The 57,671-nt window shown below is 41.2% G+C and carries 17 protein-coding genes and 4 pseudogenes; 9 read left to right on the top strand and 12 right to left on the bottom strand.

The features are described 5' to 3' along the window. Window positions 1–688 precede the first annotated feature (688 nt). The 3 genes and pseudogenes from V7K15_RS20790 to V7K15_RS20780 all read right to left on the bottom strand — a co-directional run bounded on the left by V7K15_RS20790 (window position 689) and on the right by V7K15_RS20780 (window position 5,299). Entirely contained in the window at window positions 689–1,018 is a 330-nt protein-coding gene (locus tag V7K15_RS20790; protein ID WP_334908298.1) for a 4Fe-4S binding protein, read from the bottom strand. Further along, window positions 1,015–2,645 (bottom strand): annotated as a pseudogene (locus V7K15_RS20785) (FAD-dependent oxidoreductase). The gene V7K15_RS20790 and the pseudogene V7K15_RS20785 overlap by 4 nt, the downstream one beginning before the upstream one ends. An 839-nt stretch (window positions 2,646–3,484) precedes the next feature. Beyond that, window positions 3,485–5,299 (bottom strand): iron uptake porin, encoded by a 1,815-nt coding sequence (locus V7K15_RS20780; protein WP_334908296.1) that lies wholly within the window; start codon window positions 5,297–5,299, stop codon window positions 3,485–3,487. Window positions 5,300–6,181: 882 nt separating this feature from the next. Here V7K15_RS20780 and V7K15_RS20775 point away from each other — a divergent pair. Then, window positions 6,182–6,710: pseudogene (locus tag V7K15_RS20775) on the top strand (LLM class flavin-dependent oxidoreductase); the annotation flags it as partial. A gap of 182 nt (window positions 6,711–6,892) precedes the next feature. Here the strand turns inward: V7K15_RS20775 and V7K15_RS20770 are convergent. The 3 genes from V7K15_RS20770 to V7K15_RS20760 form a co-directional block, all read right to left on the bottom strand. Beyond that, entirely contained in the window at window positions 6,893–7,879 is a 987-nt protein-coding gene (locus V7K15_RS20770; RefSeq protein ID WP_334908294.1) for a glycosyltransferase family 2 protein, read from the bottom strand. Between the two features lie 78 nt (window positions 7,880–7,957). Beyond that, on the bottom strand, window positions 7,958–8,662 hold the full coding sequence (locus V7K15_RS20765) for a TVP38/TMEM64 family protein (RefSeq protein ID WP_334908293.1): 705 nt from the start codon (window positions 8,660–8,662) through the stop codon (window positions 7,958–7,960). 298 nt (window positions 8,663–8,960) lie between these two features. Continuing rightward, window positions 8,961–10,529: a hypothetical protein gene (locus V7K15_RS20760; RefSeq protein ID WP_334908292.1), complete on the bottom strand. Its 1,569-nt coding sequence runs from the start codon at window positions 10,527–10,529 to the stop codon at window positions 8,961–8,963. A gap of 478 nt (window positions 10,530–11,007) precedes the next feature. Here V7K15_RS20760 and ssuD point away from each other — a divergent pair, with 478 nt between their 5' ends. Further along, entirely contained in the window at window positions 11,008–12,153 is a 1,146-nt protein-coding gene (gene ssuD / locus V7K15_RS20755) for an FMNH2-dependent alkanesulfonate monooxygenase (RefSeq protein WP_334908291.1), read from the top strand. Window positions 12,154–12,586: 433 nt separating this feature from the next. After that, window positions 12,587–13,000: pseudogene (locus tag V7K15_RS20750) on the top strand (NAD(P)-dependent oxidoreductase); the annotation flags it as partial. Between the two features lie 363 nt (window positions 13,001–13,363). Here the strand turns inward: V7K15_RS20750 and V7K15_RS20745 are convergent. The 6 genes from V7K15_RS20745 to V7K15_RS20720 all read right to left on the bottom strand — a co-directional run bounded on the left by V7K15_RS20745 (window position 13,364) and on the right by V7K15_RS20720 (window position 50,442). Next, complete coding sequence (locus tag V7K15_RS20745) at window positions 13,364–15,373, bottom strand: ABC transporter ATP-binding protein/permease (RefSeq protein WP_334908290.1); 2,010 nt, start codon at window positions 15,371–15,373, stop codon at window positions 13,364–13,366. Window positions 15,374–15,448: 75 nt separating this feature from the next. Further along, entirely contained in the window at window positions 15,449–26,002 is a 10,554-nt protein-coding gene (locus tag V7K15_RS20740; protein ID WP_334908287.1) for an amino acid adenylation domain-containing protein, read from the bottom strand. Window positions 26,003–26,106: 104 nt separating this feature from the next. Then, entirely contained in the window at window positions 26,107–30,390 is a 4,284-nt protein-coding gene (locus tag V7K15_RS20735) for a beta-ketoacyl synthase N-terminal-like domain-containing protein (protein WP_442949703.1), read from the bottom strand. Between the two features lie 8 nt (window positions 30,391–30,398). Further along, a complete protein-coding gene (locus V7K15_RS20730) occupies window positions 30,399–38,027 on the bottom strand; it encodes an amino acid adenylation domain-containing protein (RefSeq protein ID WP_334908283.1) in 7,629 nt (2,542 codons plus the stop codon). 2 nt (window positions 38,028–38,029) lie between these two features. After that, window positions 38,030–46,135 (bottom strand): amino acid adenylation domain-containing protein, encoded by an 8,106-nt coding sequence (locus V7K15_RS20725; RefSeq protein ID WP_334908281.1) that lies wholly within the window; start codon window positions 46,133–46,135, stop codon window positions 38,030–38,032. After that, window positions 46,132–50,442: an SDR family NAD(P)-dependent oxidoreductase gene (locus V7K15_RS20720; protein WP_334908279.1), complete on the bottom strand. Its 4,311-nt coding sequence runs from the start codon at window positions 50,440–50,442 to the stop codon at window positions 46,132–46,134. The genes V7K15_RS20725 and V7K15_RS20720 overlap by 4 nt, the downstream gene beginning before the upstream one ends. Window positions 50,443–51,408: 966 nt before the next feature. Here V7K15_RS20720 and V7K15_RS20715 point away from each other — a divergent pair. The 6 genes and pseudogenes from V7K15_RS20715 to V7K15_RS20690 all read left to right on the top strand — a co-directional run. Further along, window positions 51,409–51,564, top strand: coding sequence for a microviridin/marinostatin family tricyclic proteinase inhibitor (locus V7K15_RS20715; RefSeq protein WP_334908276.1), 156 nt, complete (start codon window positions 51,409–51,411; stop codon window positions 51,562–51,564). A gap of 505 nt (window positions 51,565–52,069) precedes the next feature. Then, window positions 52,070–53,062, top strand: coding sequence for an MvdC family ATP-grasp ribosomal peptide maturase (locus V7K15_RS20710; protein ID WP_334908274.1), 993 nt, complete (start codon window positions 52,070–52,072; stop codon window positions 53,060–53,062). A gap of 34 nt (window positions 53,063–53,096) precedes the next feature. After that, a complete protein-coding gene (locus tag V7K15_RS20705; protein WP_334908272.1) occupies window positions 53,097–54,074 on the top strand; it encodes an MvdD family ATP-grasp ribosomal peptide maturase in 978 nt (325 codons plus the stop codon). Between the two features lie 201 nt (window positions 54,075–54,275). After that, the gene (locus tag V7K15_RS20700; protein WP_334908271.1) at window positions 54,276–56,369 is read left to right on the top strand and encodes a patatin-like phospholipase family protein; all 2,094 of its coding nucleotides are present in this window, start codon (window positions 54,276–54,278) and stop codon (window positions 56,367–56,369) included. Between the two features lie 132 nt (window positions 56,370–56,501). Beyond that, window positions 56,502–56,906: a hypothetical protein gene (locus V7K15_RS20695; protein WP_334908270.1), complete on the top strand. Its 405-nt coding sequence runs from the start codon at window positions 56,502–56,504 to the stop codon at window positions 56,904–56,906. Window positions 56,907–57,067: 161 nt separating this feature from the next. Next, a pseudogene (locus V7K15_RS20690) lies at window positions 57,068–57,671 on the top strand (ABC transporter ATP-binding protein/permease); the annotation flags it as partial.

The raw sequence follows: 57,671 nt of genomic DNA, 5'->3' as shown, positions 1-57,671 counted from the left end.
CCCTTTGGGAGAAGGGAAGACGCTGCGCGAACAAGTCGGGAAACGCGCCGTAGCGCACTGGCTTCCCCTAAAAAGGGGGAAATAGAGCCATTCTTAGCCCCCCCTTTTTAAGGGGGGTTGGGGGGATCAAGTCTTATCCAAACCGTATTGGAAAACTCACAACCCGGCATTACAAATAACGCTATTCTACTGATTATTGTTGACTTTTGTTTTAGAGTACTGCTAAACATTTTACACCTGTAGGTTAAATGTAAATATTCAAAAAACGATATATAAATCTTGTCTCATTACATGAGTAAAATTTGGTTTTAGTATTTTTAGTTAACAGAATTAACTGTTAATTACAGGTTATATTGTATCGGGTTTTGTATTTAAATAAAGTATTGATAAACACTTGTTTTTAGACTGAATAATATTTTTTATTTAGATAGCGGTTTCTAATCACATAAGGTACATCATCGCCCCCTCCTCGCTTGCTCTTAGGGGTTGGGGTTCTTGTACCTCACTTAACCGAGAACCGCTATATATTTATTAACCAATTGCCTGGGTTTAAGTTGCTTGACCTTCTCTCAAACCTAACCCCCAACCCCTTCCCTACTAGCGTTCGGGAGCAAGAATCAAAGTCTCGCGGACTGTGGGGGAGAGGAATGGAAGTGGGGTTTTAAGGATATAGTTGCACATCACATTACTATTTCATCTGCTTGAGAATTTGGAATGTTTGATCTGTTTTTGCTGTTGATGTACGTTTATGTCCCCAACCAACCTTTTCACGGTAACTACCCAGTAGCCCGACTTCTGCCAATTCTGCCTCGTTAACTGAAGTCTGCATATCGCTTTCTGGTGCAACATAAAGAGCATCAACTGGACAATACAATTCGCACATATAACAGGTTTGACAGTCACTCTGTCTGGTAATAGTCGGTGGTGCATCAGGTACTCTGTCAAACACGTTAGTCGGGCAAATGTTCACGCAAATATTACATTTTATGCACCGCGACTCGCTGACTAACTCAATCACACTAACGCTCCTATTTTAGATAAAGACTTTTCTGTACTCTGTAAAGGCTGACTCTTCACCCAGACTTGATCTAATCCGCCACTAATCAGGTGATGTTGCTGGTTAGGATCAAGTTCTGGATAATCTAAGTGTCTGTGCATACCACGAGTTTCTTTACGTTCAATCGCACTGCTATACATCCATCGCGCTGTCGCTACCATTGCCGCAGCTTCTCGCGCCCGGATTAGCTCTTTATCTGATGTTACCTGGCTACTGCGGAGTTCTTGCCAAAGATGATTTAACCTACCCAAAGACTCGGTTAAGCCTTGTTCTGTACAGAAATAGTTCTTTTCGTAGGGGAATACTTCAGCTTGGACTGCCTGAATCACTTCATCAGTTGCCAAGGTTTGAGAGCGATCGCTCCCACTCTGTAATACTACCTCTCCAACACCATTAAGGCGGCATTGAGTTTTGTGTTCTCCCAAACTGCGAGTATATTCAGCAGCCGATTTCCCTGACCAATAGCCAGAAGATATTGCCCAAGCCGCATTGTGGCTACCACCACCAGTAAATCCGCCACAAATCAGTTCGCGTGTAGCTGCATCTCCAGCCGCATAGAGTCCCCGCACAGAACTGGCACAACTCTCATCTACAATCCGAATCCCTCCTGTACCGCGCACAGTTCCCTCTAGGCGCAGAGTCACAGGGAAACGTTGGGTAAATGGATCAATACCTGCACGGTCAAAGGGTAAAAAGAAGTTGGGCTGTGCTAAACGCATAGATGGCCGCATCGATTCCGCCGCTTTATCTATGATGGCGTAAACTGGCTGTTGCAGTAATGTTTGGGCAATTATTGAACGTCTATGAGAACTTGCCCCCGGAATCACAGTACCATCTTCATGGGTGAAGGTTGCCCAATTATAAAACAAGGTTTTGGTAACTGAAGAAAAAGCGGGAGAGATGCCGTAAGCATTGGAAAATTCCATACCCGACCCGACATCTCGGCACCTGCTTCCGCCGCCATTAAATAACCATCCCCTGTCAGGACGTTGCATCCTAACGCTTTACTGAGAAATGCACAGCCACCTGTTGCGATAATTGTGGACTGCGATCGCACTAGCCATTTCTCACCAGTCTGACGGTTCACGCCTGATGCACCACCAACAGCACCATCGTCATCAACCAGTAATTCTAAGGCAGGGCTGTTGTCTAAAATTTTGACTCCGGCCCGTTGAATTTGTCGCCGCATCAGCCGCATATACTCCGGCCCTTGCAGCGATCGCCGATAGGGTTTACCTTCATCATCGGTAGGAAAGGGATAACCCCACTCTGCTAACTGATTAACGTTTACATAAGTCTGATTCAGTACCCGATCCATCCAATTGCGATCGGATAAAAACCCACCCAACGATTCTCGACTCGCCTTTGCTGTTTCTCGTGCTTCTGGATCGGGTGGCACATACCACACACCATTACCAGATGCCGCAGCACAACCAGTTGTGCCACAATATCCTTTGTCTACGAGAATCACTCTCGCTCCATTTGATGCAGCACTCCATGCCGCCCAAGTTCCAGCAGGCCCACCTCCAATCACAAGCACATCTGCTTCTAAGTCGAGTTCAAAATCGGTTCTTAACGTCTTCAGCATCTACAATTTCCCCCCATCGATAAAGTCTTAAGCATCAAGTCTTCACCCCATCAATGCTGCAAAATAATATTTGTAAACCTGTTTGTCTATCTACTTGACAGCTTACTAGTTGCCTTAAATTGTGACTCCTTAAGACAGGTTGCCACTAGATTGGCATCCATGAACTACTTTAACTTGATCGATAAACCGTAGTTTTAACATAACAAAGCTTCTCACAGTTTTCGACAAAAAGCAAGCATTTTAACAAACAAATTCAAATATAAAGTTATGTAAATAAATTTGGTTATCAAAAAATTGGGTCTAAAACCCCGTCCACAACGACCACGCTCAGTGCATCGCTTATACGACGGCTTTTGGTATAATTAATAGTAGAATGCTGCTTTCTCTTGCGGGAGGCTCAAAGCCAAAGCCTGTGGAGCGAACGTAAGACCTATTACCCTTCGGGAGGTGGAGGCAGTTGCTATGAAGCAGGAACCCAAATAGTAATGTTTGGGAATCACCGTGGCTTTAGTCCGGTGAGGATGTCAACTCTCGCAATGGATTTGCTTTTTAACGTGAGTTCGATAGGATTCTGAAGAACCCCGCTTTCATTCGTCTTTCCGCTTGCCTAACGGCAGGCTGATGCCAACGGGGAGAGGCTTAAAAACCCGATTATTTCGTACCAAGTTGTAGATTTTTTGCCCCTTCCCTTGTAAGGAAGGGGTTGGGGTTAGGTTCTGTCAAACTGACGTTTTTTTACACCAAGTGTTCGCGGAGCGTAGCTTGCTTCTCCGTAGGAGTACGTCACACTCGCAATGACATTGTGTAATTAGTTCTGTCCAACTAGTTACCGTAATTTATTAAAATCTAAAGAGAGTACGAACCCAAGCAAATAAACTATCAGGATTGCTGGAATCAGAGTCCGGTGCAGTAATCCAGATCAAACCCGGCGTAATCTCAATATTATCTCCGATTTTATATTGATAGAATGCCTCAATGTGCAGGGAAGTATCTTTGTCCGCTTGTCCGGCACCTGCTCCCAAATCTACACTCTTGCTGAGACTGATCATTTTCGGCTCCATACCAACTAAAACCCCCCCTAGAGCACCTTCCTTAAAAAGATCCGGGAATGCCAGTCCTACCGCCCAATCCATCGCTTCGCCATCTCCGCGTCCCAAATAGCGGTGTGCTGCATAACTTACCCACCCATTGATTGCCAACTTGGGATTAACTTGATAGAACGCCTGTAGACCATAAAGGTTGCCCAGAGTTCCCGCTCCGGCCACGGTGCTGTTTACTAGGTTACTCCCAACTGCTGGACCGAAATTTGTTCCACTAAAACCTATGGTATTTGCTGGGCTATAGGTATTAACGTAAGTTGCCGCCAACCGAAAATTCCTATTAGAAGAGTAGTATATTAACTGTGCTAAAGCTAAATACCTGCCTTTAAAGAAGCCATTATTAGCTGTCGGATTGTTGCCGTTTGGTGCACTGTACGCTAATCCTAATTGAACCTGTTTGCCTAATCCCTGGAGTATGGCAATTCCGGCACCGCTATCTCCATAGTTATAGACCAAAGACCGCCGTGAAAATCGTGAAATCCCATTAGCACCAGTCGCAGAAGACGATTCAAAATATGGGTTAATGGGACCAGAAAGACCTATTTCACTAGCTCCATCAGACAGGGCATAAATGTTGACTTGGGTATTTGGATAAGGTAGAAACCGATAGCGGACACCACCGAGAATAATCTGATTGCGTGCAAAAGTAATACTGGCGTTATCAGCAGTTCTCCCCTCATAAGTTCCCAATAATCCAGCTCTTGTTTGTCCCAATGATTCAATACTTCCACCTGAGAGTGTTATACCTAATGAATCTTTACCGTTAAAACTGGTGTTTAACCGTAAAGAAGTTAAACCTTGAAGTGTGGGATTGTGAGCTGCGGGTGTCTTGGTGAGGACGTTATTGCCCGCCAGAACTGAGCCAACAACAATCTGAGCTCGACCGATAAGTTGGGTTGTGGTGGAAAACTGAGTTGATTCTAACTTCGCACTTCGCACTTCTAAGGTATCTAAGCGTCCCCGAAGTTGAGCAAGTTCTGGAGAAAATTGTTCTTGTAGTTTTTTGATCGCATCCAAGTCTTCCCGTTTAACTAAATCTGTCGTTGAAGTTGCTATTAGTTCATTGAGGCGATTTAAAGCTGCATTCAACCCAGCCGCAAATTCATAGCGCGTTAGGGGACGATTCCCTTTAAATGTGCCATCTGTATATCCTGTAATTACACCGTAGCGCTCAACTAGAGACTGTAATGCTTGAAATGCCCAATCTGTCGGCTTAATATCTGACAGTTGTGAGACTGATGTCACTTGCCCCGCAGCATTATTTGTAGCTTTTTTACTAGTTGGCGGTGCAACTTCCAACAATTGCGATACAGGTGTCACTTGCCCTGTGACATTAGTTGTAGCTTTTTTACTACTTAACGGTGCAATTGAAGTTTGTACTGTTTGATTGATAACTCCTTCTGGAGCTTTATTCACTTCTATTTGGACAGTAGAAGCATCAGATTTAGGCAGTTCAGCTTTATTTTTTGCCGGAGAAAAAACCAGGATAATTAGAATATCTAGCAACGAAAATAGGAACATTAGGCATCTATAATTCCAGCGAAAATTAGACATGACTCTTCAACTCCTCAACCTTAATGATGAATAAACTAGCTCTAATTTGGACAGATAAACCAGTGCGAATACTTGATGCAATCTCGCTGCTCAACCATTAGAAAACAACCTGAGCAAAGGTTTCACTAGGGAGAAAAGTAGCAATCTCCTATAGATATCGAAACCAGTATTAAGCAGTTGAATGTAGAATCCAAAAGCCGCAGTAAAACCGCCTTTGAAATCCTGTTTTTTTGCTTACACTGCACAAAGTTAATCAATGATTACTGACATTGACTAAAGCTTGATTTGGATTCGATTTATTATCTGCCAATTAAAATTAGCTGAAAACCCTAATTTGCAATCAGCTAGATTTTGACAGCATCAATTGTCAGTTAAATACGATAAGTCGATAGAATTACCGTATTTTGTGTAGAATTATCTTTGCATAGAGCTTGGTACAATGCAAGACCCAGTATTTTTTGATGAGGTGAAAATATGAAAATATGTCAAAATTATTGGGTAAGTCATACCAATTCTCTATGAAGATGCGCTAAAGCATATTTAAGTACAAGAAAGAAAACGAACCGCATACTCCTACGTCCAAGCAAGCTACGCGCAGCGTCTCCTTAGCGCGGCCTCTCGTAGAGAAGAGTTGGACGCATACCACTTCCCTACGGGACGCTACGCGTAGCTTGTCCTCCGCAGGAGTACGTGGAAGGAAGCTACGCGTAGCGTCTGCTTGGCGCAGCCTCTGGTAGAGAAGAGTTGGACAGAAAGAAGTTAAAAGGGTTTGGCGCAGCCTTATAAAGAAATGGTATCAATTCACCAACTGCGATCGCGTAGTGTGCCGTAGGCGATCGCCGCAGATAATCAGTCGGTAAAAACGTAATCAGTACGTGGACGATTCACTCAGGAATTACTTCCCCAGGTGCGGCTGCACGGATGGCAGCAACATTTGACCGAATTTCTAAAGGAAGATTGTTGATTAATGTCGTGACAGGTGGCGATTTGGTGCAACGGGCTGGGGATGGTTTGCATCTTAGTCATGACGATCGCTATGATTTAACCGATGAATTTCTCAGTGTTTGGCAGGGTATTGTCAGTAGGGAAACAGTGGATTTTAAAGGAAACTACCTCGATATCAAAGGCGGTAAACTCTTATTTCCACCAGTTCAAAAACCCTATCCACCCTTATGGTTTGGTGGTTCATCGCCTGCTGCCAAGCGAGTTGCTGCCAAACACATAGATGTTTACCTGACTTGGGGCGAACCACCACAGCAAGTAGCCCAAAAGATTGCTGAAGTTCGGCAATTGGCAGCCCAACAGAACAGTACGTTTTAGGATTCGCTTACATATAATTGTGTAAGAAACCGAGTCTGCTGCTTGTGATGCTGCCAATGAGCTAATTAAATATGTGGATGAGGGTGCGATGCGATCGCTCATTAATAATGCGATCGCTACCTCGTACTGTTCCAATTTTGAGGCAAATACTCAATTAAAATTTTAAAATCAGCGTGGTGCACTGCGTCGGTTTTATCTGTATGCAAGAGAAACTGCGACTTTTAGCTGTTAATTCAATATGAAATAATACTTCTATAACACCCTCTTAGTTGATTACGGATTATAAGAAAGAGATTTTTGATTCATAGATTCAGGCATGAAGCCGTAACAATCTCTAACCAAATAAAGTGGGCGTCCTTTTACTTCGTCATAAATGCGTCCAATATATTCACCTATTATCCCAAGGCTAAGTAGTTGTACTCCCCCTAAAAAGAGTATTGCCACCATTAAAGAAGCATAGCCAGGAATATCAATTCCGAAAAGCAAAGTCCGAATTACTAAAAAACTAGCGTACAAAAATGAAATTAAAGATATAACAAGACCAAGGTAGCCCCAAACCTTTAAGGGTATTAAACTAAATCCAGCAATCCCATCAATAGCAAAGTTCCAAAGTTTCCAATAATTCCATTTAGTAGTTCCCTGATAACGTTGAGGGCGATCGTATATTATTGAAGTTTGCTGAAAACCAACCCAAGCAAACAAACCTTTCATAAAACGATTCCGTTCTGGCATTTGTTTGAGAGCATTCACTACGCGTCGATCTAGCAAACGAAAATCCCCAGTGTTCGGAGGGATTGGCACATTACTCAACTTACCAATCGTTTGGTAGAAAGCAGCAGCAGTAAAGCGCTTAATCCAGTTTTCTCCTTGACGTGAGCGACGAGTTGCACAAACCACATCATAACCTTCACGCCATTTAACAATTAGCTCCTCAATTAATTCCGGTGGATCTTGGAGATCGGCATCAATTGGGACTACTGCTGCACCTGTTGTATAGTCAATACCAGCCGTTAGAGCAATTTCTTTGCCAAAGTTACGGGACAAGTTAACCACCTTAATTGCAGAATTACGGTAATGATGTTCAACCAAACATTTAAGAGTATTATCTTTACTACCATCATTCACACAAACAATCTCATATTTCATCTTTAAACGAACTAATACTGACACTAATCGTTCCAATAGGTAGTCTATATTGGGTTCCTCATTGTACATAGGAACTACTACAGAAATTTCTACATTGTCATTGTTTATAAGCATCTAGAAAACCTCATACTTCGCTTGACACTCAAAGAAACAGACATAAAATCAACTCTTATGTTATGGCAAGAATATGGTTTAATTATCTTGAGGATCTTTGTCATTTTCTGATGATTTAACAACCTCAACGCCCTTTGAGGGAAATGTGCGACGACGACGATACCATGTTGCTACTGCTACTAGCATTCCAGTTAGTGACAAAGCTCCAATCACTGGCAAGAAATCTCCTGTACTAAAAGCCTTTAAACCGTAACTGCCTAGCAATACAAAAGGTAGGACGCCAGGAACCGTGCCCAGGCTTGTACCCAGAACATAATCTTTAAAACTGACCGAAGTTAGGCCTGCAGTGAAGTTCACTAAACCATAGGGCATAACTGCTACCAAACGAATAGCAAACATATAAAATAATCCTGCCCGACGCACCTCAGCATCCATCGCTTGCCATTTTCCGCCTAGTCTTTTGGCTACCGCTTCACGTCCAATAGTCCGGGTAAAAGTAAAAGAAACAATTGCAGCAATAATTGCCGCTAAACTAGTCCAAAGAGTCCCTAATACTGGACCAAAAATTGCACCACCAGTTAAATTAAGTGCTGTTGAGGGCAGAATAAGTACAGTTGCTATAACATACACAAGAATATAAATAATCGGTGCCCATATCCCAGCAGACTTCAGCCAAACTTGAATTTGTGCTGGATCAATGCCGCCAAGAAGATATACTGCTATGGCAGTCCCAATAGTGCAAATTAGTGTGAGTAGTAAAATACTACCTTTCAAGTTACCCACTAGAATTTTACTCCTATTCTTTTATACACAGTTATTCTTTTATACACAGTTCATATTCTCTCACATTTCTTCTTTAATTAATTATTGAAAACTTTGATTCTGGAATCTAGAGAAAATAATTACTAAGAGATAGCTACAGTCATGGGATGTGCATATTGGCTGGTTGTCCTCGAAGCTGGAATCAATATTAAGTAATATATTTGCTAAAAAAGCTATAGCTGTTCCCCAATACCTCCTAACTAAAAAGAACACAAGATGGCCGCCAAAACTCCTCTTTTCTAAGGTAACGAATTTGTAATTACAACTTTAAAATATTAAACCTATTAGATAAGCTTGATGGTTCAATATCAATCTTCTTAGCATCTTTTTCTAATATATTTAATACAAGATAACCTTGATTATATTCGTCTTTTTCTCGCAAAAATCTCTTAATTTCGTTTATTTTTGCTTTCCAACCTTGGAAATAACATATAAACTTATTTTTTTTATTTTCTACCACTATTACAGATATGTATATAGGTTCAGATTTAAAAGCAGATTTTTCTTGAGCTTTAATATCGTCGTCTGTAAGAATATTTGTTTTTTTATACTCAACCTTTATATCTTTTGACATAAGTTGCATTTGAACCACTGCCGGAATCGTATCGCCAACTACAAAAATTGGCTGATCTTTCGGCTCTAATTGTTGTAATTCGTTACCTAGCTGTCTCACTGCGTAAGAGTATTTTTTTGAAAGTGGCACAGAATAAGAGTATTTATAGCTTATGAAAACAGAAAATATTAAAATTACTGCGAGTGTTACTCCTGTGTTTCTATTATTTTTTACAAAGGATTTTATTGTTGGAAAAACATCTGATAAGAAGATTGCAATACTAATTGCTACAACAGGGGATATATAAATAAAATGACGGGCTGGAAAAGGATTTGGTAGCCAAAATATGTAATTTAATAAGACTGTTGGTAAGACAAAAAATAGATCCGAATAACGATGTCTTTTATACAGCAAATATATGCAGGATATCAAAAATATTAAACAAACTAAAGGATTCAAGCCCCAAATAAACAGTAGGTTACCACGCAACAAATTATCAACATATCTAGCAGGATTATTCCATAATAAAAGTTGAGCAAATATTCCATTACTGTTTTCATCAATGTATGGAAGTTGAGATTGCATCACTTTAAAAACAATTAATGGAAAAAAACTATATAAAATTGAAGTAGAAACAATCTTTTTAAAAGGAAAATTATCGAGAAGAAGACAGGCTGGAATTAGAGGGAACATTAGTATTGCATCGAGCCTGAACATTAAACATAAAGCAAAAACAGCGATAATTAGTATGTCCAATAATATTAACCTCTTCCATCCTAACCTCATTGATGTTAGGAACGAACGATAACCAATCAAGGCTAATCCTATGAACATGAATAATATAGCTTCAGTCATGGGATGTCCATATTGACTGGTTGCCCTCCAAGCTGGGATAAACATTAGTAATATATTTGCTAATAAGGCTACAGATGTTCCCCAATACCTCTTAACTAAAAAGAAGAAAGGTAGAACCATTAAAATAGCACTCAAGGCATTTATATAGTTCATAAAAGGAATTATCAAAGCCAAATTTGTTTTAAAAATTGGCGTAAAAAAATCTAACAATGCAAAGTATGCAAAAGAGATATCACGACCGTAAAGCATAGCGCTTCCTAATGGTTTATTAGATGTGATCGAGTCAATAAGACCCATTGCCATTCGGAAGGTATCTCTCTCTCCTAATGTATCTTTGTATACAATAGTCAAGTAAAGGCTACTAGCTAATCCTAGTAATATAAGTATAGGTAATGCAATTTTAGTATTTTCTTGTTTCATAGCTGTTCAATAGAAAGCTTCAGAGTAACTTTACCATACCGAGTCAAATTTCAAAATATTTTAAGTAAAATTGAGTTATGTCAAGTAACCAGCCCTTTTAAGATGTCTGATTTACATCTTTTTTCTGAGCTAAAATCTTATAAATATGGACTCTACTGCTAGGTCACGGACTTATCGGGAACCATAACCTTTATTCAAGCACCACCTTGTGGAGCGGACTTTGATCATGAAGGTCGTTCTAAAATATAAGCTTCTAGAGAAAACTTGTATTCTCGACGATAGCCATACTTGCTCTAAAAGTGTCATGATTGCCAGCATTGTCCACAAAAAAATCAATTGTGTGGATAGTTATTCTTTATGAATCGTTAACCTCGACTGGCTTTGTTAAATAATTACCTGTAAAATACTGACTATTAACTACGGCAATTCGGTCGAGTTACCGTTTAATATTATCCTTATACTTTATACCTTGACAGATATGCAAATTTTCTGGTTTATTCCGACTGGATCTCATGACGGACGCTATTTAGGCACAGATATTGGCTCTCGTGTGATCACATTTGATTATTTACAGCAAATTACCCAAGCTGTAGATAATTTGGGCTACACGGGCGCATTGTTACCCACAGGGAGTTCTTGTGAAGATGCTTGGATTACCGCCGCGGCTTTTATCTCTGTCACCAAGCAGATGAAATTTCTCGTGGCAATTCGCCCAGGAATTACTTCCCCAAGTGCGGCTGCCCGGATGGCAGCAACATTTGACCGAATTTCTAAAGGAAGATTGTTGATTAATGTCGTGACAGGTGGCGATTTGGTGCAACTGGCTGGGGATGGTTTGCATCTTAGTCATGACGATCGCTATGATTTAACCGATGAATTTCTCAGTGTTTGGCGGGGTATTGTCAGTGGGGAAACAGTCGATTTTAAAGGAAACTACCTCGATATCAAAGGCGGTAAACTCTTATTTCCACCAGTTCAAAAACCCTATCCACCCTTATGGTTTGGTGGTTCATCGCCTGCTGCCAAGCGAGTTGCTGCCAAACACATAGATGTTTACCTGACTTGGGGCGAACCACCACAGCAAGTAGCCCAAAAGATTGCTGAAGTTCGGCAATTGGCGGCCCAACAAGGTAGAACAGTACGTTTTGGGATTCGCTTACATGTAATTGTGCGAGAAACCGAATCTGCTGCTTGGGATGCTGCCAATGAGCTAATTAAATATGTGGATGAGGGTGCGATCGCAAAAGCTCAGAAAAACTTTGCTAGTTCTGATTCTGAAGGACAACGGCGCATGAGTCAACTACATAGTGGTAGTCGAAAAACCTTAGAGATTAGCCCCAACCTGTGGACAGGAATTGGATTAGTGCGGGAAGGTGCTGCTACGGCTTTAGTTGGAGATCCCGACACCGTTGCCGCTAGGATGCTGGAATATCGCAATTTGGGCATAGAAACTTTCATTTTCTCTGGATATCCGCATTTAGAAGAAGCGTATCGCACTGCTGAATTATTATTTCCACGCCTACCTTTGCAGAGCGAACCTGCACCTTTAACGCCACCAGTTTTGAGTCATGTTGGCGAAATCGTCACCAATGAAAAATTTGCTAAACAACTAACGAGTACTTGATGATTCTACCAATTTTAGATTTGGGATTTGGGATTAAGCAAAAACACCAAATTCGATGCTTCTAGATTCATCCTTGTGAACAATCTAAAATCTAAAATTCGAGGCTAATGAGTGGCCATACGTCTAAATTTTGATCAGATAAATGGCGTAGTTTACCGCCGTAGGCATCGCTCGTGCCTGGGGTTGATTATGTCATTTTAGATTTCGGATTGTGAAACATCGATTGGATAAGCGTTTCAGGTTTGCATCTGTCTCAATGATTTTTCAAATTGGTATAACTCCAGACTAGCCCTTTCAAGGTGGATAAAAATTTTGGACAAGAAATTCCTCTTTAACCTCTTAACTCTGTGTTCTCTGCGCCTCTGTGGTTCAAATAATTACTTTTTAACCACAGAGACGCAGAGAGCGCAGAGAGAAAAAAGAGATTTTAACTGCTAGTGATGCAGAAGTTTATGTCAATGGATTTTACCTGAAAACTTCTACCCTTGACAAAGTATTGACGCCAGCACCCGCGCTGCGTTGGCAACAGTCGCCAAGTGCTGGCGTAAATCATATCCTCACGCCAACTTTTTTGCAAAAGGACATTATCCTCACTAATGGCGCAGGAGTTCACGCAATTCCGATTTCAGAATTTGTACTGGCATTCATGCTCTATCACGCTAAGAATCTACAGAAATTGCAAACTTTGCAGGATGAACACACTTGGGTAAGAGGAGTGTTTCTCCAAGAGTTGGCAGACGCGACTTTATTAATTCTTGGCACAGGAAATATCGGTCAAGCGATCGCATCTCGTGCCAAAGTCTTTGGAGTTACAGTTTGGGGTAGTCGCCGCCATCCTGAACCCCTAGCGACATCAAAAATATTGCTGATAACCCAGACAAAGAGAGTGCAATACGGTGGCGCGGCGATTGGAGTTGATGTATTACAGTGGCAGCTTTGGGCATCTTATCGACAGATCAATGCTAGTGGAATTAAAGCTCCAGATTGTCCCTACACATTGAAAAAACATTTGTTTGACAAAGTTATTCACTCGTTATAATACTTTTTTATTTCATATTTAAGCTGTGAAAACCTTGGCGTTAATAATAATCAAAAAGAAAAGGAGGTGCTCTCTTTTTTCCCACATAATTCTCATTTAATTAAAATTTTTTGAATATTTTAACTCTTTGACAAAAGGTGCTTGAGCTTAACCGTTTACGAATGGTAACCACTAAACTCTCACCCATTTCAACACCTTGGGATCTTTATCATAGCTATAAGTAACGCCGTCCCTAGTAATGATAGACTCCCCTTTGCTTGCCTTACTTCTAATAGTAGTAATGGAATAGTACGTTAATGTATTCATTTCCTTATGAGTGAGCTTTTCGTTTATACTGATTGATGATTCATTTTGGGATTTATCTTGAGATGAATCATCTATTTTTATTTGAGCATTTGCAGTAGGTTTAGTAATACTCTCTTTTTGAGTCCGATAATCCTGCACAGTCAAAAGTTGCCAACTTGAATCTTGCGAAAGTTCCAAAACCCATTGATGATATTCAAATAGGCTTTCTCGATGTCCAACACTAATAAACGTTGTTTTTGTCTCTTGTAACTGTTGATATAAACTTCCCTCATTTTTTAAATCCAAAGCACTTGTTGCTTCATCTAATATGGTGAACCTTGGATGAGTAACTAACAGGCGTGCGAAAGCAAGGCGTTGTTGTTCTCCCAAGGACAATATATTCTCCCAAGGAACTTCAGTATCAAAGCCTTCAACTCGACTTAACAAGTTTTGCAGGTTTACTTGTTGCAAAACTTCTTTGAGTTCTGCGTCGGTCATTTGACGATTAGTTTTAGGATAAAGTAACTGTTCGCGCAAAGTTCCCAAAATGATATAAGGACGCTGGGGTAGGAATAAGACTTCTTTTAGAGGAGGACGCACTAGACGACCTGTTCCTGCGTTCCACAAACCAGCGATCGCTCTCAACAGAGAACTCTTACCTCGACCACTTGGGCCTACAATTAATAAACCTTCTCCAGGCTGAACAGCGAGTGACAAGTCTTCGACGATTACCTGCTCATAGTTTGGCGTTTGTAAGGTGACATGCTCAAAAGCGAAATGATTCTCTTCTATTGTTTTAATGGTAGTGAAATTTTCTAGCTCTTTAGTCACAGCTTCTAACGCATCTGAGAACTCAGATAAACGCTGAACATAACTGGAAAATCTTCCAGAAATGCCAAATTCAGCTATTAATTCTTCCACAGCACCAGCAAAAAAATAGCAAGCTGTAGTAGCTTGTCCAATTTCTCCAAAATCAATATCACCTCTAATAAATAAAGGTGCGAGTACTAAAAGTGTGAAAAATTCGATAGCAGCACGGTATCCTCTGTTAAAAATTGCCTGATTTCTCTCCCAATTCACTTTATGTTTAGCATTTTTTATAAGATTAATAAATCGCCTTCCAATTATATTGAGTTCCTGTTCTTCTCCTTGAAAAAAAGCTATCGACTCAGCGTGATTGCGAACATGAGTCAAAGAATAACTATAATCAGCTTTAGATTCGAGTTCTGCCTGATTAATTTTAGTCAACTCTTGATTTAAATAAACAGCAATCAAGTTGCCTATAATTGTATACACAAGCAGAGCAATAGCTACTTGTTGAGAAATTGACCAGACAATTATTAAAAAAGTCGTCATTTCTAGTAGTTTTTCTAGAAAAATAGCTGAAAAACTTAAGGCACTACTGGTGATCGGTTCAATTTCTTGAGATAAACGTTGATCTGGATTATCAATATTTGCTTGAAAATTCATTTTATAATAAGCCCGCTTATGTAAATATTTATTTAAAATGTGATTATTAAGCCATTGATACCAATCAAGAGCGATTTGCTTCCTAATAAATTTAGAAAATCCTACTAAAAGCGTTATCAATACAAGTCCAACAGCATAAATTGATATAGTATAAGTGAATTTAGAATAATCTTTTTCTTGAATAATGACATCGATTAAATAGCGATGAATAAAACTATTAAAAGTATTTGCACTTACAAGGAGGATTATTAGCAATATTAGGAGAAAAAGCATTCCCCAAGCACGAATAACGTCTGAGAATGCTCTTTCCCCTGGCTTTGTTGGATACCAGTAAGGGCCTGCGATCGCCTTTACATCTTTCCAGAATTGAATAAAATCTGAAAAAGCATTAGTTGAGGGTTTAGCTTGAACAACTTGGGTTGGCATATTGAAGTTTGACTCCCAGTTCAGGGTGTTGATTGACAACGTAGAGACGCAGATTTAGCGTCTCTACATAGTTTTTTAGTGGATGTCTATTGATTGATTACTCTGTGCTTGTTCAATAAAATGTTGGAATTTTTGAACTAGGGTCTGGACATGAGGTATTTTCACCATACTTAGATGATTACCAGGAACTACAACAGTTTCTATATGTTCTACAAGTTCACTCCAGCCAAATTCAAAGTCTGCATCAGTCTCACTAGCTTTAAATAGAACAATTGAGCCTGAGTAATGTTGAGCTTTGTAATTTTGTATGGCTTGAGCGTTGATTTGGGAAATTTTCAGAATCAGGGGAGCTTGATCGAAATCAAAACCTTCTAGAACTATATTTTTCTGTTTGGCTTGTTCCAAGACATAATTTATCTGTTCCTCTGGTTCAAATTGCCGCAGTTCCTCTAAACAAAGGTCTAAATGTTCTTTAAAGAACTCTACTAATAGAAAAGCATAGTCTATTGGTTCTTTGATCATGAGAACAGGTGGAGAAGTATCTAGTAGAGCCAACAGAGCTATCTGTTCACCTTGCTGGGAAAGTTGTTGAGCCATTTCAAAAGCTACCAGACCACCAAAAGACCAGCCAGAGAGAAAATAAGGGCCATGAGGTTGAACAGTTTGTAACTCTTGGATATAGTGAGTTGCCATTTGTTCAATACTAGTATGAGGCTGATTCTTTGGATTTAAACCAAAAGATTGTAGTCCATAGAATGGTCGTTTTGAACTCAAATAATAAGCAAGATTATGATAGCAAAGAACATTTCCCCCACCAGGATGAATACAGAACAGAGGTGGTTGATTGCCATTATTTTTAATAGGGACTAGGGCAGACCAAGGTAAAGGATCTGTTGAAGAATCCAGAAAATGTGCTAGTTGTTCAATAGTGGGATATTGGAACAAAATAGCTAAAGGTAAATTTATCTGGAAGTGTTTTTGAATCTGGGACATGAGACGGACAGCTAAAAGGGAATGACCCCCAAGTTCAAAGAAGTTATCTTGTATGCTGACAGGATGAATGCCCAGAATGTCTTCCCAAATTTGTACCAGTTGAAATTCATAGAGATTTCTAGGTTCGTTAAAGCCCTTTCGCGCTTCTTTTGGAATAAGTTTCTGAGGCGGTTTAACTTGCGGAATTTGATCTGCCGAAATTCTTTCAATCAGTGTTCCCAGGTGCTGTTCTGGAAAGTCAATAATACTGTTCAACAAAGCCTGAAAATGCTCCAGAATCAAAGTTATAGCCGAATTGCCACAACGCGATCGCTGATAGATGATGCGAAAATCTAGCTCTGAACTTGGGCTAACCAAAATAGTGAGGGCATATTTCGTTTGTGCGCCTATAGAACGAGTCTGAGATTGATTCTTCTCATGGTTTGCAGATTGTTTTACCGATGAATCGATTGGATAGTTCTGAAAAACTAGAAGACTCTCGTAAAGGGGTAATGAGCCGGGTACTTCACTCCATTCGTGAATTTGTCCTTGAGAACAGTATTCATAATCTCGTTGCGTAAAGCCTTGATCTTGGATATCTCTAAGCCAAGACCAAAGTGATGCTTGGGGAGAAACCAAAAGCCGCATCGGTAGGGTATTAATAAATAGACCTAAAGTGGATTCAGACCCTACCAATTCCGGGGGACGACCAGAGAAAGTCGCGCCGAATACCACATCTTCGAGACCACTATACCGACTCAACAGCAAAGCCCAAACGCCTTGAACTAGAATATTTAAGCTCAAGCGATGTTGCCGTACCAAAGACTGTAAAGCTTCTTTTGCCGAAGCTGGCAAGCTGGCTTGTTGTTCACCATACCGTTCTTCCTGGTCAGAAAAATTAACAGGTTCAGCTTCTCTTCCTAATGGGGTTGGGCTTTTGAAACCCTGAAGTTTGTTCCGCCAGAATGCCTCAGCCTGTGATAAATCCTGCTGTTTAAGCCAGACGATATAATTTCTGTAGGGATGACTGGGTTCCAGTAATAAATCTTCACCTTTGCTGAATGCCTCGTAGGATGCGAAAACCTCTTTGAAGATCAGAGGCACGCACCAACCATCTGTAAGAATGTGATGAGAAGTCCAGATGAATTGATAGGTATTTGTGTCTACTTGAAAAAGTGCAAAACGCATTAATGGTGGTTTAGTCATGTTGAAACCAAGCAGTCGGTCTGCACCCAGATAGGTTGCTAATTTTTCTTGCTGCTGGGATAGAGAAAGTCCACGCCAATCTTGCTGCTCTAGTGAAATTTCCACTTCCTTGAGTACAACTTGCAATGGCTCATCTTGATCTTCCCATATGAAAGCTGTTCTGAGAACTGAGTGGCGATCGCTAAGACGCTGCCAAGCTCTTTCAAAGGCTAATGAGTCAAATTCTGCAAATTGCAAGTTTAAAATACACTGCTCAAGATGTATCCCTGACTCAGAAGCAGCTAGAGTCTCGAAAAGCATTCCCTGCTGTGAAGGAGAAAGTGGATAAATTGATTCAATGTTTTTAGTTGGCAATTGACTTAATAACTCATCCAGTTGTAATTGATTCAACTGTGCTTCAGGAAAATCACTCGGTGTATATCCTCTATTCTCTGCTAACTGACAATGTTCTATGATTGACGCGATCGCTTGAATATAGCTGTGTGCTAATTTCTCTACTCTGGCATGGGTGTGAACGTGACTATTGTAAGTCCAATCAATTTGTAATTCACCTGCTACTACCACAGCATTAATATCCAATAGATGGTCACGAGTTTGCTTTAAGCTGTGGATAGCTCCAGCAGATTCAGGCGCAAATTTCCAACCAGTTTCTGATTCTACTTGGTCAAATTGTCCCAGATAGTTAAAGCTAATTTCGGAAGCAGGAATTGCTTGTATTTGTTCTTTAACAGTCTTATCTTTGCACAAGTAACGCAATATACCGTAGCCAATTCCACGATTAGGAATTGCTCGTAATTGTTCTTTGATTGATTTAATAATTTCTTCTGGCTGGTTGATTGAAGGCAGTTGCAATAATACGGGAAATAAACTAGTGAACCAACCTACCGTCCGTGATAAGTCTACATCTGAAAATAGTTCTTCTCTGCCATGTCCCTCTAAGTCAATTAGTACTGTTGAATTTTCCGTCCACTCTGCTATGGAAACTACTAATGCACTTAGTAATATATCGTTAATTTGTGTATTGTAAGCTTCGTTGACTGATAGCAAAAGAGTTTGGGTTTCTTGTTGACTTAATTTTACTGACACACGAGCAGTACTACTTACTGTATTTTCTGTTTGAATTTCAGCATAATCTGATGGTAGGGGTGTTATCTTAGACCAAGGTTGAGTCAGCCAATAGTCTAACTCAAGTTTGATAATTTCTGATTTGGCATAATTATTTAACTTCTCTGCCCAATCAATAAATGCTGTAGTTTTTGCACTGAGTTCAATTGGTTTTTGAGTAACTAATTGTTGATAAATTCTTTCTAGGTCTGGTAATAAAATTCGCCAACTTACACCATCTACTGCTAAGTGATGAAGAATAATTAGTAACCTCGCATCACTATCATCACCCAAATTAAACATTATTACTTGTATTATTTGCCCTGTTGACAAGTTTAAACTTGCTTGATATCTTGTGGCGATTTTTTCTAGGGCTTGTGGTTGTTCTTTTTTAGATGTTGATGATAAGTCAACTACCACAAATGGTACGCTATCATCTAACCCTTGATTTATTTGTTTGTATTTATCTGCAACGGATGTGAATCTTAAACGCAAAGCATCGTGATGCTCTAGTAATTTTTTCACGGCTATTGCAATTAATTCACTTTGTAGATGATTTGGAACTTGCAATAAAACTGATTGGTTATAGTGGTGTGACTCTTGCTTATTTTGCTCAAAGAATCTGCGTTGAATTGGTGTGAGGGGTGCTACTCCAGTCACTATACCTTGTTTACACTCAACACTCACTGTTGTATTGGCAACCTTAGCAAGTTCGGCGATAGTTTGGTTTTGGAATATTTGCTTGGGAGTGATTTGTATTCCTGAGTTTTTGGCACGAGAAACTATTTGAATACTGAGGATGGAGTCGCCACCAATTTCAAAGAAGTTGTCGTGGATGCTGACTTTTTCCTTAAGTAACAGTTGTTGCCAGATATTGGTTAAAGTTTGTTCTATAGCTGTACGTGGTGCTACGTATTCATCTTCCCGGTTAATTTCCCCATCAGGTGTTGGTAGTGCTTTGCGGTCTACTTTGCCGTTAGGTGTTAATGGTAGGTTCTCTAAAGTGACAAAGCTACTTGGAACCATATATTCTGGTAGCTGTTGCTTGAGGAATTGCCGCAGTTGGTTGCTGGTGAGGGATTCATCACTCTTGACTACATAAGCAACTAAGCGTTTACTTCGACTTACCTCGGCTCCGCTCGGCACAAGTCGCTCAGTACAAGTGTTACCAGGAATATCTTCTCTGACAATGACTACAGCTTGTTGAATTTGGGGATGGGTGTTGAGGACTGCTTCGATTTCTCCGAGTTCGATGCGGAAACCGCGAATCTTCACTTGGTTATCGATGCGACCAATGTATTCGATATTACCATCCGGTAAATAGCGTACTAAATCCCCAGTTTTGTAGAGGCGACCAGAACCAAAGGGGTTAGTGATAAATCTTTCCTGTGTCAACTCAGGACGATTGAGGTAGCCTTTTGCCAAGCACACACCACCAATGTACAATTCTCCTGGTACACCAATGGGAACAGGCTGTAAATACTTGTCTAGAATATATACAGTCCTGTTAGGTAGGGGACGACCAATAGGTATTTTTCTTAGATTACTGTCTTCACTCAACTGGGGAAGAATTTCAAACAGGGTTGCGGTGATAGTCGTCTCTGTGGGTCCATAAGCGTTGACCAGACGAACACAAGACATTGAGCTTTTTTGCCAAACGGTAACATATTCGGGTAACATTACGTCTCCACCAACAATCACAAGTCTCAGTTGGTTATTGGTATCTAACACTTGTGTTTTGACCCATTCTTGAGCCAATTGTTGCCAATAGACTGTTGGCAGATTAACAACAGTAAGCCCGAAATCCGATATTATTTTTTGGAAGTTTGTCGGAGTCCATACATCTGAGCCTCGGAGTACCAAGGTAGCACCAACTATTAGTGTGGGAAATATCTGTTCTAATGAGGTATCGAAGTTGATTGAGGCAAACTGGAGTACCCGATCGCTCTTTCCAAGTGCGTAAGCTTGTTGAATAATACAACAGTGGTTGGCGATCGCGCCATGTGCGATCGTTACCCCTTTGGGTCTGCCTGTAGAACCAGAAGTGTAAATCACATAAGCCAAGTTAGTTGCTTGCACATCGGGGATTGCATTATCCTGACTTGACTGAGAAATCAATTGCCAGTCAGTATCTAAACATACCTGGCACTGAGCGAAGCCGAAGTGAACCTGCGCTTGATGCCCAGGTAACTTTTCCAGAAGTTGCTGTTGTGTCAGCAGCACCCCAACTTGAGCATCTTCTAACATAAAGCTCAAGCGTTCTTGAGGATATTCTGGATCGAGTGGCAGATAAGCACCACCCGCCTTGAGAATACCCAGTAATCCCACTATCATTTCTAGCGATCGCTCTACACACAATCCCACTAGCACATCTGATTTTACACCCAAAGACTGCAAGTAATGTGCTAATTGGTTAGCGCGACAATTTAATTGGTGGTAAGTCAGTTGTTGATCTTCAAACACAACTGCTACAGCATCCGGGGTGCGTTGAACTTGCTCCTCAAATAACTGATGGATACACTTATCAATGGGATAGTCTACTTGAGTATTGTTCCACTCAACAAGTAACTGTCGTTGCTCAACTTCTGTCAACAGTGGTAATTGTGAGATTTGCTGCTGCGGATTAGTAACAATACCTTCAAGCAATGTCACAAAATGCCCAGTCATCCGCTCGATAGTGCTGGCATCAAATAAATCAGTATTGTACTCCCACACGCCCACCAACCCATCAGCAGTGTTCTGCATTGATAAATTTAAGTCAAACTTGGCTGTTTTACTTTCTATTAGAAAAGAACTGATACTTAACCCATTTAACTCTAGTTGAGACATAGGCGCATTCTGAAGTGCAAACATCACTTGGAATAGTGGTGTATGACCTAGATCCCGTTCTGGCTGCAATGCTTCTACCAGCCTTTCAAAAGGTAAGTCCTGATAAACATACGCGGACAACGCCACTTCTCGAACACGAGCCAGTAATTCACTAAAGCTTGGATTACCTGCTAAATCGCTACGCATAACTAAGGTATTGACAAAAAAGCCAATTAATGATTCAACTTCCAGGCGATCGCGGTTGGCAATTGGCGACCCTACCAGAATATCTTCTTGTCCTGTGTAGCGAAAAAGCAGGGTATCATAAGCTGCCAACAGCGTCATAAAGAGGGTACAACCTTGCTCCTGGCTCAGTTTTACCAATTTATCAGTTAACTCAACTGAGAGTGCAAACTCTTGATGTGAGCCAACAAAAGTCTGCACAGCAGGTCTTGGTTGGTCGGTCGGTAGGGACAATAAAGCAGGTGCATCTTTTAGTTGTTCTTGCCAGTAAGAGAGTTGAGTTTGCAGTACATCTCCTTGCAACCACTCTCTTTGCCAAATGGCGAAATCTGCGTACTGAATCGGCAGTGGGGTCAACGATGGGGATTGACCTTGAGAATGAGCATTGTACAGCGTTGTGAGTTCTTGGAGAAAAACACCCATCGACCAACCATCAGAGACAATGTGGTGCATACACACTAACAAGATGTGTTCTGTCTCATTCAGAACTAGTAATTTTGCCCTGATTAATGCAACACTCGCCAAGTCAAAAGTTTGAATGCCTTCTTGTTGCGCTAATTGTTGTAAAGCGCTTTCTTGTTCGCTTGTGGTTAAATGGGTTAAATCAACAACTGATATTATTGTCTGCTCCCTGTTAAGAGTTCCCTGTTCCCTAATAACTTGAGTTGGTTTTCCATCAACTGTAATGAAGTTTGTCCGTAACGCTTCGTGGCGATAAATAATTTCTTGTAAGGTTTGGTCTAAGGCTGTTTGATTGAGAGTTCCTACTAAACGCAAAGCCAAAGGAATGTTGTAGGAGGGGCTGTTCGGTTCAAACTGGTCTAAAAACCACAAACGCTGTTGAGCATAAGACAGTGGTATATCTGTATTCTTGGCTCTTGGTAGAATGGGCGGTGCAGACAATTCTAAGTCATGTTGCTGTAACTGCTCAAGCGATCGCGCCAATTGGGCTACTGTTGCGTTGGTAAACAACTCACGCAATGGTAGTTCCACTTTGAAAATGTTGCGGATACGTGAAACCAGTTGCGTTGCTAGTAGCGAATGTCCCCCAAGTTCAAAGAAGTTATCATGAATACCTATTTGCTCTACTTTCAGCACTTGCGCCCAAATTTGTGCTAGCAGTTCTTCAATTGGGTTACATGGGGCAACATATTTGTCTGTAATTTCGTTGTTTAAATCTGGTGCTGGCAAAGCGCGGCGGTCTACTTTGCCGCTAGGAGTCACTGGCAGGGAATCCAAAATGACAAAAGCATTTGGCACCATGTAATCTGGCAACTTTGCTTTCAGGGCTTGCCGCAGTTCACTAACTGTGGATGTAGAGTCTTCATGTGCTACCACGTAAGCAACTAGGCGTTTATCACCAGGGGTATCTTCGCGGGGAATGACAGAACAGGCTTGTACATCGCTATGCTGGCTTAATGCTGCTTCAATTTCCCCCAACTCGATGCGAAAACCGCGTATTTTTACTTGGTTGTCAATGCGTCCCAAGTATTCAATATTGCCACCTGATAAATAGCGTGCCAAATCCCCAGTTTTATATAATTTTGAATTATTGAATGGATTCGGAATAAATTTTTCCTGTGTTAACTCTGGACGGTTGAGGTAGCCTCTAGCTAAAGCGACACCACCGATGTACAACTCTCCTGGCACACCGATGGGTACAGCCTGTAAATATTTATCTAAAATATAAATTTGTGTATTGGCAATTGGCTTTCCAATTGGAGGAAGTAGCGGCCAAGTGTCTATTGAATTAGTTAGTGTAAAAGTAGTGACTACATGGCTTTCCGATGGCCCATAATGATTGTGCAGAATACAATTACCTAGTTTGCCCAACCATTGAGAAATCGCCGGAGTAATCTGCAACTGTTCCCCAGCAGTGATAATTTCTCGTAGATGACTAACAACTAATTTACCACCAACAGCTACTTCAGCTAATTGCTGTAAAGCAACAAAGGGAAGAAACAATCTTTCAACAGCGTTTTCTTCGAGAAAACCTAATAAAGCCAAGGCATCACGGCGCAATTCCTCTGTAATTAACAGCAATGTGCCTCCCGAAAACCAAGTAGAAAACATTTCTTGGAAGGAGACATCAAAGCTGATAGGAGCAAATTGCAGGGTTTTTAGTCCAGTACAAATTGTCTGATTTTGAAGTTGCCACAAGATCAGATTGCAAAGACCAAGTTGATTAAGGGCTACACCTTTAGGTTGGCCTGTAGAACCACTCGTGTAAATTATATAAGCTAAGTTAATAGTCTGTACGCCAGAGATAAGATTGTCCTGACTCGACTGGGAAATCAGTTGCCAGTCAGTATCCAAAAAGACTTGCTTTGCTTGATTTGGGGGCAATCTGTCTAGGATAGAATGTTGGGTTAGCAACACTGAAACTTGAGCATCTTCTAACATGAAAGCCAAACGCTCTTGAGGATAGTTTGAGTCGAGTGGTACATAAGCACCACCCGCTTTCAAAATACCTAACAGCCCTACAACCATTTCTAAGGAACGCTCAATACACAACCCAACTAGCACATCTGCTTTTACTCCCAAAGACTTTAGGTAATGTGCCAACTGGTTAGCACGACAGTTTAATTCATCGTAGGTTAGTCGTTGATTGCCAAACTCCACCGCCACTGCATCGGGTGTACGCTCCACTTGCGCCTCAAACAACTGATGGATAGATTTATCAATAGGATGCTTAGTTTGAGTATCGTTCCACTCAACAAGTAATTTTCGCTGTTCGGCTTCTGTCAGCAGGGGCAATTGGTAAATTTGCTGCTGTGGGTTGGCAATAACACCTTCTAGCAAGGTCACAAAATGGCCTGCCATTCGCTCAATGGTAGGCGCATCAAACAAGTCTGTGTTGTATTGCCACGCAGCTACTAGTCCATTAGCAGTGTTTTTTATGAATAGAGTTAAATCAAACTTGGCAATTGTTCTTTCTGTCGCAAATGAACTGACAGTTAACCCACTCATTTCTACTTCAGACGCGATCGCATTTTCGAGGATAAACATCACCTGAAACAGGGGTGTATGGCTGAGGTCGCGTTGTGGCTGCAATGCTTTGACTAACTCCTCAAAGGGGAGGTCTGGATGAGCGTAAGCTTCCAGTGTTACCTGCCGCACTCTATGAAGTAATTCCTGAAAGCTGGGATTGCCTGATAAATCGGTACGTAATACTAAAGTATTGATAAAAAAGCCAATTAACCCTTCAAGTTCGGTGCGATCGCGTTTAGCAAGGGGCGTACCTACTACAATATCATCCGAGCCTGTATACCGATAAAGTAAAGTAACATAAGCTGTTAACAGCGTCATGTATAGGGTGGCTCCCTCTTGCCTACTGAAATTGGCAAGCTTTTGACTCAGTTGCTTTGAAATTTCTAAATATTGAGTTGCACCCTGGAAAGTTTGAATCGCTGGTCTTGGTCTGTCTGTGGGTAATTCTAATAAGGTGGGAGCGTTTTTAAGTAGTTGCTTCCAGTAGTCAAGTTGGGTTTGCAGTACATCTGATTGCAACCATTGCCGTTGCCAAATAGCATAGTCGGCGTACTGAATTGGTAACTCAGGTAGCTCTGGGGACAAATTATTGCAGATATCTGAGTAAATAGCTGCTAATTCCCGCATAATTATACCCATTGACCAACCATCAAAGACAATGTGGTGTATTGTGAGTATAAAAACGTGTTCTCTTTCTCTAAGTTTAATCACAAAAGCTCGGATTAACGGAGAATTAGCAAGATCAAAGGGTTGAGTAGCTTCTTTTGCGGCTAATTTTTGGCAAGCGATCGCTCTTTCACTTTCAGGTAATTCTGTTAAGTCTACTACTGGTACACTTAAAGTTAAGCTGTCAGCAATTACTTGGACTGGCTGCTCGTTGATGGTGCAGAAGTTGGTACGTAAGATTTCGTGGCGAGAGATAATTTTATTGAAGCTTTGCTCTAGCGCCACGATGTTCAAATGACCGTGAAGTTTTAGAGATACTTGTTCGTTATAGAAAGGGTTGTCTGGTTCTAATTGGTTTACTAACCAAAGTTGTTCTTGAGCAAAAGACAGAGGTAAGTTCTGAGGACGCTCAGTTTTAATCAGGACTAAATCTGTATCGATATCTACATTTTTGTCTTTCAGTAACAAAATAAGTTCTGCTTTATTTTTAGCTAATAAGTCACGAGTTTCTGGTGTCAATACTCCTTCTGGAGCATCAACGCACAAGCGAACCTCTTCCAGAGGCGCTCCGCTAACGCCTTCAACCCACAACTCCACATCCTGATTAGAGAGTTCTACTATAAATTGCTTGAGATTCATAGAATCATGTCCTTTATATTGTCAACGATTTCAGCAGAATGTGCGTGCTAATCACAACTTATTTTCTCAGGTTAGATATTTATATTAAACCTATTTCAGGTTGCTCATATTTCTATTTTTTCTCTACCAATCATACCCCTCTTAGTATTTTGTTTTAGTTGTTGGTTTCCTAGCTTTGGTGCTATTTCAGCTATTGTGGGAGACTCAAGTAAACTTGCTACAGTTAATTTAATAGAAAAAGTATTTTTTAGCCGGGATATAATTTGAACAGCTATTAAAGAATCTCCTCCTAAATCAAAAAAACTGTCATAAATTCCTATCTGTTTAATTCCCAATAATTCTTGCCAAATATCGGCAATTTTTTGCTCAATCTCATCACGAGGAGCCACATAAGAATTAGGTAAATTGGGTCTTGAATGGAGTGCAGATAATTTTTCTAACTGAATAATATCCGGCTTTCTTTGTAATGAAGTATCTAACTTGGTGTCAGTCTCTTTTTGCCCAGATTTTCTGCTAAATGCGGCTGATGCAGAAGCAACAGCCATAATAATTTGATGCTCAATCGCTTCAGTTTCAGGAAAAGCTGCAACTTGAACAAAATCTTGAGCGCGTAGTGCTTCAAACCACTGGTCTAGGATAATAAAAGGCTGACCAGGGCTGCGTCTTTTATCGTTTAGAGGTTTTAACAGCAGACCCCAACTAATATCAAAGTCAATTTTCGGCTGAGTTATTTCCCACAGTAAGAGGAAACCACCAGGAGCTAATAAAGAGCGTACATGGTTGAGGGTTTGATCTATGTTTCGAGTTGCGTGCAATACATTAGCAGCTACTATTACATCAAAGCTATACTTTTCAAACCCTTGCTCAGTTGGCGACTTATCTATGTCTAGTAATCGATATTCAACAAATGAATATTCCTTAAACTTTTCTTGAGCTTGAGTCAAGAAGCCACTACCAATATCAGTAAAAGTATAGTCGGTTTGTTTGGGCGGCAACACAGGTAATAATGCTTGCGTAGATAAACCAGTACCCCCACCGATTTCCAGAAGTCTCAGGTGAACAGATGATGGCAATAACCTGACCACCTGTTCCAAGCTTGAGTGCAAGATAGAGTTGTAGTAAGTATTTAAGGAAGATTCTGGATGTGAACCGTTATTTTTCCCTTCTAAATTTGAACCGTTATTTTGTTTTTGGTAAACGAGTTCATTGAAAATCTCCAATGGTTCTTGTTCACCAACAGCAATAGCAGCTAAATTTTCACCACAGCGTTGCACTAAATCTAAATTGACTAAAGATGAAGCAGCAAACCTTAATCTAACTTCTGCTAAATGTTCATGAATATAATTTTGTGAACATGGTGTTAGCCCAGTAAATAATCCCTCATGTTCTTGTACTTGTCCTTGCTCAACTAATATTTGTAACCATCTAGACAACAATTGCTGATAACGAGGAGAAATATGGCATTGTGCCAACAAACTCTCCAAAGAATATTTTTCTTGGGGATTGCTAAAAGCTCCTAATTGCTGAAATGTAGAGTTAATGTAGGCTGTACATAAACGTTCCAACCATTGTCTGTTCTGTTGATAGGTTAACTCGTTGAGTTCTGCATTTCTCACACTTGCTTGCTTTTGACCTGCTTGTGTAAGCGATGTCCACAATTGCGATGTTTGAGGTAAAGTTTGCAATTGTCCCCAAGCTTGTTTTTGTGGGGGGTCAATCCAATAACGTTGACGTTCAAAGGGATAACTTGGTAAGGGAAGACGATAATACTCATCCTGACTATAAAATCCAAACCAATCTACTTTGACCCCAGCCAACCAAAGTTGACCGAATGTTTTAAATAGAACACGAATATCGGATTGTTTTTCTTGAGGATGACGTACCGAAGTTAAGACTGTTTGTGTAGTTGCTTTATCTGGATGTCTCTTGACTAATGTAGCTAGTGTGTGTCCTGACCCTACTTCTAGTAAGACTTGCTCAGGTGTTGCCAATAATTTCTCTACACCAGAGGCAAACAGTACTGTAGAACGCAGATGTTGAGCGTAATAGTCAGGATTTCTGGCTTGGCTGACTGTAATCCAAGTACCAGTAAGGTTGGAGATATAAGGAAGTTTTGGAGGATTTAAAGTAACTTTTTTGACTCGCTCTGCAAATGCCTTTAAGATTGGTTCCATCATCTGCGAATGGAAGGCATGGGATGTATGCAGACGGCGACATTCAATCCCTTGAGCAGCTAACTGATTTTGTAGTGTATCTATTGCTGCTATGGAACCGGAAACTACACACCGCGAGGGTTGATTAATCGCAGCAACAGAAAGTTCTTCACCTAACAGGGATTTTATCTTGTCTGCGGGCAGGGGAATCGAAAGCATTGCCCCAGTGGGCAGTTGCTGCATCATCTGTCCGCGTGTTGCTACTAGAGATAAGGCATCTTCTAGAGAAAAGACTTCTGCTAGAGTTGCTGCTACATACTCGCCAATACTGTGACCGATCGCAGCTTGTGGCTCGACTCCCCATGACTGCCATAATTTAGCTAGGGCGTATTCAATGACAAAAATAGCAGGTTGAGCAACGGCTGTTTGTTGAAGTTGCTGAGATGCTTGCTCGATATTTGATTCACTGGGATAAAGAATATGACGTAAATCCAGCCCTAGTAAAGGTTTAAGAATTTCTGAGCAATAATCAACTTGTTCTCTAAATACTGTCTGGGTTTCGTAAATTTCCCGCGCCATGTTGACGTACTGAGAACCTTGTCCGGGAAACATAAAGACAACAGGGCGTTCTGTAATCTCTGTATAGTTAGTAGGAACTTGTTGGGCTGCTAAACTGCTAAGACCTTTGACAGCATCTTCTAAGTCTTGACAAATTAACATCCGTCGGTAACTAAAACCCCGACGACCACTATTGAGGGTATAAGCTACATCCCCCAAGTTCAGTTCTGGATTCTTTTTTAAATACGTGATTAAATTAGCTGTTGCCTTTTCAAGAGCATTTGCAGTTTTAGCCGATAGACATAACAGAAAATATTCACTTTTGACTTTTGACTTTTGACTTTTGACTTGTAGAGGTGCTTCTTCTAAAATGACATGAGCATTAGTACCTCCTATACCAAAGGAACTAACCCCAGCACGACGAGGAGTGTTATTTGTTTTCCATTCAGTCAATTTTGTATTGACATAAAAAGGACTGTTGGCAAAATCAATTTTGGGATTAGGTGTCTGGTAGTGCAAACTAGGAGGCAGCATTTTATTTTGCAGTGCTAATACTGTTTTAATCAAACCTGCGACACCTGCTGCTGTATCCAAATGTCCTAAGTTGGTTTTTAGCGAACCAATAGCGCAGAAGCCTTTTTTATCCGTAGTTTGACTAAAAGCTTGAGTTAAAGCGGCAACTTCAATTGGATCTCCCAAGGGTGTAGCTGTGCCATGAGCTTCAATGTAGGAAATTGTTTCGGCATCTACACCAGCTACAGCTTGAGCTTCGCCAATCACTGCTGCTTGACCACTAACACTAGGAGCAGTGTAGCCCACCTTCATTGCACCATCATTATTAATGGCCGAGCCTTTAATGATTGCATGGATGTAGTCCCGATCTGCGATCGCATCTTTTAATCTTTTCAATACCACAATACCAGCACCGCTACCAGGAATTGTTCCTTGTGCTTTAGCATCAAAAGTACGGCAGTGTCCATCAGGAGAAAGAATCATTCCCTCTTGATACAAATAACCTATTTTTTGGGGAATGCCCAGAGTAACTCCACCAGCTAAAGCTATGTCACATTCACCATTTAAGAGACTTTGACAAGCTACATGAACAGCAACCAAAGAAGTAGAACAGGCTGTTTGCACATTTACTGCGGGTCCAGTCAAATCGAGTTTATATGCAACTCGTGTAGGTAAAAAATCTTTATCATTGGAAGATACTAATTGAATAGGGTCAATTGTTGCTAATAATTGATGGTTAGGGTAAAGATTATTGAGCAAATACCCACTCATCCCTACACCACCATAAACTCCGATTAAACCATTGTAGGTTTGCGAGTCATAACCAGCTTTTTCTACAGCTTCCCAAGCCAATTCTAAAAATAGACGTTGTTGTGGATCTATTAACTCAGCTTCTTTTGCACTATAAGCAAAGAAATTTGTATCAAACAATTCAATGTCTGATAGCACAGAACTAGCTTTTACATAATTAGGATTACTCAGCAAATCTAGGGAAACGCCAGAATTTATCAATTCTTCATCTGTCAAACAAGATATAGATTCCACCCCATCTCGTAGATTCTGCCAAAATGAGTCAATATCTTTTGCGCCTGGAAATCTACCTGCAACAGCAATTATTGCTATTTCTGAATTGTTAAACTCATTATTGTTATGCACCAAACTCATTGTCATTTTTACCTTTTCTTCTGAGAGCGATATTGTTGTCTGGATTCCAATTGTTGATTTCTTAAACCTTTAATTCTACTATGATATTGAGGATGATGGTTATTTTGCTTGACTGTATTTTCTTTACGAGTCTTAGTAATTAAATATTCGCTTAAGCTATGTATAGTTGGATAATTAAACATATCAACTATTGATAATTCTAAACCAAATTCTTCTTGCAGTTGCTGATTAATTTTTACTAGTAATAACGAATGACCTCCCAGTTCAAAGAAATTATTATAAATCCCTACCTTTTCTACTGCTAATGCTTTTTGCCAAATGCTAGCAATGATTTTTTCTGCTTCTGTATTTGGTATTACATAATCTGACAGTTCCTGTTGTAAATCTGGGTTAGGCAGAGCGCGACGATCTACTTTACCGTTAGGTGTCAGAGGTAAGGACTCTAATATCACAAAAGCACTTGGCACCATATACCCAGGCAGTTTATCGCCGAGGAACTGACGCAGGTCGTCTGTTGTAAGTTGCACATCTTTTTGTGACACTAAGTATGCGACTAAACACTTGTTACCCGGAGTGACTTCACGGGGGATGACGCAACATATCTGCACATCATCATGTTGACCCAGTACTGTTTCTATTTCTGCCAATTCAATGCGGAAGCCCCGAATTTTTACCTGATTATCAATGCGCCCCAGGTATTCAATGTTGCCATCTGTTAAATAACGTGCCAAATCCCCGGTTTTGTAGAGGCGACCAGAAGCAAAGGGATTGCTGATAAATCTTTCCTGAGTTAGTTCTGGACGGTTGAGATAGCCTTGTGCCAACCCAACACCACCAATGTGCAACTCTCCTGGCACACCCACAGGCACTGGTTGTAAATTTGCGTCTAAGATGTAAACTTGTGTATTAGCGATCGCTTTTCCAATGCTCGGTGATATCTGTTCTTGCTCCTTGGCAACTACCAGCCCGGAAGTTGTGACAACAGTATTCTCAGTTGGGCCATAATTATTCACTACTTGGAAGGGGATTAAATCTGATGGATACTGCTGAAGCTTATCTCCTCCAGTCAGTACGGTTCGCAACGCCAAACTTTCAATCGGCCATTCCAAAGATAATAATTCCTGTAGCAATGGTGTTGGCAGAAAACTGATAGTAATCTTGTTTGAAATCAACCAGTCTCGTAGCTTCAATAGCGAACTAAGTAGCTGAGATTTAACTAAGTAAATACTTGCTCCCGCAGTTAAGTAAGGCCATAATTCCCATACCGCAGCGTCAAATGCTGTTCCTGCTAGCTGAGTGGCTCTATCTGATGAAGTAACTTTAAAAGTACGTTGATGCCAGAACACCAAATTTAGCAATCCTTTATGGGGAATCATCACACCTTTTGGTGTTCCCGTAGAACCAGAAGTATAAATTACATAAGCTAAATTAGTTGCTTGTACCTCAAGGATGAGATTGTCTTGATTGAACTGAGAAATCGCCTCAGCGTCAGTATCTAAACAGACCTTGTACTGAGCGAAGTCGAAGTGAAGATGTGCTTTCTGCTGGGCTAATCTATCAACGAGTCGCTGCTGGGTCAACAAAACTGGAACTTGAGCATCTTCTAGCATAAAGCGCAAACGCTCAGTAGGATACTCAGGGTCAAGTGGCAGGTATGCTCCACCCGCCTTAAGAATGCCTAGTAGTCCCACCACCATTTCTATTGAGCGTTCTACACAAATGCCTACCAGCACATCTGCTCCCACTCCCAAAGCCTTGAGATAGTGCGCCAACTGGTTAGCACGGCAGTTTAATTCACCGTATGTAAGATGTTGATTTTCGTACACCACTGCTACTGCATCTGGAGTACGTTCAACCCGCTCCTCAAACAACTGATGGATGCACAAATCTTGTGGATAATCTGCTTGAGTATCGTTCCACTCGACAAGTAACTGCTGTTGCTCAGTTTGTGTCAGCAGAGGCAATTGCGAAATTAGCTGTTCTGGGTTAGTAATAATACTTTCAAGCAATGTGACAAAATGACCAGTCATGCGCTCAATGGTACTAGCATCAAACAAATCTGTGTTGTAGTCCCATACTCCCACCAGTCCAGTGGCAGTGTTCTCCATTACTAAGGTCAGATCAAACTTGGTAGTTGTACTTTTTACCATCAGTGGACTAATAGTTAACCCAGTCAACTCTAATTGAGAAATAGGAACATTTTGAAGGACGAACATTACCTGAAACAGAGGGGAATGACTGAGATTCCGTTCTGGCTGCAATGCTTCTACCAGCATTTCAAATGGCAAATTCTGATGAGCATACGCGGATAACGCTGCTTCTCGAACACGAAGGAGTAATTCGCTAAAAGTGGGGTTGTCTGCTAAGTTAGAACGCATGACTAAAGTATTGACAAAAAAGCCAATTAACCCTTCTATCTCAGAGCGATCGCGACTAGCAATTGGCGAACCCACCAGAATATCTTCTTGCCCTGTGTAGCGATAAAGCAAAGTATCATAAGCTGCTAACAGCGTCATAAAGAGAGTACAACCTTGCTCCTGGCTCAGTTTTACCAATTTATCAGTTAACTCAACTGAGAGTGCAAACTGTTGATATGCCCCAGCGAAAGTCTGCAAAGCTGGTCTGGGTCGGTCTGTAGGTAGGGACAATAAAGCAGGTGCATCTTTTAGTTGTTGTTGCCAGTACGAGAGTTGGGTTTGCAGTACATCTCCTTGCAACCACTCTCTTTGCCAAATGGCGAAATCTGCGTACTGAATCGGCAGTGGGGTCAACGATGGGGATTGACCTTGAGAATGAGCATTGTACAATTCTGCTAGTTCTTGGAGAAACACACCTACTGACCAGCCATCAAAGACAATGTGGTGCATACACATTAATAAGGCGTATTCTGTCTGGGACAGTACGATTAATGTCGCCCTAACTAATGGTTCAGTTGCTAGATCAAACGATTGAACAGCTTGTTGTTTTGCTAATTGCCGTAAAGCATCTTCTTGTTCGGTTACTTCGACTTCGCTCAGTACAAGTGTAGGTAAATGGTTTAAGTCAACTACTGAAACTGTCCAATTCGTCTGAGTTTGGATAACTTGAGTTGCTTGTCCATCAACTGTGATGAAGTTGGTGCGTAAAGCTTCGTGGCGATGAATAATTTCTTGTAAGCTTTGTTGTAGCGCTGTTTGATTGAGAGTTCCTACTAAACGTAAAGCTATGGGTACGTTGTAGAAGGCGCTATTCGGCTGTAACTTGTCTAAAAACCACAAACGCTGTTGAGCAAATGATAGTGGTAATTGAGCATCACTTACCCTTGGTAAGATAGGTGGTGCGGACAGTTTTAGGTTTTGTTGCTGTAACTTCTTAATCTCTTGCGTGAATTCGGCAACTGTTGCTGCTGCAAACAAGCTATGCAATGGTAGTTCTAATTTGAAAATGTTGCGGATGCGCGAGAGTAGTTGAGTTGCTAGTAACGAGTGTCCCCCTAGTTCAAAGAAGTTATCATAAATGCCAACTTGCTCTACTTTGAGGACTTGCGCCCAAATTTGTGCCAAAATTTCCTCAATGGGTGTGCGCGGGGCTACATATTTTTCTAGCAGTGTGCTGTTTAAGTCTGGTTTTGGTAGGGCGCGGCGGTCTACTTTGCCGTTAGAAGTCAAGGGTAAGGATTCCAGCAGCACAAAAGCACTTGGTATCATGTACTCTGGTAACTTCTTTTGTAGGAAGCTGCGAAGCTCACTGACTAATAAACTTACATTGTTCCAGGTCGGTTTTACACTATCACTGACTAACCTGCTACCAAGCTCTTCTAGGAGGTACTGGTTTATGGATGGTCGTCTAGCATAGATATTGTAGAGTACAGTATCTTCTAGTAAAGTATCCTGCTCAATAGTTAGATCGTATCCATGTTTTTTAAGCAGGGTTGCAATCTCCTCCAACCTGCCATTAATGTTATGAACCTCTACAACTATCTGCTGGATCTTTTGCCAATCTTCTTGCTGGATGCCAGACAGCACATCCTGCTCACTTTTCTCCACGTCGATTTTCAGAAAATCGATCCTCTCAACGCCATGCTCACGTATCACATCAGAAATTGTTCTTAACTGGCAAGTGAATTGCTGACTCTGTAATCGTTCAGCTAACAATTCATCAATTGCTTGACTCGATATTTCTGTCTCATTTGCTACAATATTGTGTTGATTGAGCAAAAAGGATTTGACCGTCTCGTGCTCTTGATCTGCATCAGCAAAACGCCCCGAAATGACCGAAAGTTGAGGATAATATGTAAAAGTATCATTCTTTGTTTCGTTGGAAAGGCCAATATTAAATAACTTTACATTTAAGCCATAGTTCTCAGCATTTATGCGTAGCAGATCAAAAACAGGCGGAATTGGTTCAAATGCGTAAATAGAAACATCTTTACATATTTGACCTACGAAGAGTGTGAACAGACCGATATTGGCACCCACATCAAAGATGCAATCTCCTTCATTGATAGTGATGCCGTGTTTTAAATAAGCCTGTTCCTCCCAAAGTTCTTTGTAGACGAATTCTGTCTCGCTTTTATTCAGATGGGCAATCATCATGCCATTCGGCAATTTATAGAGTGACCCTTCATTAAGCAGACTTTTGTTTTGAAAACGAAGTAATTGTAAAATTGGAAAAGCATACTTTTGGTCAGGGACAATATATGCTACCAGACGTTTATTGTCAGGCTCGTCCTCTCGGACGATTACAACAGTTTCCCCCACAGCCAAGTGTTGTGTTAGCGCCGCCTCGATTTCTCCCAACTCAATGCGGAAGCCCCGAATTTTCACTTGATTGTCGATGCGCCCGAAGTACTCTAACTCGCCATTAGGTAAATAACGCGCCTTATCCCCTGTTTTATATAGTTGCGCTTGAGGGTTGTTGCTAAACGGGTTAGAGATAAACCGTTGTTGTGTCAGTTCGACACGATTAAGATAACCACGCGCCACCCCAGCACCACCAACATACATCTCACCTGGAACGCCAATCGGCACTGGCTGTTTATATTCATCCAGTACATACACATCGAGGTCGGGAATCGGACGACCAATTACACTTGCCGTACCATTTAAATCAGCTTTGCTCAATGGACGATAAGTAACGTGTACAGTGGTTTCTGTAATCCCGTACATATTTACTAATTGGGGCATCTGGTCGCCGTGGCTCTCAAACCAAGGTTGCAAACTCCTGATTTCTAAGGCTTCTCCACCGAAAATGACTAAGCGTAAGCTCAAGTCGCTAGCAGTTGCGATCGCAATTTCGGCTTGAATTAACTGGCGGAATGCGGAAGGTGTTTGATTGAGAATTGTGACTTTTTCAGTACACAATAATTCATAGAAGGATTCGGGCGATCGCGTCACTAAATACGGTACTACTACCAACCGTCCACCATACAGCAAAGCACCCCAAATTTCCCAAACGGAAAAGTCGAATGCATAAGAGTGGAACAGTGTCCATACGTCTTGGGAATTGAAGTTATACCAAGAGTTTGTTGCTGCAAATAGACGAGTTACATTATTGTGATTGACTAAAACACCTTTGGGCTTACCTGTAGAACCTGAAGTGTAGATGACGTATGCTAGGTTATCGGCTGTTGCGCTGTTTTCCAGGTTTGACTCACCGTTTTGAGCAATTTTTTCCCAATGGCTGTCTAAGCAGACGATACGCGCCTGATGTTCGGGCAGAGATTCTACTAATTGCTGTTGGGTTAAAAGCACCCCAACTTGAGCATCTTCTAACATGAAACTAAGACGATCTTGGGGATACTCTGGGTCAAGAGGTACATAAGCACCACCTGCCTTCAGAATACCAAGTAGTCCTACTACCATCTCTAAAGAGCGTTCTACACACAACCCAACTAGTACATCTGCTGCCACACCCAATGAGCGCAAGTAATGCGCCAACTGGTTAGCACGAGTATTCAAATGCTGATAAGTCAGTTGTTGACCTTCAAACACAACTGCCACAGCATCCGGGGTAAGTTCAACTTGCTCCTCAAATAACTGATGGATACACTTATCAGAGGAATAGTCTACTTGAGTGTTGTTACATTCCACCAACAATTGATGACGTTCTGCGATCGTCAACAGTGGTAATTCTGCAATTCGCGCTTCTTTATTTGCGACAATTGCTTGGAGTAAAGTTTGAAAATGTTGGGCTATGCGAGCAATTGTTGTTGCATCAAATAAATCAACACTGTAATTCCAAACACCCTCCAAAGCTCCTGAAACTTCCCAGTAGTGAACTTCCAGGTCAAACCTGACCATTTCATCAATTGGTAAGGATATATCCTGGATAGTTAAACCTGGCAAATTCCAAGAAGACTGGGGGGCGTTATGGAGGGAGAACATTACCTGTACTAGGGGATTACGACTTAAATCTCGTTCTGGCTGTAGCTTTTCTACCAACATCTCAAAGGGCAAGTCCTGATGAGCGTATGCTGATAGTGTCGTTTGTCGCACTTGCGCCAAAAAATCTGTAAAGCTGGGGTTGCCAGAGAGATCGCCCCTTAATGCTAAGGTGTTAGCAAAAAACCCTATAATCTCTTGGACGCTCTTGTTGTTGCGGTTAGCGATCGGAGAACCAACAACAACATCTAATTGACCACTGTACCGAGAAATTAACACCAAAAAAGCTGCCAGTAGAGTCATAAATAACGTTGCGTCTGACTCTTGGCTCAACTGCTTGAGGCGTTGCGTGAGATCGCGATCGAGTTGAAAACGCTCAACTCCACCTCGAAAGTTCTGAACTGGCGGTCGTGGTTTATCTGTAGGCAGTTCTAGTACAACAGGGGCATCTGCTAACTGTTTTTGCCAGTAAGTTAGTTGCCGATCGAGGACTTCGCCTGTTAGCCACTGTCGTTGCCAAACTGCAAAGTCAGCGTATTGGATAGTTAATTCTGGTAATGGGTTGGGCAACCCTTGAGTGAAAGCTGCATATAGCTGAGATAACTCACGGTTGAAGATGTTCAAAGACCAGCCATCGTAGATAATGTGGTGCATCTTCAACAGCAGTACATACTCCTGGTCACTCAGTTGGAGTAGGGTGAATTGTACTAATAGTTCAGCAGCTAGATCAAATGGCTGGGATGCAAACGACTCTGCTATTTGTCGAATTCGGATAGTTTGCTCTTGGGCTGACAATCTCTGCAAATCATCAACTGGCAAAGTTAGGTCAGTGGGAGGAGTAATTACCTGGACAGGTTTCCCGTCTACTGCGGGAAAAGTTGTTCTTAAAATCTCGTGGCGGCGAATAAGTTCACCCAGGCTCTGCTCTAGTGCAACAATATTCAGTAGACCTTCTAGCCGCAGAGTTAGTAGCAGATTATAAGAACGAGCATCGGGTGATATCTGGTGCAAAAACCAGAGTCGCTGTTGAGCAAAAGATAAAGGTAGCTCACCGTCCCGTAGCACTCTTTGAATGGGCAACTGATAAGAAGTCTTAGCCTGCTTTGCTTCCTGTAAAAACAGCATAATTTCTGTTTTACGCCCAGCTATTTCCTGACGTAGTGTTGGAGTTAATACCCCTTCAGGTGCATGACAGCGCAAGCGATCGCCATTGGCCTCTAGGTCAATACTTAAGTTTGTCAGGTGACGAATGAATTCCAGGGTGCTGTTAGTCATGCTCAAAACTCCACTACCTCACTACCAATTTCTTTAACTGACAAATTTTGTGTTACTAAATTCACTGCTTCTATGTAGGCTGCTATCCCCGCTACTGTGGGAGACTCAAACATCATCTGTATAGATATATCAAGCCCAAAAGCTGAGTTAATCTCTGAAAGGACTTGGGTAGCTAGTAGAGAATGACCACCCAGATCAAAGAAGTTGTCCTTAACGCCAATACGTTCAACTCCCAGAACTTGACTCCAGATTCGAGCCAGTTGAGCTTCAATTGGGGTGCGAGGTAAAATAAAGCCAGTAGAAAGATTTCTTGTGGCTGTATCAGGTGAAGGCAGGGCGCGGCGATCTACTTTGCCATTGAGGGTTAACGGCAGGGCATTGAGGACGACAAAAGCCTGTGGCATCATGTAATCGGGTAGCTTTTGTTGGATATGTTCACGCAGCTGCGGTACTAGTTTCTGAACTAACTTGCCCCGTAGAGGATTGTTAGTATAGTCAGTCCAAGGTTTGGTAGTGACTGTTGAAGTCTCCCAAAAAGCAATTTGTGCGTCAGACACTTCAGCTTTTCTACCTCGGCTTCTCTGCAAGACGCTACGCGAACGCTCGGCACAAGTCAGTGCAAGTGTCTGCGTCGAATTATGGCGGCAGAACACCACATCATAGCAACCATCCTGACTAATCTCCCACCAACTTAGATTAACCGTGTAACCAAATTGTTGCCCCAACTTGTAAAACTGCTCTGGATTGACCCCCAGTGTTGGCTGTTGTGCTAGGAACTGCCGCAGTTGTCCCACTGTTTCTACAGCCGGGGGATGTTCCAACCATTGCCAAACTTGTAGTGCTTGCTGTACCCTTTGATTCGGTACGCGCCTGATTGCCAACACTTGGGGCTGTTCCTGTTGCAATCGATTTTGAATTTGTGTCAACGAAAGCTTGTCGAGTTGCCAATTTAACCAAGGAACTACTGTCACTTCGGCTTGCCTCGGCTCCGCTCGGCACGAGTCGCTCAGTACAAGTCTTTGGGCATCAGTACCTACGTGCAAGGTAACATCATAGCGGAATTGAGTTAACTCATTTTGAGCGTTACCGCCTTTGGGCTGAATCTCTACCCAAGTAATTTGAGGAAAGCGTGTCTGGAGGGCGATGAAAAAACTGGGGTCGATGACTAATTCTTCTTCAGCAGCAACACTCTGATTTACCATTCGCTGCCATTGCTCAACAGTTTTATCTTCAGCAGCTTGGAACAACTGCACGGCTGCATGATATGGCTCTAGTAATGGCAAACTGCGGATATCGCCCATGAATAGTTTACCCTGAGTGCCAATTGCTGCCATTGCTCCTTCTATTACCTGCAACAAATACTCAACACTGGGGAAATACTGCACTACAGAGTTCAAAATAACAGTGTCGAATTCAGCTTTGGGGATACCTTCAAAGTTGTCAGCCATTTGGTGCAGCAGTCGCACATGAGCAAGACCATCAACTGTGGAGCATATCTGCTTAACGTGCTTGATTGCAGCGATAGAATAATCACATCCCCAATACTGTTGACAGTGCTTGGCAACGCGAGATAACAGTAAACCCGTTCCACAACCAATTTCTAGTACCCGTTGCGGAAAACCAGCTAGAATGCGGCTGACTGTATTCTCGACCCACTCCTGCATTTCCCAATCTGGGATGGGTTGCCTAGTATAACTACTGTTCCAACCAGTAATATTGAACGTGAGGTCATCTGTAGATGCTTGGTTTTGGCTATAGGCTTGTTCATAGAGCATTTGCCAGTCACTAACGTACTCGCTCTGCCATTGGGCAACCTGCTGAGGTAATGTTTTGTGATGAACAGCAGGCACTAAATAAGCCACAAGACGTTTACTTCGATTTACCTCGGCTTTGCTCGGCACAAGTCGCTCAGTACAAGTATCTCCAGGGGTGTCTTCTCTGACGACGACTACACTCTCCTGTACTAAGGGGTGTTGATTTAAAACCGCTTCAATTTCCCCTAATTCGATACGGAAGCCTCGAATTTTTACTTGATTGTCGATGCGTCCTAAGTACTCTAACTCGCCATTAGGCAAATAACGCGCCTTATCGCCTGTTTTGTATAGTCGTGCTTGAGGGTTGTTGCTAAAAGGATTAGAGATAAACCGTTGTTCTGTGAGTTCGACACGATTAAGATAACCACGCGCCACCCCAGCACCACCAATGTACATCTCGCCTGAAACGCCAATTGGTACTGGCTGTTTATATTCATCTAGTACATACACCTGTAAGTCGGGAATCGGACGACCAATCACACTAGCAGTACCATCCAAATCGGCTTTGCTCAATGGACGATACGTGACGTGTACAGTGGTTTCGGTGATCCCGTACATATTTACTAATTGGGGCATCTGGTCGCCGTGGCTCTCAAACCAAGGCTGTAAACTCCTGATTTCTAAGGCTTCTCCACCAAAAATTACTAAGCGTAAGCTCAAGTCGCTAGCAGTTGCTTGAGATTTTTCAGCTTGAATTAACTGGCGGAAGGCTGAAGGTGTCTGATTGAGAATTGTGACTTTTTCTTGACACAATAATTTATAGAAGGATTCAGGCGATCGCGTCACTAAGTAAGGTACGACTACCAACCGTCCACCATACAGCAAAGCACCCCAAATTTCCCAAACGGAAAAGTCGAAAGCATAAGAGTGGAAGAGTGTCCATACGTCTTGGGTGTTGAAGTTATACCAATTTGTCGCTGCAAACAAACGCACTACATTATAATGATTGACTAAAACACCTTTAGGCTTACCTGTAGAACCTGAAGTGTAGATAACGTATGCTAAATTATCGGGGGTTGCAGTGTTTTCCAGGTTTGACTGGTTGTTTTGAGCTATTGTTTCCCAGTCAGTGTCTAAGCAAACGATACGCGCCTGATGTTCAGGCAGAGATTCTACTAATCGCTGTTGAGTTAAAAGCACCGATACTTGAGCATCTTCTAACATAAAGCTCAAACGCTCTTGGGGATACTCTGGGTCAAGAGGTACATAAGCACCACCTGCCTTGAGAATCCCTAACAGTCCCACAATCATTTCTAAAGAACGCTCTACGCAAATGCCTACTAGCACATCTGCTCCCACACCCAAAGAACGTAAGTAATGCGCTAATTGGTTAGCACGGCAGTTTAATTCACGGTATGTAAGATGTTGATTTTCATATACTACAGCCACTGCATCTGGGGTACGCTCTACCTGCTCCTCAAATACATGATGAATGCATTTATCTTGGGGATAATCTACTCCTGTATCGTTCCACTCCACTAACAGTTGATGACGCTCCTGCTGTGTGAGCCAGGGTAGTAAAGCTACTGGCTGCTGTGGATTAAGGGCGATCGCCACGAGCAAATTCTGGAAATGCTTCATCATGCGGGCGATCGTTGTCCCATCAAATAAATCGGTGCTGTAACAGCAAAAGCCCTCAAGACCTTCTGGAGTTTCCCAGAAGTGTACTTCCAGGTCAAACCGCACTGCATCAAGCTCCCAAGGCATTTCTTCCACCTTTAAACCAGGCAAATCCCAAGGGGAGGTAGGAGCATTCTGGAGAGCAAAAATCACCTGTACCAATGGGTTGTGAGCCAGGTTTCGCTCCAATTGCAACTTTTCGACTAACATCTCAAAGGGCAAATCTTGATGGTCGTAAGCGTTTTGAGTCACCTGTCGTACCTGCGTCAATAAGTCTGCAAAGGTCGGTTCTTTTGATAAATCGAACCTCAGTGCTAAGATATTGACAAAAAATCCAATTAATCCTTCGATTTCTTTGCGGTTGCGATTGGCAATTGGGGAGCCAACTAGAAGATCCGTTTGTCCACTGTAGCGAGACATTAACACCACAAAACCCGCCAGCAGTGTCATAAACAAAGTGCTTCCTGACTCTTGGCTCAGTTGTCTGAGCGCAGAAGTTAGTTTGCTATCTAGTTTAAACTGCTCTGTTGCTCCCCTAAAAGTCTGGATGGCTGGGCGGAGGCGGTCTGTAGGCACTTCCAACAAAGGTAGCGCTCCTGCTAACTGTTGTTTCCAGTAGCTTAACTGACGCTCTAGTACCTCATTTGTCAGCCATTGGCGTTGCCATAAGGTAAAGTCAGCATACTGTACAGGTAATGGTAAGACAACTGAACTACCTGTGACAATGGCTCGATAATGGGCAGACAGTTCGCTGTTAACAACACCTAATGACCAACCATCAGCAGCAATATGGTGAATAGCTATCAGTAATACATACTCCTGTTGAGCAACTTGCCACATCTTGACCCGCAACACAGGATCGTTAGCCAAATCAAATGGTTTGTAGGCTTCTTTAATTGCTAGTTGCTCCACTTGTTGCCAAGGATCTACTACATTTTGTAGATCCACCATTGGTAATTTAATGGTTATGTTGGGGTCGATTACTTGTACTAACTTCTCATTCTTAATCTCAAAGCGAGTCCGCAGAACTTCATGTCGCTGCACCATCTCCTCAATTGCCTTTTCTAAGGCTTTAATATTGAGATTCCCTACCAAATGTAAGGGGAAATTTATCGTGTAAGCTCCACTTTCACCTTCTAATTGATGCAGAAACCACAGGCGTTCCTGCGCCCAAGATAGAGGTATGTCTTGTCTTGTGGAAACAGGCACAATCGGCATTACTGTCAAACCCGAATTAGTTTGCAGTTCATTAGAAATGACTTCACTTAACTGAGCAACTGTTGGTGATTCAAATAAAGAACGCAACGATAACGAACTTCCAAAAGCTTCTGGTAAGCGAGAAATTATTTGGGTCGCTAACAGCGAGTGTCCCCCTAGTTCAAAGAAATTATTGTAAATGCCAACTTGCTCTACTTTGAGGACTTGCGCCCAAATTTGTGCCAACTTTTCTTCAATGGGGGTGCGCGGAGCTACATATTTATCTGCTATTTCACTGTATAAATCCGGTATTGGTAATGCACGGCGGTCTACTTTGCCGTTGGGAGTTAGTGGTAAGGACTCCAAGATTACAAAAGCCGATGGCATCATATAGTGAGGCAGTTTATCGGCAAGAAACTGACGCAGTTCGTCCTTGATGGATGTTACCTCTGTTTGCGGTACTACGTAGGCGAATAAGCGTTTACTTCGACTTACCTCGGCTCCGCTCGGCACAAGTCGCTCAGTACAAGTATCACCAGTTGCATCTTCGTGGACAATCACACAACAGGTTTGCACATTTTCATGTTGGCTCAGTATTGCTTCAATTTCTCCCAACTCGATCCGAAAACCACGAATCTTCACCTGATTGTCAATGCGTCCCAGGTATTCGATATTGCCATCTGGTAAATAACGAACTAAATCCCCTGTTTTGTAAAGGCGTTCAACTTTATCGAATAATTCAATTTCAATAAATTTTTCGGCAGTAGTTTCAGGTCGATGGAAATAGTCTCGTGCTAATCCTGCACCACCGATATGCAACTCTCCAGGTACACCAATAGGTACGGGTTGTAGTTGGGAATCTAATAAGTAGATTTGCGTGTTGGCAATTGGTCGTCCGATGGGAATAGTGGTCGCGCCTTGGCTAACTTCCTCCACCAAGTACCAGGAAGTAAATGTGGTATTCTCTGTAGGGCCATAAACGTGTAGTAGTCGCTGCGGCGCACCATTGTTGAGTACTTCTTTCACCCATTTAGGATCGACAGCTTCGCCTCCAAATAGAAGATGTCGTAGTGAATTGAAAGCAGAGGGGACTTCCTGAGCAATTTGATTGAACAAGGCAGTTGTTAAGAATAAAATGCTGATAGTTTGCGCTTTTATAAAGGCTGCAAAATTCTTGGGCGAAAGTGACAATTCTTTGCTTACCCCTACCAGCCGCGCTCCGTTCAGTAATGCTCCCCAAATTTCAAAAGTAGCAGCGTCGAAGGCATGATTTGAAGCTTGTGCAATTACATCTTCAGCAGAAATGTTGACATAATTGGTTTGTTTGACTAATCGAACTACACTTTGATGGACAATGCTCACACCTTTGGGTTGACCTGTAGAACCGCTCGTGTACATTACATAAGCTAAGTTATCAGGCTTAATGCTAGTAGTCGGGTTCTTTTGTGCTTGTTGACTGATGATATCCCAGTTTGAGTCTAAGCAAATTACCCTAGCTTGGCGATCGCGTAGCGTCTCCTCTGGAGAATCGCCAAAGCCACGCCGAAAGCGATCGCTTAATTTCTCAACTAGTTTTTCTTGAGTCAATATCACTGATAGCTGAGTGTCTTCGAGCATGAAGTGCAAACGCTCAGTCGGATACTCAGGGTCAAGTGGCACATAAGCCCCACCTGCTTTGAGAATTCCTAAGATTCCCACAATCATTAAGAGCGAGCGTTCCACACAAATACCCACCAGCGCATCGGCTGTTACACCCAATGAGAGCAAGTAATGTGCCAATTCGTTAGCACGGCTGTTCAACTGGTGATAAGTCAGTTGTTGATTATCAAATACCACCGCCACAGCATCAGGGTTGCGCTCTACTTGCTCCTCAAACAACTGATGGATACATTTATCTTGGGGATAGTCTGTTTGAGTACTATTCCATTCCACTAATAACTGATGCCGTCCTAATTGTGTTAGTAAAAAGAATTCTCCAACTCTCTGATTGGGTTCTCTAACTATTGTTTCTAACAAAGTCTGGAAATGAAGAGTCATCCTAGCAATTGTATCCGCCTCAAACAGATCGCTGTTATATTCCCACGACCCAATTAATCCCTTTTGTGTCTGCCAAATCGAGAGACTCAAATCGAACTGAGACGTACCCCGCTCTACCATCTCTGGAGTCAGACTAATATCAGGTAATTCTAAAGTATCGAGCGAAAAATTTTCTAAAACAAACACCACTTGAAACAGGGAATTATAGCTAAGAGAACGTTCTGGCTGTAATGCTTCTACCACTTGCTCAAATGGTATGTCTTGGTGTGCGTGAGCATCCCAAACAACAGAGCGGACTTGTTGGAGGAATTTAGAGAAACTAGGATTATCTTCGATTTGAGTACGCAACACTAAAGTATTGACAAAGCAGCCAATTAGTGGTTCAATTTCTTGACGATTGCGGTTAGCAAAAGGCGAACCGATACAAACATCATTTACACCGCTATAACGATGTAGTAAAACGGCAAAAGCTGCCAGCAGGGTCATAAACAAGGTGACACCTGACTTTTGGCTGAGGCTTACTAGTTGAGAGGTTAAATGCTCTGTTAGTTGAAATTTTTTGGTAGCACCAGAGAATGTCTGCACTGGTGGACGTGGATAATCAGTTGGCAACTCCAATAAAGGCGGCGCACCAGCTAACTGTTGTTTCCAGTAATCAAGTTGCTTTTGTTGAACTTCTTGAGTTAACCACTGGCGTTGCCAAAGGGCAAAATCAGCGTATTGTATTGTTAACTCTGGTAAGGGATTTAGTTCACCTTTAGTAAAAGCTTGATAAAAGATTTCTAACTCTTTAAAGAATATCCCCATTGACCAACCATCAGTAATGATGTGATGTATGGTCAAAATCAACAAGTGAGATTCTGCTTCCTGACGTATTAGAGTGGCTCGTAACAAAGGAGCGATCGCTAAGTCAAAGGGTTTGCGAACCTCTTGAGTCACTATTTGTTGCACTGAGGCTTTTGATAAACCTTGCAAGTCTACTATCGGTATGGCGATCGCACAGGTGGGTAATATTGCCTGAAAAGGTATGCCCTCTCTCACCACAAAGGTAGTTCGTAAAGCTTCGTGGCGGCGGATAATTTCGTTGATACTTTGTTCTAACGCTGTCACAGAAAGCTTTCCAGCAATCTGCACTTGTAGACTTTCATTATAAAACGGGCTTTCCTTATCTAGTTGATAAAGAAACCACATCCTTTGTTGAGCAAAAGATAAAGGCAACTCCCTATCCTTCGCAACTGGCATTAGAGGGAAAGAGGGAGATTGTGTAGCTATTTGAGCTTCTTTGAGGAAAGCAAGGATTTCTGTTTTTCGCTCTTTAAGTTCCTGCTGGATGACTGCTGTCATTACTCCTTTGGGAGCGCGACAGCCAAGTTGATCTCCGTCAATCCAGATTTTGACACCCTTAGTTTGCAAATTAGCTAAAAACTTTTCTATATTCATATCCTTACTTCCTCATATTCTTCTGCGATCGCCTCAATAGATCCACTCTGATCCTGAGTTAATCCTCGAATCGCCTCAATACTCTGGGCTAAACTAGCGATCGTGGGTGCTTTAAATAAACGTTGTAAAGACAACTCTAAAGAAAAATCTGCTTGTAACCGAGAAATTACTTGGCCAGCTAGTAGTGAATTTCCACCCAACTCAAAAAAGTTGTCGTGAATACTTAAAGGTCGTACTTTTAGAACTTGCTGCCAACATTGAGCAATTTTGAACTCTATCTCGTTGCGTGGTTCTATTCGCTCCTTAATTTCTTGAGTGTTAATTCTCTTTATGAGGCTGGCGCGATCGATTTCGCCATTTTCGAGATAAGGCATTTGGGGCAGTTGTACTAAGTTGCAAGTGCAAGAAGTTCCAAAGCGATCTTGCACTCGCAGGTCTGGTAGTTGAATAACCTCGTTACTACTGGAAGTGAAATATGCAGTTAACTTCTGTAAACTAAAGGCTTGAGACTGCCAACGTTGAATATTTTGGTTGCTGCCATCCAAACCTATCAATAGATTTGTTTGCTGATGTTGTAGACTTGCAAGCATTGAAGATATTGCTTGGGAAACAGACATGACATAGAAACCTTTGGCGCGGATCAGATTCTTCATCTGATATCCCTGACTCATCCCTGTGTCATCCCACATACTCCAAGCTAAACAATAGCTCGATAATTCACTGTGGGAATTTTGGTAATGAGAAAAGCAGTCCAGAAAACTATTGGTAGCAGCATAAGCCCCGACAGCCGTGCCTCCAAAGAAACCGTTTACAGAAGAAAAGTTAATAAAAATGCTATCTGCATTGTCTTTCAGTAATTGATGCAACACCCAAGCACCCAACATCTTAGGATGCAGTACGGATGTTAAGCTTTTCTGAGTCTCTTCCAGTACAAGCCGCTCATGGGAAGTTCCGGCTAAATGAATTATCCCATCTAGAAGATTTTTACTCCATCGGGATTTAGCTTTTTCAACTATTATCTGCAACTGTTTTAAGTCACAAATATCAACAGCTTCGTAAATTATCTCTCCTCCAAGCTGTTCTAACTCTTGGTAGGCTTTAATGCGTTGTGCAATACCATCTTCCTTCTCTAAATGGACATTCCAAGTACTTTTATGGGGTATTGGAGTTCTGCCCACCAACAGTAGCCGAGCTTGGTAATCTTTCAGCAAATAACGCGCAAGTTCAATACCTATACCACCAAGTCCTCCGGTGATTAAATAAGTTCCTCCTTGCTTGAAAGGAATCGAGGATTTAGGTTCCCTTGCCAAATTCACTTTTTCTAAACGAGGAACTAAACGCTGCCCATTTCTATAAGCTACCTCTCGTTCTTTTGAGGAAATTTGTAGTTCTTGTAAAATATATGCCCCGTTTTTTTCAACTTCAGCGAAAGGCAAATCAATGTGACGACAGTTCAACCAAGGTAATTCTTGAGGAATCGTTTTCAATAGCCCTAATACTGCTGATTTCTCGTAAGCGATTGGATCAGATGAGGAAATAGATTGAATATAAGAAGAAATAAATAGTAATTGAACAGAATTATCAGCACCCTGAACTTTGGCTAAAGCTTGAGTCAGGAACAATAAACTGTAGATGCTATGTTCTTGTGCTTGTTCGAGAGCATCAAGGTTTTTGACTTCGCCAATATACTCGTCATAAGTCCATAAGTGAAGAATCTGCCCAATGATAATATTATCTGCCGCAAGAGATTCGAGTAATAGTTGGTAATCCTTGGCTTGTCTTGGAGTGATTGTGTAGTGTGAGCGATTAATTTTTCGGAAATCTTCACCGAGTGAAACAGTTATATATGGCAGGTTATGTTCTGACAATATTTGACATAAATATGCCCCCAACCCGCAAGAATCTAGAAATACTAGAGTCGAATTAGTAATAGTTAAAACAGAATTAAAAGTAATGGGATATTTGATCTGCCATACTTGACGGTAGAACCAGTTGGGAATGGTATTAGCGTTACCCAGTAATATATCAATTCGTTTAATAATTGATTTAAACTCGCCTATTTTGAATCGCTGGCTAAGTTGCGATCGCTGGATTTTACCAATAGCGGTTTTCGGGATAATTTCTTGAGCTACTGGAATTAAATAATCTGGATTTACTCCCACTTTATTGACAACAGAAGCGCGAATTCGCCTCAGCAGAGCTAATAAACTGGCATCATCAGAAACACAAATATTAAAAAATATAGCTAGTTTATCAGTATTGCTTCCTGGTTGTTTAACTGCACAGGCGGCTGTATATGAAACTTTTACATCTTTAAGTTCCTCAACAGCAGCTTCAATTTCGTGACAGTAGTAGTTGAGTCCATTGATAATAATGACATCTTTGAGCCGTCCAGTAATCGTTAAACGCCCTTGATGCAGAAATCCTAAATCTCCGGTATTAAACCAGCCATCGAGGGTAAAAACTTCTTGGTTTGCCTGTGGATTCTGATAGTAACCACTAGTAACAGATCCACCTTTGACTTGCAGTCGCCCAATTGTGCCTTCTAGAACTATTTGTTCCTTTTCGTCAACAATACGCACTGAAGCACCAGCAATTGGCGAACCCAATTCTACAAATGAAGTGTCATCTGATGTAGATTCTAGAGAAAAACTATTAGAGTAAGTAATACCAGAAGCGGTTTCGCACATCCCAAAGGCTGGATGAATCGCGTTGGTTGGTAAACCATAAAGGCGAAGCAGCTTTAAAAAATTCCTGCCTACTTTAGTGACAATGGGTTCGCCAGCGTTGATGATAAAATGCATCGACGATAAATCCCAGTGTTTTTGGCGAATATCACTCGCGCGATACCGTTCGCGCAGCGTTCGGTAGGAAAGGTCGCCAAGGGCATCGCAGATTAGGGAAAAGGCAAAGTTAGGTGCCCAACTAACCGTTGCTTGATGATTGTCAATCATATCTAGCCACTTGAGCGAATTTTGCACAATCAAGTCAGTGGGTACATGGATTTGTTGGCAACCTATACTAACAGCCATGATACTGAGAGATACCAATGCACCGACATGATCCAGAGGCATCCAGTTTAAAACGCTTTCCTGGCTTGAGAAATGACCCATTGAAACTAAGCCAGCTGTCATACTCAATATATTGCGATGATTTAGCATCACACACTTGGGTATGCCAGTGCTTCCAGAAGTTAACAACAAAATTGCTAAATCCTCTGGTTGACTTTGATAAAATTTGAAATCCAGTTCACACTCACGCAAGCGATCAATAGTTGCAATTTGAAAGTTTTCTAAATTAAAAAGCCGGGAAAAACTATCAATGTTGGGAGCTAAAGAAGCACTCGTCAGTACAATCGGTTTCCCTAACATTTGCCAAGCATTGTGCAGGTTGCTTGTGTTACTGTTGACTGGTTCGTAGGTAGGGGCGATAGATACTGGTACTGGTACAAAGCCCCCTAACACACAACCCCAAAAAGCACAGATGAAATCTTGATTATCTTCTAGTTGAAAAATTACTTTATCTTGGGGCTTGAGTCCCAGCTTTTTCAATCCTGCTAAAATTCTTTGAGCATCTTGCCATAATTGGCGGTAAGACTGAATTTTCTCACTACCATCAGGTTGAACGTAAATTATACCTTTAGTTGTTGAATTTTGAGCAACTCGTTGCAGCACTTCTTGTAAAGTTTTAGAAGCGTCTTCGGAGTATTGCAGAGGTTCTCCGTGACTAATGGCTAGCTTTTTTGACGAGGATGGGTTCTTGTTTTCTATCTTTTGACTAAATTTGTTCGCTTGTATATTTTGCTGACTATCTTCAGGAGCGATCTTCGGAGATGTTACCGCAGGCATCGCTTGAGTCTCGTTTAGCAAATCCTCCAAATGCACAGGAGAAACACTTCTAACAAACGGTTCGACAACCACTGCAACGCGCTCAATTTCTAACAATGACTCTAATTGCTCCTCTATGCGGCGGATTAAATTAGACTCAATAACTTCTAAATTAGCTAGAGCAGTTTTGTCTAATTGTCCTGTAACTGTTAGAGGTATGCTGGAAACTGGTACAAGTGCTGTGGGCATCAATTCGCTAGGCAGAATTGTTTGCAGGTGAGACAACAATTGCTCTGGTGTAAATAAACCGGATGGAACTACGTAAGCAACTAGCTCCTGCTTTCGTTTTTGGGTTTCTCTCTCTATGACTACACAATCATCTACAGTTAAGCTTGACCAGATAGCAACTTCTATTTTCCTATATATAAAATTTTTATTACTTGAATTTGCTAAAAATTGGCTATTATTATTTAACTGCATTAGTTTCTATATCCTTCTTAGGTTCTGCTGTTCAGGAATTTAAATTAGTGCTAATTAAAAATATAAATTTTTACTTATAGTTATTTGTTTTGTAATTATTCAGTAAATAGATAATCTCAGTTTTATAGAGAAAATACAATAGAAGTTAAGACACTTAAGCGGACAGTTAAGACAGCTAAGATGCTTAAGTGGATATTTTAAGTGGAGAGTTAAGACAGTTAAACGGAGAGTTAAGACAGTTATAAAATTTAAAAATTTAATGAATAATAATTACTGCTGGACGTTGCATAATATTAGGTATGAATTGAGTCTATCTACTTTCAGTAGTCCGAAAACTTTTGAGATTCTATGAAATAATCAGGGTTTCAGACGGGCGTTATTGGGACTTTACGTCATAGCCACAAGCGTAGACGCTGCATCGGCTTGTCGTAGACATCGCTTTTACGTTCATCTAGAACATAGGTACTTGAAAAGTAGTCTAGAAACTGATTTCATCGGATGGTGTGAGCCAGGGGAAATGAAGGGCTGACAACGCTTATGGAAAAATTTTCGGTCTACGGAAATTCAGTATATCCAAAAAAATCAGGTAAAAATACCAGTAATGTACGGTCGCGTTTTTTGGGAAATGTACAAAAGATGATTACGAGGGATGAATTATAAACTTAGCTAACGTACCCTACTCATTACATTTCTTTAGAAACAGCCTTTTAACTATCTTCTTATTAATTTCTTAAGTGTCTTAACTTTCTTTGCACACAGACTTAATTAGTGGTATATCTTTAATGGCTAAAACAATAGGACTTACGCAACTAATAGATTAAATCAAGGTGAGAGTTGTCAAAGGTTCAGAGTATAGATTTCTTGACGATTAACTATTGACTATTGACCATTGACAGCCTCAACTCAACTAGACATTTACGACACGTAGCTTTAGTCCTGACAAATTTTCCCAAAGGAAAAATAGCAATGTATACAAATACAGTCAAAGTATCAGATATCCAAGTATTGCCATTCTTCGCGCGCTTCTTGCAAGAGCAATCTGCATCTGAAAAGCCAGATACTACTCCTCCTCCTCCTCCTCCTTTGACTTTCAAATTTCCTTCTGATTTGGAAGACAGTTAAGGGGTTGACAACTAAAAAATATCGTACAGCTACGTAAGCAGAGGAGACAGTGCAGTCGCCACTTCTATGCCAGTGACGCTCCTGCGGACGCTCTGGGGGAAACCCCCAAGACCGGACTACCGACGCTAACACCACGCGACTGGCTTCTCCGAAGTTTATATGCTTACGGGAAGCCGCCCTCCGAGTGTCTACGGATAGCACAGCGTAAAGCCTTCGGCATAGCAACTCTTGGAGAGTCCGCGTACTCCTGCGGAGGACAAGCTACGCGCAGCGTCTCGTAGAGAGCGTCGGAAACCTCCGCTCTGACTGCTCCCAAAGTGGAGTAACTGCCGTAGAGCAAGAGCAGCCGGGGAAGCAAGTAACTGAAAACTACTTCTGGGAGCGCGATCGCTTCCATATTGGAGTATTGGTAATATACAGGCGATCGCCTTTAGTTTTTAGATTACCTACTTCTTTAGATAGTCCTTAACATCTAGCTGCTAGAAACGAAGCCAGAAAATTTTTTATGCACCTGTCGCGTGACGTTGTTTTATTAATCACCCACAGTGGTGATTTTTTCATAATAGATAGAGTGGCACAAGCCTTGTCAAAAAAAGGGGTAAAACCGATTCGCCTTGACACCGATAAGTTTCCCCAACAAGTGCAATTAGTAGCACACTTTGACGAATCAAGAAGCTATCACACTATAGAATATGGCAATTACTCTATTAGCACAGAGCAGGTTCAAGCTGTATGGATGCGGCGCATTTGGGAACCAGAACTAAGTGCAGAATTAGCTCCAAAGTTCCGAGAAGCTTGTATTAGAGAATCAAAAGCAACCTTAGATGGTTTTTGGGACAGTCTTAAAGAGGCTCGTTGGGTAGACGATCTAGAGCGGATAAACTATGCCAATAATAAGCTGCGACAATTGCGGATTGCGTCTGAGGTAGGTTTTGTGATTCCCCGGACTCTTGTCACCAACAAAGCTGAGTCAGCACGAGAGTTTTTCGGGCAAGTCAAGGGCAAAATGGTGAGTAAACTATTAACTGCTCTTTCCCACAGTATGGAAGCTAACTCCTCTTTCTTTCTTTATACCAGCATCGTCAAAGAGGAAGACTTACAAGATGCCGAGTCACTGCGCTATTGCCCAATGGTTTTTCAAGAGCAAATCCCCAAGCAACAGGAATTACGAGTGGTATATGTGAATGGCAATGTCTTTGTAGGGGCGCTAAATGCAGATGTGTATGCAGCAGCTAAAGTTGATTGGCGTAAACCAGGTGTTGAGGTTGGCGCATGGCAACACCACCAGCTTCCTGATCAAGTAGTTCGTCGTCTCAAAGCTTTTATGGGGAGATTTGGGTTGTTATTTGGAGCCTTAGATTTCATCCTTACACCATCAGGCGAATACGTCTTTTTGGAAATCAACCCTGTGGGAGAATGGGGAATGCTAGAGAAAGATTTAGACTTGCCTATTGCAAGTGCGATCGCCGATGCCCTACTTCAAATAAAAGAAGAATGATCAAGAATTAAATATTTGCTACTTCCTACTTATTATGACTGTATTAATAGTTACCTTTAGCCAAGACAACGAAAGCATTCCTTTAGTAATCAAAGAAATTGAGGCTAGAGGAGAAAAAGCATTTCGGTTTGACACAGACAGATATCCCACCGAAATCAAGCTAGATATTTACTCTGGTGATACTGAACAGGTAATTATTACTGATGGCAAACAAAAGCTCGATTTGAGTGAAGTGTTCTCAGTTTGGTATCGGCGGATGCGCTACGGGCAAAAAATACCTAACTCAATGGACAAGCAATATAGAGATGCGTCAATTAACGAATGTCGCGCCACCGTCAGAGGTATCATTGCCAGCCTCCAGGGATTTCACTTCGACAAAATGTCAAATGTAGATCGGGCTAATAATAAGCAACTACAGTTGCAAGTCGCACGAGAACTCGGACTTCTAACTCCACGTACCTTGACTTCAAACAATCCCGAAGCAGTCAAGCAGTTTGCTCAAGAGTGTCAGCAAGGTATAATCACCAAGATGCTTTCTTCCTTTGCTATTTATGACGATCAAGGGCGAGAAAACGTTGTGTTTACTACTCCAGTTACAGCTGATGATCTGGAGAATATGGAAGGGCTGCGTTTTTGCCCGATGACATTTCAAGAAAACGTGCCCAAAGCCCTGGAGTTGCGGACAACTATCGTCGGACACCGCGTATTTACTGCCTCCGTAGACTCGCAAAGCTTGTCAGGTTCTACTTACGACTGGCGCAAAGAGGGAAAAGCCCTAGCTAAGAATTGGCAACCTTATGAATTGCCAGAAGATGTTGAGAAAAAGCTGCTCAAACTAATGGTTGAGTTTGGCTTAAACTATGGAGCAATTGATATTATTGTCACCCCCGATGGTCAGCATATATTCCTCGAAGTTAATCCAGTCGGGGAATTTTTTTGGATGGAAATATATTCACCGCACTATCCCATCTCGCAGGCGATCGCAGAAGTATTACTAACTAATAAAAGTTAGAGTATTGTTTATTTTTTGTCCGCCGTAAAGGTACTCAGTTAAAAGATATGTTTGTAGTAACGTTCTCTAGAGTAAAGTAGCAACCATATCTACATTACCTACCATTTTGGAAGTTAATAGTGAATTTTCTGATTAAAATTATTAATATTTAAGACCTTAATTTTAAATTACGAAGTTATTTATATTGGAGATAAAATCCTTGTGACAAACCTAGCAAATACACAAACAGTTTTGACATTTGATGGGGTAAATGATTATATAGATTTTGGCAGAAACGATATTGGCGGCGTTTTCGCTCAAGGGAGTTCAGCATTTACTGTTTCAGGATGGATAAATCCGCATGAATTAACAAATAAAGCTACCAGTTACGGAACTCGCAATGTATTCTTTGCACGTTCTTCAGAACGATACAGCGATAATTTTGAATTCGGCATCAGTGAAACAGGCAGCTTAGACGTTTACATTGATGAAACTGTGAGTAAGGGTATCAAAACCTTCGGTAATGGAGAATTAACTATAGGAGAATGGCACTTTTTTGCTGTTGTTTTTAACAGTGGTGAAATAACACTATATCTTGATGATCGTGTATACACAGATTCTCTTAGAGGTTCATCTTTAAACAAAGCAACAAGTTCTGTAACTCTGGGCGCAACTGTACACAAACAGGTCTATTTTAAAGGAAAATTAGCAAATATTAGCGTTTGGAATTATCCCTGTACTCAGGTACAAATCCAGACCCAGCATCGTGGGCTAATAGTCGGAGATGAAGAAGGATTAGTGGCTTACTGGAAATTAGATGACGGGCAAGGAACAACAGTCAAAAACCAAATTGGAAAGTCCTCTCAAGGAAATTTTCGTGGTAATCCTAATTGGGAGTTAGCAGAAATTCCATTTGCAACACAATCATCCAATCCAGTTCCGTTTGCAGCACCATCATCCAATCAAGAGAATATCCAAGAAGAGATCAAAATTGAAACACCAGTTATTCCTGAAGAAAATATCTCAACACTAACTACAACTTTATTAGCAGCAACAGTACCGTTAGTAAGCGAAAAGGAAGACGAACCACAGGAAATTCAACAGACACAAATAACCACTGAAGAATCCGAGTTTGTCCCAACCTTGATAACTCTCAAGTCATACGACGAAGAAACCAAAACAGAGCAAATTGAAGATTCCGTTAATGTCCAACAAGCACAAACATTAACTCAGGAGGAACCGCAAGAAACTATGAATACAAAAGCCCAGCCCAAATATAAAATACTTTCCATTGATGGAGGCGGGATTCGGGGTATTATTCCTGCATTTATCCTAGCAGAAATTGAAAGGCGGACACAAAAACCTATATTTAGTTTGTTTGATTTAATTGCTGGCACTTCAAGCGGCGGAATTTTGGCACTGGGCCTAACTAAACCCCGATTAAGTTCTGATGTATCTAATTTGCCACTAGCTCAATATACTGCTGAGGATCTCCTACAACTATTTCTTGAGTATGGGGTAGAAATATTTTATGAGCCATTATTTGAAAGAATACTTGGCCCAATAGAGGATATATTTCTCCAGCCAAAATATCCTTCTGAAAGCAAAAAAGAAATTTTAAGGCAATATTTTGATCAAGCTCCTTTAGAGAGTAATCTCAAAGAAGTTTTTGTAACCAGTTATGATATTGAGCAGCGAATTCCGATATTTTTTACAAACAAACTAGAAAAAGAAGAGAAAAAATCTCAAAAGTTTCGCAAGTTATGTGCAGGTTTTTCGCTCTTAGATGCAGCATTGGCAACGACTGCCACTCCGACTTATTTTGCTCCCCATCGTGTTATAAATACTCAACACTCTAATAGTGCCTATACTTTAATTGATGGTGGAGTGATTGCTAATAATCCAGCCCATTTAGCTATTTTAGAAGCACAAATTAATAGTAAACGAAAAGAAAAAAAAGTCCTCAGTACAGAAGATATTTTAGTGGTTTCTTTAGGTACAGGTTCGCTGACTAGTGCCTACCTTTATAAAGAAGTCAAAAATTGGGGACTTTTGCAATGGGGAAAACCACTTTTAAATATTGTGTTTGACGGCGGTAGCGAAGTGGTATCTGGACAATTAGAACAGTTGTTTGAACCTAGTGATAAAGAAGCTAAAAGTTTTTATTATCGCTTTCAAACATTTTTAGATGAGGAACTCGAAGAGATAGACAATACCAAACTACAAAATACTCGTCAGCTACAAGCTACAGCTCATCGATTGATTTCTGAAAAAAGTCAGCAAATTGATGAACTGTGTAGTCTTTTATTGGGCTAGATCAACTTTTTTATATCTTGCACCAGAGAAACGGTGCAAGATATAAGAAGGATTTTTAATTTCTTTTTTGAAGAAATTAGTAATCACTCGATTCGTCATGTTTTCACCTTATAAGGATTGTAGGTAAGTACAATGGATGAACTCGTCAAAAAAATTGCTGGTTTGGGCCTTCCTGGTATACTTTTCGTGATTGCAACGTCTGCATCAGGGGGCAGTGTCGCCGCAGTTGTCGCTATGCTTTCATCGCTGGGCGGGCCTTTAGGCTTGTTAGGAGGTTTAGGACTACTTGGTCTGGTAGGCATTCTAGGGGAATATATCGGAGCATTTGGGATTGAAACTGTTCTCAAGTTCATTTATACAGAACGTAGCAAAACCGAATCTGTGAGATTTCTCCTTAAAGAAATTCAAGAATTACCGATTACAGATGACCTCAAGCTCAAACTGAAACATCATATTAGCCCAGTAGTCATTACTGAGCCTGGACAAGGGCCTACTCCGAGGACAGTCGAAATTGTTGATGAGGAACCAGTAATCTAGTGCATTCGATTCGATCCCCCCTAGCCCCCTTTTTAAGGGTGATTTAGGGGAATCTCAAAATCTTCAATTTCTAAAACTAAAAATGGCCTCTGAGTCTAACTTAATTCTCAAAGGCCATTTCAAAATTAATAGTCTAATTAATAACGGCTCATCTTTAAAATATGCAAACTCCATCTGCGCGTGAGCAAAACACAACAAATCCTTTTTCAGCGTTAACTCAATTTTGGGGAGATGTGAAAGTAGTTGCTCAACCTTATTGGTATCCAACAAAAGCAGAAGGAAGAGTATTTGCAGATGTGATTCGTTCATGGGGAATGCTCATTCTTTTAGTATTATTAATAGTCTCAGTTATAGGTGTAAATGCTGCAAATAGCTACTGGAATCGCTATGTAATTGATATTGTTATTGAAGAGAGAGACCTTGATAAATATACTAGTACTTTATGGCTGTCAAGTCTCATTATTTTAGTGATGGTCATATTGATAACTTTTTTGAGATATGTCAGAAAAAAAATCACTCTTGACTGGTACAAATGGCTAAATAATCATATTTTAGACAAATATTTGAGTAACCAGGCTTATTATAAAATAAATTTTCAATCTGATATAGATAATCCAGATCAACGTCTATCTCAAGAAATAGAACCTATCACTAGTAGTGCTTTAAGATTTTCAACTGCTTTACTAGAAAAAGTTTTAGAAATGGGAAGTGCTTTGATAATTCTCTGGACAGTTTCTCCACTAATCGCAATTTATTTAATTATTT

It is taken from the genome of Nostoc sp., from assembly GCF_036919815.1.
Lineage (GTDB): Bacteria > Cyanobacteriota > Cyanobacteriia > Cyanobacteriales > Nostocaceae > Nostoc.
The sequence above is the reverse complement of the archived record's forward strand: the minus strand, read 5'-3'. Positions and strand labels throughout refer to the sequence as shown.

What these genes read in the sequence shown, in the direction of transcription:
- V7K15_RS20780 (WP_334908296.1), bottom strand. Translation starts at nt 5,299, where the DNA reads ATGTCTAATTTTCGCTGGAATTATAGATGCCTAATGTTCCTATTTTCG.
- V7K15_RS20770 (WP_334908294.1), bottom strand. Translation starts at nt 7,879, where the DNA reads ATGCTTATAAACAATGACAATGTAGAAATTTCTGTAGTAGTTCCTATG.
- V7K15_RS20760 (WP_334908292.1), bottom strand. Translation starts at nt 10,529, where the DNA reads ATGAAACAAGAAAATACTAAAATTGCATTACCTATACTTATATTACTA.
- ssuD (WP_334908291.1), top strand. Translation starts at nt 11,008, where the DNA reads ATGCAAATTTTCTGGTTTATTCCGACTGGATCTCATGACGGACGCTAT.
- V7K15_RS20745 (WP_334908290.1), bottom strand. Translation starts at nt 15,373, where the DNA reads ATGCCAACCCAAGTTGTTCAAGCTAAACCCTCAACTAATGCTTTTTCA.
- V7K15_RS20740 (WP_334908287.1), bottom strand. Translation starts at nt 26,002, where the DNA reads ATGAATCTCAAGCAATTTATAGTAGAACTCTCTAATCAGGATGTGGAG.
- V7K15_RS20735 (WP_442949703.1), bottom strand. Translation starts at nt 30,390, where the DNA reads ATGAGTTTGGTGCATAACAATAATGAGTTTAACAATTCAGAAATAGCA.
- V7K15_RS20730 (WP_334908283.1), bottom strand. Translation starts at nt 38,027, where the DNA reads ATGACTAACAGCACCCTGGAATTCATTCGTCACCTGACAAACTTAAGT.
- V7K15_RS20725 (WP_334908281.1), bottom strand. Translation starts at nt 46,135, where the DNA reads ATGAATATAGAAAAGTTTTTAGCTAATTTGCAAACTAAGGGTGTCAAA.
- V7K15_RS20720 (WP_334908279.1), bottom strand. Translation starts at nt 50,442, where the DNA reads ATGCAGTTAAATAATAATAGCCAATTTTTAGCAAATTCAAGTAATAAA.
- V7K15_RS20715 (WP_334908276.1), top strand. Translation starts at nt 51,409, where the DNA reads ATGTATACAAATACAGTCAAAGTATCAGATATCCAAGTATTGCCATTC.
- V7K15_RS20710 (WP_334908274.1), top strand. Translation starts at nt 52,070, where the DNA reads ATGCACCTGTCGCGTGACGTTGTTTTATTAATCACCCACAGTGGTGAT.
- V7K15_RS20705 (WP_334908272.1), top strand. Translation starts at nt 53,097, where the DNA reads ATGACTGTATTAATAGTTACCTTTAGCCAAGACAACGAAAGCATTCCT.
- V7K15_RS20695 (WP_334908270.1), top strand. Translation starts at nt 56,502, where the DNA reads ATGGATGAACTCGTCAAAAAAATTGCTGGTTTGGGCCTTCCTGGTATA.